The following is a 53,722-nucleotide window of genomic DNA, read 5'->3' as shown; positions in this document are numbered from 1 at the left end:
TCTAGCGAATCGCCCGGGATTGTCAATCGATGATTTGGAAGCGGACTTCAAAAACATCAAACAAAACAATCACCTGCAAACCTCTTTCACCGCTGGTAACGCCATGCGTCCCCGGCAGCGGATGCGTACTTTACGCACGATCCGGGCTGAGCACAAGGGCTTTCTGGCCAGATACCGCAATTCATTCAAGCACGCTCATGCTGGTACGGCATGCTCCAGCATCAGCTGCAGCGATTCTCTCCCCCGCCAGCGATTGCGCGACAGCTTGTAAGCACACTTCAGAGCGGCCCCCGCGCCGAATGCCGGCGATTCCCCCGGCGACAGCGCCCGGAACCAGATCGCCTTGAGGCGTGTACGCCCAAGCGAGAGCTCAAGCGACAGATGTGTGCCATCGGCACCTACCGGTCGCAGACTCTCGACCAGGAAACTGCCCTCGAAGAGAGGCGCCTCGAACTCACGCCCGAAAGGTGCCAGACGCTCGAGTTCATCCAGGGTCTCCAGGCTCAACTGCCTTTCTGCCAGTTCACCATCACTGAGAATCAAGGGGTTGAGCGCCCTTTCACCCAATTGCTCCGCGGCCGCCTGTTGCAGAGCACGAGTGAAGGTATCCTTCTCCGCCAGGGGCAAGCCCACCCCTGCCGCACCTCTGTGCCCACCGAAACGCGGCAGACACTGCGGTGCCAGGTCATGCGCTCGCTGCAACGCATCCCGCAGATGCAATCCTTCGATGGAGCGCCCGGACCCCGTCAACATGCCGGGCACCGCGGCTGGCGTCAGCACGACGGTCGGACGCCCGAACTGCTGCACGAGACGTGAAGCGACAATGCCCTGCACTCCCGGGTGACCATCGTCCAGATGCACCACGATCACCTGATGCCCTTCCCGCAACGAGGCGAGCGCCAAGGCGCGCGCCGACTCCACCATCTCGGCCTCGATCGCCTTGCGCGACTGATTGTCCTGATCGAGCACCTCCAGCGCGCGCTGAGCAGCCTCATCTTCACGCGCCAGCATGAAATGCAGCGCGGCGTAAGGATCATCCAGTCGTGAGCGGGCATTGATGCGCGGCCCCATCTGGAAGGCCAGCGTCTCGGCATCGAAGGGCACGCTATCGGCCCCGAGCCGCTCTGCCATGGCTCGCCAGCAGGGCTCCTGCATGCGATTGATCAACGTCAGACCCAGATTGACCACCGCACGATTGATCGCACTGCCCCCCAGTGACACACAGTCCGCCACCGTCCCCAGCGCCACATATGACAGCCATGGCGACAACTTGGGTGCATCCCCCGGCAATCTGCCTTGCTCGATCAGCACATTGCGCGTCAATGACATGGTCAACCAGGCCACCATGCAACCGGCGATGGTCGCATCCGGATAGGCACAATCGTCACGTGTCGGATTGACGGTCGCGTAGGCGGAAGCCGGCGGCCCTTCCTGAGGCAGCGCATGGTGATCCGTCACCACGACCTCTATCCCCGCTTCCTTGAGCAGCGCCAGGCGCGCCTCATCACTGGAACCACAATCCGCGGTGACGATCAGGCTCGGGCGCGGCGACAGTGTCATGATGCGCTCGACCAGCGGCAGACTGATGCCGTAACCATCGTGGATGCGATGACCGATCAGACTGTGCACCCGGTCGTAGGGCACATCGAACAACTCCGTCAGCGTGCGCAGCATCACCACATGCGAGGTGATGCCGTCCACGTCATAGTCCGTGAGGATGCCGATGTGCTCACCCTCGGCGACAGCACGCGCGATACGCTCTGCCGCCCGCCGGCCATCTGCCAGCCGCTCGGGATGCTCGATATGCCGGAGCGCCGGCGTGACCAGCGCCTCCAGCGGCGCCTTGCAGCTCTCCAGCGTCAACCGCCCTGCCAGCACACGTGCCTGCAGTTCGCTGAGCCCCGTCGCGATCCCCTGCTGGTAGAGGCGCTCATCTCTGACGCGAGGCTGGATGACCCGCGCGATGCTGGCCGCCAGCGTACGCTCATCAGGGCGCGATGCGGTGCCTTGTGCCAAGGAGGGTGACAAGGAGGGAGTGACAGACATGAAGAACTCCTGACAAACGACATGGCCGTCATTTCGACAGCGGACTGCGAAAATGACGGCCATGAAAGAAGGACGACGGCTCAGCCCCGGAGGCCTGAGCCGTCGTTGATGCGATCACCCGCGGCGATTCTCGCGCACGAAGTCCTGCACGGCAGCCAGCTCGGCCGGCAGCACGCTGTAGCGCTCTTCGCGCTCCAGCAGGTCATGCAGATGTGGCGGCAGATCGACACCCGCGAAACCAGCACGCGCCACCGCTTCGGCGAACTTGGCCGGATGCGCCGTCGCCAGCGTGATCATCGGCGTCGCGGTATCCGTCCGGCAGACTTCTGCCGCGCGATAGCCTGTCGCCGTATGCGGATCGAGGATCTCGCCGGTGCGCTGATGCGCTTCACGGATGACCTCGAGAATCGTCTCGTCGTCGACGCTGTGGCTGGAGAACAACTCACGCAGCTTAGCCAGCGGGGCATCCGCCAGCGCCGCCGGTTCGCGCGAGAAGTGCTCGAGCAGTTCACGGATCGCCTGACCATCACGGCCATAGGCTTCGAACAGCAGACGCTCGAAGTTGGAGGACACCACGATATCCATTGACGGTGCCAGCGTCGCCTTCAGCTCCTGACGCGAGAAGTCGTTGGAGGAGATGGTGCGGTGCAGGATGTCGTTGGCGTTGGTGGCGATCACCAGCTGACGGACCGGCAGACCCATGCGCGAGGCCAGATAGCCGGCAAAGATGTTGCCGAAGTTGGCCGACGGCACCGTGAAGCTGACCTGACGCGCCGGAGCGCCCAGCGCCACACCGGCGGCCACGTAGTAGACGGTCTGGGCCATGATGCGCGCCCAGTTGATCGAGTTGACCGCGACCAGACGCGTGCCATCCAGGAAATTCTGGTCGGCGAAGCTGGCCTTCACCATCGCCTGGGCATCGTCGAAGTTGCCTTCGATGGCGACATTGAAGACGTTGGGCGCCAGCACGGAGGTCATCTGGCGGCGCTGTACTTCGGAGACGCGGTTGTGCGGATGCAGGATGAAGATATCCACATGATCGCAGGCACGGCAGCCCTCGATGGCGGCAGAACCGGTATCACCGGAGGTCGCGCCCATGATCACCGCACGCTCGCCACGCTTGGCGAGGAAGTGATCGAGCAGGCGACCCAGCAGCTGCAGCGCGACATCCTTGAAGGCCAGCGTCGGGCCGTGGAACAGCTCCAGCAGGTAATGGTTGCTGTCGAGCTGATTGAGCGGCACGACCGCATCGTGACTGAAGGTCGCGTAGGTCTCGCGCACGAGTTCACGGAAGGTCTCGTCATCGATGGCACCATCGACGAAGGGCTTCATGACACGGAAGGCGATTTCCGCATAGGACTCACCAGCCATCGCCGTCAGTTCTTCGGCACTGAACTGCGGCAGGGTTTCCGGCACATACAGGCCACCATCGCTGGCAAGCCCCGTGAGGACCACATCTTCAAAACCGAGCGCCGGCGCCTGGCCGCGCGTGGAAATATAACGCATGTCGTGTCTTCCCGTGGCGTTCGCCACCGTTATGATTCTTGCTCTTCCGGCCTGCGCCGGCTGCCCAGCAGTACCGAGCCATCAACCTCGATGACCCGGTACCGTTTGCCCGCGATCAGGCGTTGTCGTCGAGATCCTCGACGCGAATGCGCACCACGGAACCGGCGACATCCACCAGCGCTTCCAGCTGGCGAATCGCTTCGTTCATGTGCAATTCGCGCGCGCGGTGCGTGAGCAGAATGATCGGCACCAGCTCGCCTTCGGTGGCCTCCTTCTGGATGATCGCCTCGATGGAGATACCCTGTTCGGAGAGAATCGACGCGACACGCGCCAGGACCCCCGGACGATCCACCGCATGCAGACGCAGGTAGCAGGCCGTCTCGATCTCTTCCATCGGCAGGATCGGCAGGGTGTCACCGTGCTGATTGATTTCGGCGAAGGCCAGATACGGCACGCGGTAGCGGTGGTCGGTGGCGATATCGCGCGCCACGTCGAGCAGATCCGCCACGACGGCAGAGGCCGTCGGCTCGGCACCGGCGCCGGCACCATAGTAGAGGGTGGGACCGACTGCATCGCCCATCACCTCGATGGCATTCTTGACGCCATGCACGTTGGCCAGCAGGCGCTCCTTGGGAATCAGCGTCGGATGCACGCGCAGCTCAAGGCCCTTGGCCGTGGCGCGGGTGATCCCCAGGTGCTTGATGATATAGCCCAGGTTGTCGGCCTGCTCGATGTCATCAGCCGTGATGCGCGAGATGCCTTCGGTGTAGGCCTTGTCGAACTGCAGCGGCACGCCGAAGGCAATGGAGGCCAGGATGGTCAGCTTGTGGGCAGCATCGATGCCTTCAACGTCGAAGGTCGGGTCCGCTTCGGCATAGCCCAGCGCCTGCGCCTCGGCCAGCACGTCATCGAAACTGCGGCCTTCATCGCGCATCGCGCTGAGAATGAAGTTGCCGGTGCCGTTGATGATGCCGGCCAGCCACTGGATACGGTTGGCGCCCAGGCCTTCCCGCAGGGACTTGATGACCGGGATGCCACCGGCGACCGCTGCCTCGAAGGCCACCATCACCCCTTTCTCGGCCGCGGCGCGGAAGATCTCGTTGCCGTGCACGGCGATCAGCGCCTTGTTGGCGGTCACGACATGCTTGCCGTTGGCGATCGCTTCCATCACCAACTCATAGGCAACGTCATAGCCACCGATCAGTTCGACCAGCACATCGATCTCGGGGTTGCGCGCGACCTCGAAGATGTCATGCGTGCGGCTGACGCCGGTGATATCGCAGTCAGGGTTGTCACGACGAGCGCCAACCTGTTCGACGATAATCGGGCGTCCAGCACGACGCGCAATCTCATCGGCATTGCGTACCAGCACGTTGAACGTGCCGCCGCCTACGGTACCCAGACCACAGATTCCTACTTTCACCGGTTTCAACGTCGCTTTCCTCTCTTGTTACGGTATCCAGCCTTGGAGGCCGCGCCGGAGCGCCAGGGCCTTGCCGACCTGTCGTCGGTCTATTATCCAGACGGCTCGCGTCTGTGTCTTTCGTGACCACGGTAGCAAGGCAGGACGCCCTGTCAACGCGCAGCCACTCTGAGGCGTCACGCCATCAGCCATCCAGTCCCAACATGGTGGTCAGGCGATCCACCGGCAGATAGCCCGGCACCATCTTGCCATCCGGCATCACGATGGCCGGTGTGCCCTGCACGCCCATGCGCGTACCGAGCTGATACTGGCTTTCCACCGGGGCATCACAGCTGGCTTCCTGCTTGGGTGCCTGCCTCTGATTCTTGATCTGGTTCATCGCCTCGGTGCGATTCTCGGCACACCATACCTGAGCCAGCTCGCGTGCGCCCTGCGAGCGCAGACCGCCACGCGGGAAGGCCAGATAACGCACTTCGACACCACGCGCATTGAGCTCCGGCACTTCCTCATGCAGCTTGCGGCAATAGGGGCAGGTGGTGTCAGTGAAGACGCTGATCACCGCCTTGACCTCACCCGCCGGGCGGAAGATGACCATGTCGTCCTCACTGACCTCGGCCAGCAGCTTCTGGCGCTCGCCATTGGCCTTCTGCTCGCTGAGATTCACCAGCCCCTTGTCACCGTCGTTGCGGTACATTTCCCCCACGATCAGGTGCTTGCCCGTCGCATCGGTGAAGAAGGTCTCGCCGCTGGTGAGCTTCACCTCGAAGAGACCCTCGATCGGACTGGAAGCCAGCGACTCCACCGGCAACGGCTGGCCATTGACTACCAGCTTGTCACGCAGATCATCCAGCGCGTCAGCCCGGGCGAGCGGTGCCATCACGCTCAGCAGGGTAGCAGCGCTCAACAGACGCAACGCCTGTGGCAGGCGCTGCGGGCGGCGGGTGAACTTGCTCATCAGACTCTCCTTGGCGTCCGCGGGGCGAAGTGCCTGGTATCAACCACGCGGATGATGTTCGGCGTGCAGGCGTTCCAGACGCGCCTGAGCCACATGGGTATAGATCTGGGTCGTGGATAGATCACGATGACCCAGCAACAGCTGCACGACACGCAGGTTGGCACCATGATTGAGCAGGTGCGTCGCAAAGGCGTGGCGCAGGGTATGCGGTGACAGGGGCTTGTCGATACCGGCCGTGACGGCGTGGCGCCGGATGCGGTGCCAGAAGGTCTGCCGCGTCATGGCCTTGTCATGCCGACCGGGAAACAGCGCCGGGCGCGTCTGGTCGGCCATCATCGCAGGTCGGCCAGCCGACAGCCAGCGTGACAGCCAGTCACAGGCCTCCTCGCCCAACGGCACCAGCCGCTCGCGATCGCCCTTGCCGATCACTCTGACCACGCCCTGGCGCAGATTGAGCGCATCGACCCGCAGACCGACCAGTTCACTGATGCGCAATCCCGCGCCATAGAGCACCTCCAGCATGGTACGGTCGCGCAGGCCGATGGCCGTCTCGAGATCCGGCGCCTCCAGCAGGCGCTCGACTTCCTCCTCGTCGAGCGTGCCAGGCAGGCTGGGGATCACGCGGGGAAGGCGCACCTCATGCACGGGATCCGCCTCGATCATGCCCTCGGCCAGTGCCCAGCGATAGAACCGCCGCAACGCAGACAACAGTCGCGCGGTGGAGCGCAGCGCATGCGATTCACGTCGTGAGTCACAGAATGCCTGCACCTGCACAGGGGGCGCCTCCAGCAATGGCGTGGCTTCGCCTCCGGACTCCTGCTGCTCCAGCAACCACCGCTGCCAGCTCTCGAGGTCACTTCGATAGGCACCAAGCGTGTTGTCACTGACACCGCGCTCCAGCCACAACGTATCGAGAAATGCCGCGACCAGCGTCTCGTCATCCTTCATGCCTGCTTCCTCCTTCCCGATGCGCGCAACCGACACCTTCCGGCGCGACGACTGCCGAATTCTACCGTGACGCCCTGACGTTGAAATGAATCCGACGGTCACTGCGGCAACTTTCCCTCATCCACAGACACAAAGACCCCGCCATGCGAGGCATGGCGGGGTCTTTGTGTGGCGGAGGAGCAAGTGGCAATTCGCTCCTCCGCCGTACTGCCGAGTTCTGCAGTCAGGGAATGCGGAGCGCTTAGCCCAGCTTTTCCTTGATGCGTGCAGACTTGCCGCTACGCTCACGGAGGTAGTACAGCTTGGCCTGACGGACGTCACCACGACGCTTGACGTCGATGGCAGCAACCTGCGGGCTGTAAGTCTGGAAAGTACGCTCGACGCCCACACCGTGGGAGATCTTGCGGACGGTGAAGGCGGAGTTCAGACCGCGGTTACGCTTGCCGATCACCACGCCTTCGAAGGCCTGCAGACGCTCGCGGGTACCTTCGACGACCTTGACCTGGACGACGATGGTGTCGCCCGGTGCAAAGGCCGGGATTTCCTTGGCCATCTGCTCGTTTTCGATCGCCTGGATCAGTTTGTTCTTGCTGCTCATCGCTAGCTCCAAATTCGTTAGCATCAACCCTGAGGCTGATGTTCGTCATGACCCCGGCACCGCAAACGGCCTTGAACACGGGGATCGACCTTGTGTGTGACGCGCCACGGGGCTCCCGCAAGATGACTCCGGGCCGTGCCGCACCTCCGCCACGGTGGCGGCCTTCTCCTGACAGCGAACGCGAGGTCCGCGAAGGTCAGGCCTTGCCTTTCCGGGCGTGCTGCGCGATGAACTCGTCGAGCAGCTTGCGCTCCTCACGAGTCAACGTGCGGCTCTCCAGCAGATCCGGACGCCTGAGCCAGGTACGTCCCAGAGACTGTTGCAACCGCCAGCGCTTGATCAGGGCATGATTGCCACTGAGCAGCACTTCCGGCACTCGCTTGCCGTCGATGACTTCGGGGCGAGTGTAGTGCGGACAATCGAGCAGGCCGTCGGTGAAGGAATCCTCCTCCGCACTGGCTTCATGCCCGAGTACGCCCGGCACCAGGCGCGCTACCGTATCGATCAGGACCATGGCTGGCAGCTCACCGCCAGACAGGACGTAATCGCCGATCGACCATTCCTCGTCGATCTCCTCTTCCACCACGCGTTCGTCAATGCCTTCATAGCGTCCGGCCACCACGATCAGGCGCTCATTCGTCGCCAGTTCGCGGGCACCGGCCTGATCCAGCTTGCGGCCTTGCGGGGAGAGATAGATCACGCGGGCGTCGTCACCGCCAGCGGCACGGGCGTCACGAATGGCGCCTCGCAGGGTCTCGACCTTCATCAACATGCCGGGACCACCGCCGTAGGGACGATCATCGACCGTACGGTGCCTGTCGGTGGCGTAGTCACGCGGGTTCCAGAAATCGACCTCGAGCAGGCCCTTGTCGACCGCTCGGCCGGTCACGCCACTGGCGGTGATCGCCGTGAACATTTCCGGAAACAGACTTACTACACCAATCCACACAGGCGTCAGCTCTCTGTGCTTTTCATCAGAATTCGGGATCCCAATCGACGCTCATGCGTCCATTGACGAGATCCACATCGCGAACCACCTGATCGGGCAGGTACGGCACGAGCCGTTCCTTCTCATCGATGCTGTCGTCGTTCGGCTTGATCACCAGAACGTCGTTGGCACCGGTTTCCATCAGGGTGTTCACTTGTCCGAGGCGCTGGCCATCCAGCGTCACCACCTCGAGACCTTCCAGTTGATGCCAGTAGTACTCACCCACCTCGAGCTGCGGCAGTTGCTGCTTGGGCAGGAGAATCTCCGCCCCGGCCAGCGCCTGCGCCGCTTCGCGATCGTCGACACCTTCCAGCTGCGCCACCAGACCCTTGCCATGACGACGTGCCTGGGCAAGTCGCGCGGGAATCTGCTTCCCGTCAAGCTTCAGGATCCAGCCGGCGTAGTCGAAGATGCCATCGATCGGGCTGGTGTAGGAGTACACCTTGAGCCAGCCTTTCACGCCATAGGGGCTGGTAAGCTTCCCCATGACCACCACATCATCGCCATGCGAGGTGTGTGCGGTCGGCTGCGGGTTGTTCGAGTGAGTAGGCATCCTGGAAATCAAGCCTGCTGCTTGCCAGCTTCCTTGATCAGCTGAGCGACACGGTCAGAGACCTGTGCGCCCTGCTGCTGCCAGTGAGCGATGCGCTCGAGATCGATGCGCAGACGCTCTTCCTGGCCGCGAGCGACCGGGTTGAAGAAGCCGACGCGCTCGATGAAGCGGCCATCACGGGCTGTGCGGGAATCAGCTACAGCCAGGTGGTAGAAGGGACGCTTCTTGGCGCCACCACGTGCCAGACGAATGGTAACCATTGCGTAATCTGTCCTTCGTGTTGAAGTGAAAATCGTGCCACAGAACTCGGCTTCGCATGGAGGGTCCACACGAAGAGGCGACATTCTACGGAAAATGCCAAGCCTTGGAAACCTTTTTCCATGGCCATACGCGCGCCCCGCGACACGAGCCGTGTCACGGGGCGCGATTCGTGACTCTGACGCCACGAAATCCTGTCGGCGAGAACCTCAGTGCCTTGCCGGAGACTCAGCGACGCGGGAAGCGTCCGCCGCCCGGGCCACCCATGCCTCCCATCCCGCCGGGACCGCCCATGCCGCCGGGGCCACCCATGCCACCGGGGCCGCCGCCGCCCATCATGCCGGACATGCCACGCATCATCTTCTGCATGCCACCTTTCTTGCCGGCCTTCTTCATCATCTTGGCCATCTGCTTGTGCTGCTTGAGCAGACGATTGAGGTCCGGCACCTGGGTACCGGAGCCCATGCAGATGCGACGCTTGCGCGAGCCATTGATGAGATCCGGGTTGCGACGCTCCTTGGGTGTCATGGAGTTGATCATCGCCTCGAGCTTGCCCAGCTCCTTCTCGCTGGCCTGGCTCTGAGCGACTTCCGCCAGCTGCCCCATGCCCGGCAGCTTGGACATCAGGCTGCCCATGCCACCCATGTTCTTGAGCTGCTGAAGCTGATCGCGGAAGTCCTCGAGATCGAAGCCCGAGCCTTTCTGGACCTTCTTGGCCAGCTGCTCGGCCTTGGTCTTGTCGACGCTGCGCTCGGCTTCCTCGATCAGCGACAGCATGTCGCCCATGCCGAGGATGCGCGAGGCGATGCGGTCCGGGTGGAAGGGCTCGAGGGCATCGACCTTCTCCCCCATCCCCATGAACTTGATCGGCTTGCCGGTGATGTGGCGAACGGACAGCGCCGCACCACCACGCGCATCACCATCGGCCTTGGTCAGCACGACACCGGTCAGCGGCAGGGCTTCATGGAAGGCCTTGGCGGTATTGGCGGCATCCTGACCGGTCATCGCATCGACGACGAACAGCGTCTCATCAGGATTGACGCTGCGATGCAGCGCCGCGATCTCGTCCATCATGTCGGCATCGACATGCAGACGGCCGGCGGTATCCACCAGCACCACGTCGTGGAACTGGATACGCGCGTGCTTCATCGCCGCTTCAGCGATGGCGACAGGCTGCTGAGAGGAGTCGGAGGGGAAGAAATCCACCTCGACTTCCCTGGCCAGCGTTTCCAGCTGGTCGATGGCGGCCGGACGATAGACGTCCGCCGAGACCACCAGCACCTTCTTCTTCTCGCGCTCACGCAGATAACGCGCCAGCTTGGCGACGGTGGTCGTCTTGCCCGCACCCTGCAGACCCGCCATCAGAATGACGGCCGGGCTGCCCTTGAGCACCAGACCTTCATTGGCTTCGCCCATGATCGCTTCCAGCTCCTGCTGGACGATCTTGACGAACTGCTGACCCGGCGACAGGCTCTTGGACACTTCCTGACCGACGGCACGCTCGCGCACGCGGTCGATGAAGGCCTTGACCACCGGCAGTGCGACATCCGCCTCAAGCAACGCACGGCGCACTTCACGCAGCGTGTCCTTGATGTTGTCTTCCGTCAGCTTGGCCTGGCCGGTAATCGACTTCAGCGTCTGCGACAGGCGATCACTCAAACTTTGAAACATGGGCCTCTCCGGCTAGGGACGTCTGGGGGCCGCTCGCAGCGGCTCGAGGACAGTGCTGTCCTCGATTCCGGGGGTCACGGCATGACGCCCCAGCGCGTGAATGGTTCATCCTGTGGCGCATTATACGCACAGGGCGGGTCTGTCTCCATGATGGGGACACTCAAGCGCCGACCAAATCCTCTCTCGCCGGGAATTCTCTCCCCGACACGGCTCCGCCAGCCTCCTCAAAGCGCGTGGCGTGGATGCAATCACATGAGTGCATTCGGTATAGTCACATCATATAGGCAGCGTCTCGTACAGGACCTGCCTCCTCGTACATCCTCGGCACCTGGACAACAGCACATGCAGGCTCTGCCCTTTGCCTTTCTGGCCATCATCTTCTATCTCGGCGCCGGCCTGTGGCAGGGCCTGACGCTCATCCGCCGGGTACCGTCCAGACCACGTCTGGTACGCGGCCTGGCACTGGTAGCCGTCGCCTGCCATGCCGTGATCGTCTGGCTCACCATCAGCCATGGCGGCGAGCTGCACCTCGGACTGTTCGAGAGCGCCTCGCTGGTCAGCTGGGCCATCAGCCTGCTGCTGATCCTGGCCAGCATGTTCAAGCCGGTGATTGCCGGCGGTGCCGCCCTCTTCCCCGTGGCGGCCATCTGCGTCCTTGGCGTGATGAATCTTCCCAGCGCCAATACCGAGAATCCACTTTCCGCGGGGCTCATCGCCCACATCCTCACCTCGGTGGCGGCACTGGCCTTCTTCAGCATCTCGGCCATGCAGGCCGGTCTGCTGTCATTGCAGCAACATGCGCTGAAGAAGCGTCACACCCGCGGCATCGTCCAGGTACTGCCCGCACTGACCAGCATGGAGCGCGCACTGTTCGAGCTGATCTGGGCCGGAATGATCCTGCTCAGCGTGTCGATTCTCAGCGGCATGATCTACCTCGACAACCTGTTCGCCCAGCACCTCGCGCACAAGACGGTCCTGAGCTTCGGCGCCTGGGTGATCTTCGCCGTGCTGCTGTTCGGCCATCATGTCCTGGGCTGGCGCGGACAGCGCGCGGCGCGCTGGACGCTGGGCGGCTGCCTGGTGCTGGCGCTGGCCTTCTTCGGCACCAAGTTCGCCCTGCAGGTCGTGTTTTCCCACTGAGCGTCGCTGTCGTGACGGGCAGCACCCGCAGCAGCTGGTGCATTGCCGTCACGGCAGCAGTATCATGCGCGTAAATCCGCCACCGAGGACCCTTCACTCTTGAGCGACGACACCCCGCTGGGGCTGCTGTTCGGCCTGCTGGTCATCCTGATCTTCCTGTCTGCCTTCTTCTCGAGCTCCGAGACCGGCATGATGTCGATCAACCGCTATCGCCTGAGCCACCGCGAGAAGAGCGGTGAGCGCGGCGCCAAGCGCGTCACCCGCCTGCTATCTCGCCCGGACCGTCTGATCGGCGTCATCCTGATCGGCAACAACTTCGTCAACAATCTGGCAGCGTCTCTGGCCACCATCATTGCCATCCATTACTTCGGTGATGTCTCCGGCCCTGCCATCTCCACTGCCGTCCTCACCATCGTGGTGCTGATCTTCGCCGAAGTGACGCCCAAGACCATGGCCGCCGTGAATCCCGAGCGTATCGCCTATCCGGCGTCGGTGATTCTCGAACCCATGCTCAAGCTGCTCTATCCGCTGGTCTGGCTGGTCAATGGCATTTCCAATGGCCTGCTGCGCCTGTTCGGCGTTCGCGATGTCAGCGGCGGGGCCGACAGCCTGACCCGTGACGAGCTGCGCACCGTGGTCCACGAGGCTGGCAGCATGATCCCGCGCCGTCACCAGGGCATGCTGCTGTCGATCCTCGACCTCGAGAACGTCACCGTCGATGACATCATGGTGCCGCGTCAGGAAATCTTCGGTATCGACCTCGATGATGATCTCGACATCATTCTCAGTCATATCCGCGCCAGTCAGCACACACGAGTGCCGATCTACAAGGGTGACATCAACAACATCATCGGCATCCTGCACCTGCGCAATGCGGCCCGTTTCCTGTCACTGGACGAGGTCACCAAGGCCTCCATCATCCAGGAGGCCCGCGAGCCCTACTTCATCCCGGAATCCACCCCGCTGCATACCCAGCTGCTCAATTTCCAGAAGCAGAAGCGCCGCATCGGCATCGTGGTCGACGAGTATGGCGATGTGCAGGGGCTGGCGACACTGGAGGATATCCTTGAGGAGATCGTCGGCGAGTTCACCACCGACGTGGCCGGCACCCATCAGGAAATCCATCCTCAGGACAACGGCAGCTACGTGATCGAGGGTACCGCCAACATCCGCGAGATCAACAAGGCCATCGGCTGGCAGCTGCCGACCGATGGCCCCAAGACGCTCAATGGCCTGATCCTCGAGCACCTGGAATCCTTCCCGGATGCGCCAGCCAGTCTGGCCATCGGCACGACCCGCATCGAGATCCAGCAGGTCAAGGACAACCAGATCACCTCGGCACGCTGCTGGCAGGCCTCGCGCACCACGCGTACCTGATCCAGCGCCTGCTGGGTAACGTTGCAGCGTCATGCGCGAAGGGCCCGCCATCTGGCGGGCCCTTCGCGTTCACGTCCATTGCAATGCGGTGTTGCACGCCACGGGGCGGCCAATGCCGGAGACACACGCTATCCTGTGCCTGCCCGGAACGCCGGGCCGCCGGATCGCCGGGCCGCCGGATCGCCGGATCGCCGGATCGCCGGACCACCTTTTCCTGCACTGCCCACTACCCGCAAATGGCCCTCATGACCCAAGCCTCTTCCCCGACGACTGTCCTGCACCACCACCCCGCACGCTTCACGCTGATGCTGGCACTGATGGTGGCGCTCGCGCCTCTGGCGACCGACGCCTATCTACCCGCCATGCCTTCCATGGCAGGCGACTTCGGTGTGGACGAGCATCGCATCGGCCTGACCATCACCATGTTCTTCTTCGGCTACGCGATGGGTCAGCTGGGCGGTGGCCCGCTGTCCGACAGTCTCGGACGCCGCCCCGTCGCCCTGACTGGTTTCGTGCTGTTTCTCGTCGCCGGACTCGGTTGCGCACTGACACGAGACTTCCACTGGCTGCTGGTCTGGCGAGTGCTTCAGGGCATCGCCACCGGCATGACCGGCGGTGTCTCGCGCACCGTGGTGAGAGACGTCGCGACCGGCAAGGACGCCGCGCGCCTGATGACCAACGTGACCATGGTACTGATGACGGCGCCACTGATAGCGCCATCCCTGGGCGCCCTGGTGATCTCGCTGAGCCACTGGACGACGATCTTTTTCACGCTGGGAGTCTACGGGCTGATAGTCGGTCTGATCATCCATCGCTGGCTGCCGGAGACCCACCCCGCCAGCGAGCGCACGCCCTTCAGACCACGCAACGTGCTGCGCAGCTATGGCGACGTCCTCACCACCCGGGGAGTCCCGGGGCACCTGATGCTGATCCTGTGCGGGCCCGGCATCATGTTCACCTTCATCACCAATGCCAGCTACCTGTATCAAGGGCTACTCGGGATGACACCGCCGCAGTTCGCGCTGGCCTTCGGCGCCAATGTGGTCGCGATGTTCGTCGGCAACCGTCTCAATCACCTCGGCCTCAAGCACCTGCGCACGCGCACGCTGGTCAAGCTGGCATTGAGCGTCCAGCTGACCGGCATCACCTGGCTGCTGGGACTGGGCCTCACTGGCACGATCAGCGCCGCCACCCTGATTCCCGGCATGCTGGTGGTACTTGGCGCAGGCGCCATGATCACCCCCAACGTGATGGCGGACTACCAGTCGCTGTTCACCCGCGGCCACGGGGTCGCCAACGCCATCTCGGGCACCGCGCTCTTCCTAGGCGGCGGACTCTACGGTGCGATTGCCAGCCTGTGGCTGAACGGCTCCAACATGCTGCCGGTACCGCTGGTCATGCTTGCCGCATGCCTGGTGGGCGGCATCGGCTTCTGGGTCACCCGCCACACCGCGCCATCCAATCAGCCTGCCGCCCACGGCAGCAGCTCCAGCGCCCCCGCGTAAGCGCCATCACTGTCCGCAGAACGTGAACCGCATACGCAAAGACGCCGCCCGTGAAGCCACGGACGGCGTCTTTTTTTCAGGGAACGCTCTCGCGCTCACCACGTGAGGGGGCAGTCACCCTCGACCAGAGCAGCTTCACCCCGTCATTGGCAGTCCGCCAAGCGTGTCGCCTTGCGATGCAGATCGCGCACGGCCTCTTCCAGCTCCGCAGCCTTGACGTTCTCCGGCGCGAAGGTGCGACCGACGCACAACTCCACCCGACCACGCAGACGACGCGGCCACTTGGCAAAGGCCGGCCCGCCGCCGTGGGAGAACCACGACCCCCACAAGCCCCCCAGAGCCATCGGGATCACCGGCGCCGGATCACGCGCGAGGATCAGCTCCAGCCCACGCCGGAAGCGTCCCACTTCCCCATCTCGCGTCAGCTTGCCTTCCGGGAAGATCATGACCACCTCGCCATCGCGCAGCGCCTTGCCGACCTCTTCCAGTGAACGACGCACACCGGCGGGGTCCTTGCGCGAGGAATCCACCGGAATGGCCCCCGCAATGCGGAAGAACCACTTGAGCCAGGGAGAGTGATAGATCTCGGCATCCATCAGAAACCGCAATGGGCGCGGGCTGGCGCCGCCGAGTATCAGCGCATCCATGAAGCTGACGTGGTTGCACACCACCAGTGCCGCGCCTTCCGCCGGTATCCGCCAGCGCCCCTTGAGGTGCAGCCGATACATCAGGTGAATGAGGATGAAGATGATCAGCCGCAGGAAGGGCCGCGGGTCACGCAGCATGCAGATCACCGCGATCAATCCACTGATCAAGGACAGCAGCAGCAGGAAGTCCGGAATATCACGCCCCATCACGCCCAGCACCAGAATGCCGGCACCGGCCGAGAGCACCATCAGCAAGGCATTGAGCACATTGTTGGCCGCGATCATGCGCGCGCGATGGTCCTCGGGGCTGCGCAGCTGCAACAGCGTGTAGAGCGGCACGATATACAGGCCGCCCCCGAAGCCGATGACGCCGAGATCCAGCCACATGCGCCAGAATCCGGCGATGCCCAGCAGCTCGATCAGCGGCGTGGCCATCTGGGCCTCAGCCAGCGCCGGGCGCAAGGCAAGGTCCAGCCCGCCGGCAAAGATGATCAGCGCCCCGAAGGGCACAAGCCCTGTCTCGAGTCGTCCACGCGAGACACGCTCACAGGCCAGCGACCCCAGACCAATGCCGATGGCAAAGGCCGCCAGCAGGGCCGATGTCGCCCCTTCGGCCCCATGGACGATATCCCGCGCATACGCCGGCAATTGCGTCAGATAGCTCGCACCGAGGAACCAGAACGCACTGATGCCGAGCAGCGCCCAGCGTAGCCGACGATTGCTCAGCCCCTCGCGCATCACCGCCACGCTGCCGGACAGCGGCCGCCAGGGCACCGGCCCCGGAGAAGCGGAAGGCGCCGGCGGAATGCGCATGGCAGCCAGTACGCCCAGCACCGCCAGCGACACCAGCGATGCCGACAGCGCCCAGCGCGCCAACTCACCGCCCAGCGCCATCAAGGCCGCAGCCGCCAAGGTACCGACCAGAATGGCGAGGAAGGTACCCAGTTCAACCCAGGCGTTGCCACTGACCAGCTCATCGGCCTTGAGATGCTGAGGCAGGATGGCGTACTTGACCGGGCCGAACAGCGCGGACTGGGTGCCCATCATGAACAGCAGCGCCAGCAAGAGCTCCCAGGCCTCGAAGATCAAGGCACCCGCCGCCACGCTCATGGTGGCAAGCTCCAGCCACTTGAGCCTGACGATCAGCCGCTGCTTGTCGAGGCGGTCCGCCAGCAGGCCGCCCCAGGCGGAAAACAGCAGAAAAGGCAGGATGAACAACCCGGCGGCCAGATTGTTGACGACGCCGGTGTCCCAACCGCGCTGCTCGATGACCACGAAGGTCAGCAGCAGCAGCAGCGCGTTCTTGAAGAGATTGTCATTGAAGGCCCCGAGGGCCTGGGTCCAGAAGAAGGGGGCAAAGCGTGGCCGCCGCAGAAGGTCTCGACTCATCGCCCTGCTTCCGTGGCATCCCCCGAGCCTGCAGCCTCGCTGCGCACCTTGAGCCCCGCCAGCATGGTATCCAGCAGCTGGTCGAGCAGTTCCGTGACTTCCAGCGGCTGTCCTTGCCACAGACCCAGGCGTTCATTCATGCCCAGCTGGACCAGGCCATGCACGCTGCCCCACAGGGTTCGCGCCATGCGCTTGGCTTCCACTGACTCCACCTTGGGAGCGTACTCGACCAGAGCCAGCTCCACTCGCTCGAACAAGCCTTCGATCATGGCGTTCTGACGCTGATCGAGCTCCCCTTCCTGAGCCAGCGGGAAATCGAACAGCAGCTGCCAACGATAGGGGTCGCGCTGGGCAAAGCCCCAATAGGCTCGCGCCAATGCCTTGAGACGCTGGGAGGGGCTCGGGGTCTCCTGCCCGGCAATCGCATCGCGCAGACGGTCCAGGGTCGTCAGATTGACGTGCTGGAGCAGGTTGCCAAAACTGCCGTAGAGCTTGAGCAGGGTACTGGGGGCGCAACCGACTTCGCGAGCCAGGTTGCGCAAGGACAAGGCGTGAACGGGCTGCTGCTTGAGCCATTCATCGCATGTCTCCATTACCCGCGCATGCAGCGCTTCCGGTGCATGCTGACGTGGACGGGCCATCGAATTCCTCTGGTGCTGAGATGCGTTACCGCGCAGCGAATCTGGCGCGGTGTGTGTCCGGACTGCGCGGGTTGGCAGAGAGAGTCACGATACCTGAGCATCCTGCTCTTGAAGCGCCCCGTGTCAGCCATTGAATCGAACAGTGTTTCCGTCCAGCATATCGAGACTGAGCACAAACGCAAGCGCCACCAAGGTGTGGCATGCTGGCGACTGCCGCGTGCAGCGGGGCTCTCGCGCTCATGATTGGGCAATGCGTCGCCCTGCATGTTCCCCCCCTGCCCTTCATCTCAAAGGATTTCCGTGGCCGGACGCCTGTACCTTCCCCCGTTTCCCGAAGACCTGCCGCCCAGTGAACTGTTCGGATCACTCGCGACGCCTGCCCTCACGCGTCAGCTGCGGGAGGAGCGCCTGGTGAGCGCCAATCGCGCTCCGCGCCTGCCGGTCTCGATGCTGCGCCTGGAAGGCCCGAGGCTTCGCCAGGTGCCAGCGCTCTGGGGGCTGACGCCCAGCTGGCTGGAGGTCATGGACCACGCGCCCCACGTGGCGCGCGCCGAGTCGCTGGAAACGCGACGCATGTTCCGCGAATCCTTTACCAGTCAACGGGCACTGATTCCCGTCGGTGGGGTCTATGTCTGGAAGGAACAGCCGCGCATGAAGCAGCCCTTTCTGGTCACGCACGCCACCCGCGCTCCGCTGTTGCTCGCCGCGCTGTGGACCCGCCACTTCAGCCCCCCGCTGATGGAGGGACTGCCCCCCGAGGGGCGCGACAGCTTCGCCTTGATCAGCGTGGCGTGCGCGGGTGTCACCGCACGTCTGACCGACCGCATGCCGGCGGTGATCGCACCGCATCAGGTGCGGGAATGGCTGAGCGCCGATACCCCGCTGGACAGGGTACGTGCCATGCTGACACCGGACGCCAGCCTCGCGGCCTTCCCCGTCGCTCGCCGGGTCAATGATCCCGCACACCAGGAATGGAGCGTCGCGCACCCCACCGGCCCGATGCTGAGCTGAGAGACGCCACTCGGCGCCCGGACAGCATGCTCAGATCGGGAACGCTGAATCCAGGCCGGTCAGACACGCGTATCGCCAGGAGGGGAGCACATCCTCGGACCTGCGCTGCTCGTGAGGCGTTGCTGATCTACCTACGCGCTTGCGACGCATGAATCGCCCTTATCGAACCACCATGCCAGTGTCATCGGTGCCGTGAACCAGGAGAGAAGATGTCCTTGCCATCAGGATTCCGTCCGCTCGCATTGAGCGCTGCCATTGCCGCCATCGTCATCACCGGCCTGTCGCCCGGCGTCAGCCTGGCCGATTCCTCCACGCCCCCCGCACCGTCCTCCATGACGACAGCCACCGCGGCCTCTGCCATCACCCAGGCAGGCCCGGTGATCAAGAGCGCCAATGACCAGCGCGACTATCGCAGCCTGACGCTCGACAATGGCCTCAAGGTGCTGCTGGTGAGCGACCCGGCGGCTGACAAGGCTGCCGCTGCCATGGACGTGGAGGTGGGCAGCGCCCAGGACCCCGATGACGTTCCCGGACTTGCTCACTTCCTCGAGCATATGCTGTTCCTCGGCACCGATCGTTATCCAGAGCCTGATGCCTATCAGGAATTCATCACCCGTCACGGCGGACAGCACAACGCCTTCACCGCCAGCCAGGACACCAACTACTTCTTCGATATCGCACCGGATGCCTTCGCCGAGGCCCTGCCGCGCTTTGCCCGCTTCTTCGTCGCACCACAGTTCAATGCCGACTACGTCGACCGCGAGCGTCATGCCGTGCATTCCGAATATCAGGCACGCCTGCAGGATGACGGGCGGCGCGTGAATGAGGCTGTCGAGCAGGCGCTCAATCCAGAACACCCCTTCAACCGCTTCAGCGTCGGCAGCCTCGAGACACTCAAGGACAGCGAGGCCGGCAGCCTGCGCCAACGCCTGGTGGACTTCTATCAGGCGCATTACGGCGCCGGCGTGATGCGCCTCACCCTGGTCGGCCCCCAAACGCTGGACACGCTGGAGTCACTGACGCGCCACAACTTCTCCGATGTCCCGAATCGCGAGCTCTCACGGCCACAGATCGACGCGCCGCTGGTCACTGCCGATGAGCTGCCCGCACGCGTGGAGGTCAAGGCACTCAAGCAGGAGCGCGAGCTCGACTTCATGTTCCCCATCGAGGACCCCGTCGCACAGTATCGCGTCAAACCGGTCAGCTACCTTGCCAATCTCATCGGACATGAAGGGGAAGGCAGCCTGCTGGCGGTGCTCAAGGACAAGGGCTGGGCGGATGGGCTCTCGGCCGGCGGCGGCCCGAGCGATGGCGAGAATGCCCTGCTCAGCATCAATGTCACCCTGACGCCCGAGGGCGCCCGGCACCAGCCGGAAATCCGCGCCGCGCTGTTCGACTATCTGGCATTGATTCGCCAGCAGGGCCTGGAGGAGTGGCGCTACAAGGAGCAGGCGGCGCTGGGCGAGCAGGAATTCCGCTTCCAGCAGCGCAGCTCTCCCGTGGACCTGGCCAGCAGCCTGGCCATGATGATGACGCGCTATCCGGTCAAGGATGTGCTGGCCGCGCCCTACCTGATGCAGGACTATGACGCCGAGCTGATCGAGTCGACCCTTGATCGCCTGACGCCAGAGAATCTGCTGGAGGTCTACTCCGGCCCTGATGTCACGGGAGAGCAACAGAGCAAATGGTTCAAGGCGCCCTATACCCTGACGCGCCTCACGGACGATGCCGTCGCCCGTGCCGGTGACGATCCCTCGCTGGCCGCCCGGCTTGCCCTTCCGGCCCCCAATCCTTATCTGGCCAGCGACTTCCAGGTCCTGAATCTGCCCGATGCGCCGCCACGTCAGCTGATCGACGAGCCCGGCGCCGAACTCTGGTATCAGGGTGATGACAGTTTCGGGGTCCCGAAGGCCGAGTGGCGCTTCGGGCTGCTCAACCCCGCCGTGAGTGCCTCGGTCGAGGATGAAGTCATGAGTCGCGTATTGGCGGCATGGCTGAACGACAGCCTGAATGCCCGCCTGTACCCGGCACGTCTGGCCGGACAGGATGCTCTGGCCTATGCCCATGGCCGCGGCATCACGCTGCAGTTCAGTGGCTGGCGCGACGGCCAGCAGCCGGAAATGCGCGAGGTGCTGGATCAACTGGTCAATGGTGACATCGACTCTCAACGACTGGCACGCATCACGCAGCGCATGACACGCAGCCTGAGCAATCGCGCCCAGGCGCCCCTGTATACGCAGCTGGGCCGCAGTCTCAGTGAAGCGCTGGTCGGCCAGCCCACCACCGTCTCGCAGCAGCAGGACGTGCTGGAGCAGGTCACCAGCGAACGTCTGGACGCCTTCCGCAAGCGCTTCCTGGCACGCCTGCATGTCCAGGCCATGGTGACAGGCAACCTGAGCGACACTCAGGCACGCGAGACCGGTCAGCTGGTGATCAATGGCCTGGCCCCCCGCGTCACGCGCGACGGCATCCCGGAGCTTGCCATCCACCGGGTGGACCAGCCCCTCGCGTTGCGACCGGAGAGCTCACGCGGCGATGCCGGCGCACTGCGCTACCTGCAGGGCAAGGATCGCACGCTCGAGAGTCAGGCCAGTCTGGCCGTGCTGGGCCAGCTGATCGAAGCCCCGTTCTACAGCCGGCTGCGCACCGATGAGCAACTGGGCTACATCGTCTCGGCCAGCTACTCCCCCATGCTGGATGCCCCGGGCCTGAGCCTGCTGGTCCAGTCGCCTTCCAAGGACAGCAAGACCCTGTTCTCGCGCATGGATGCCTTCTTCACGACCTTCGATGAGCGCATCACGGCGCTGGATGAGGCCACGCTCGCCAGCTATCGCAGCGCAGTGATCGATGGTCTCGAGCAGAAGCCGCGCCGCCTCTCCGAGCTTGCATCACGCAACTGGAGCGAACTGAGCTTCGGCTGGACCGACTTTGATCGCCGCCAGCAGCTGATCCACGCCGTGGAGCAGGTCAGCGTCCAGGATATCCGTGACGCCTGGCAGCAGGTGACTCAGGCGGCGCCACTGGAACTGGCCTTTGATCCCGAGATCCCCAGCGACTTCGATCAGCGCCTGCCGACGCTCGCGCTTCCCCTGCTGCCGGAGGCGCCACGTGCCGAGCACGGTGCCACCACCGCCGCTCCCTCGGCGCAACCTGCGGGCAATGCCCAGCATTGATCGCGCCACGCGTGCATGCCCGACGGCCAGGCGGGTCAGTCAGAACGCTTCCGTGAAGGACGGAGCCGTGAAGTGAAGAGCAGATCAGAGACGAGTGGAGCGTCAGTTTTTCCGAGAGATGAACGACACGACCCCGGCGAATTCGCCGGGGTCGTGTCGTTGTGGCTGCGAGAATTTCGAGAATCAGCCAAAGGCCTGTGGCGGCATGATACCTTCCACATACATCGCCAGTTCTTCCAGAATCTGCACGCGCGCCGGATCCTGCTCGTTCTGGGCCAGACGCTGGATCTCGCTGACGAAGCCCTTCACGGTCAGGCTGGCGACCTGCTCGTCATTCATGCGCTCCCAGCGCCACTGCTCCCAGCGCTCCCGCTCGGCTGAATCAAGCGTGTAGCCGTAGCTGCGTGCGCGGTAGCGGAACAGCATCTCCTCGAGTCGCCCATCCTGGAAGGCGAAGGGCGTGTCATCCAGTGCCTCGGGGTGAGAAGCCCGCACGCGCTCCATCTCCTTGCGGTCCGCGGGCGAGAAGAAGCCTCCCGAATAGAGCATCAGGTCCGGGTCAGCCGGGCCGGCCGGCGGCGTCTCGGCAAACACCTGGGCGACCTTCACGCCGACCCCCGCATTGTCCTTGAGCCACTTCCAGTGCTCACGACATCGTGCAGGGTCGAGCTTGAGGCGCGCGACGATCTCGCCGTATTCCCCCTGGTGAGGGCCGGAGACATCCTTGAGCGCCGTCGCCGGCATCAGCACCGGGCTCTTGTTGAGATGAATGACCTTGAGGGGGATGCGCTCCTCACCTTCCGCCAGGTCATCCGCACTGGCGAACACCCGCGCCCGAATCTCCTCGGGAGTGAGATCCATCAGCGGTGCCGGGTCCACCGACAGGTCATAGACGATGACGCCATTGGCATTGGAGGGGTGCTCCGCCAGCGGCACCACCAGCGCACCGCATGCTCGCGAGGCCGGATAGCGACGTGAGATGTGCAGCATCGGCTTGCGCGCACCGATGTCCAGCAGGCTGGCGACATGACGCTTGTTGCGCAGCTTGAGCAGATACTCGAACAGCCGGGCATTGCGTGACTTGAGCAGACGCGCCAGGGCGATGGTGGCCCGCACATCGACCAGGGCATCGTGCGCGCCGGCATGCTCGATGCCATTGGCGGCCGTCAAATCTTCCAGACGGAAGCTGGGGGCTCCGTCCTCGCGTCGCGGCCACTCGATCCCCTCGGGGCGCAGCGCATGGAAGGCGCGCACCACATCGATCAGGTCCCAGCGCGAATTGCCGTTCTGCCACTCACGCCCGTAGGGGTCGAGGAAGTTGCGATAGAACAGGTGACGGCTGACTTCATCATCGAAACGCAGGCTGTTGTAGCCCACCGAGCAGGTGCCCGGCACGCTCATCTCGTCGTTGATGCGCCCGGCGAACTCGGCCTCCGGCAGGCCGCGACGCTCGGCCTGCTGCGGCGTGATCCCCGTGATCAGGCACGCCATCGGATGAGGCAGGAAGTCGTCAGCGGGCTTGCAGAAGAGCGTCAGCGGCTCACCGATCTCGTTGAGCTCCGCATCAGTACGAATGGCGGCAAACTGCGATGGACGGTCGCGGCGCGGGTCAGCACCGAAGGTCTCGTAGTCGTGCCACAGGAAGGTGGGCTCTGCCACAGGAAATCTCCACGCGGACGGTCAGAAAATGCACATGCCAGAACACCGCGCCCGAGGGGGGCGATGTTCTGGCAGGAAAGTCGTACGAATCAGCGGTTATCGAGTCTGCTCATGCCTCGCCGGGGCGCGGCAGAGTGACGTTCAGCTCGAGCACCGAACAATCATCCTCGCGGTCCAGCGAGATGTTGATGGCATCCTGATCGACCTGAACGTACTTGCGAATCACCTCCAGCAGCTCACGCTCCAGCATCGGCATGTAATCCGGCTGGTCACGCTGACTGCGCTGGTGAGCCACGATGATCTGCAGCCGCTCCTTGGCGACATTGGCCGTCTTCTTGCGCTCTCGCTTCAGAAAATCCAGTAATTTCACTTGCGCCCCCCTCCAAACATTCTGGCCAGCAGACCGCGCTTCTCGACTTCATGGAAGCGCAGCTGGACTTCCTCGCCCAACAGGCGGGAAACGCAGTCCACATAGGCCTGACCAGCATCGCTCTTCTGGTCGTGGGTCACCGGCACCCCCTGGTTGGAGGCGCGCAGCACGGCCTCCGACTCGGGAATCAGGCCGATCAGCGGGATCGACAGGATTTCCTGGATGTCCGTCAGATTCAGCATGTCACCCCCGGTCACGCGCGCCGGATGGTAGCGGGTGATCAACAGGTGTTCGCGCACCGGAGAATCGCCGTTCTCGGCACGGCGTGTCTTGGAAGACAGCAGACCGATGATGCGATCGGAATCGCGCACCGAGCTGACTTCCGGGTTGGTGACCACCACCGCTTCATCCGCGAAGTACATCGCCAGCTGGGCACCGCGCTCGATACCGGCCGGGGAGTCACAGATGACGTAGTCGAATTCTTCCCGCAGGCTTTCGAGCACCTTCTCGACGCCTTCCAGCGTCAGCGCATCCTTGTCACGGGTCTGGGAGGCCGGAAGGATATGCAGGTTGTCGATGCGCTTGTCGCGGATCAGCGCCTGCTTGAGATTGGCCTCGCCCTGGATGACGTTGACGAGGTCGTAGACCACGCGCCGCTCGCAACCCATGATCAGATCCAGGTTGCGCAGACCCACATCGAAATCGATCACGACGGTCTTGTTGCCGCGCAGAGCCAGTCCGGTGGCAATGGCGGCGGCGCTGGTCGTCTTGCCGACTCCGCCCTTGCCTGACGTCACTACGATAATCTTGGCCAAAGGTATCTTCCTTGCTGAGAGTCCCCCGTGAAACGGGGATCACCGGTAAATATTGGATATCGTTCGAGGCACGCCGGCATCACTCAACCGAGGCGTGCGATACAAAGCTGGTCGTGTTCGAGCACGACTTCGACACTGGCACCCAGCAGACGATTGTCGATGTCGTCCAGGCGCTTGTAGGTTCCCGCTACCGAAAGCAGCTCGGCATGCAGTTCCTTGCAGTAGATGCTGGCGTTGCGATCGCCATGGATGCCGGCCAGCGCCCGGCCGCGAAGGGCGCCATAGATGTGCACGCTGCCGGCGGCCAGAATCTCGGCACCGGCATTCACGGCACCGATGATCACCAGATCACCCTCTGGCGCGCTGACCTGCTGCCCTGAGCGCACGGTACCACGGTAAACCTTGCTGGCATGGGCCGGCACCTCAACGACCGCGGCTTTTTCGTCCGCGACAGTCGCCTCTGGCTCGTCGGCGGGAGTCGCTTTCGCCTCAGGCTCGACAGTCGTGACCGGCGGCACGGACTCCAGCGTCCGGCCGCGATTTTCCTGGGGCGGGAACCACCCGAGACCCAATGCCCAGGCAGACTGGCGCACCGGGTCGCCACCACCGCGCACCGCCACCGGCAACAGCTTGTGGCCGCGACACACGGCGCAGATACGCTCCAGCGCCAGGTGCGGCTCGTCGAGCTTCTCGACGCTCAACACCACCGGCGTGTGCTGAAAGAAGGCGGGGGACTGGCTGAGTTTGCTGACCAGTTGGGCACGGATCTGCTCCGGGTCTCCACTGACCAGTTCCATGACCGTCATCGGCAGCATGCCGCCTTTGAAGGTGAAGGCCTGGGAGGCCCTGTCCGTACTGAGACTCATGACCTGACTCCGGGTTGCGTGAGGGAAGTGACACCCTCCGACACTCGTGAAAGAAGCTCGTGACGCTCGAGACATCCCTGGGATGGCATCCCGAAGCAGAAGGCCATCTGCCCGGCAGGCAGGTACCTGCCCGACGACTCATGCGGTGAAACGCCGAGGCCGGACGCCCCATCTCCCCGCGACGCAGTGCGACTTCTGCAGGAAGCGAGCTTCGTGATGACGTATCACCCGAGCGAGGAATGGCCTTTCATGAACCATCGCTCTGCTGAACAAAGCTATGTGAGCTGACACGGCGCTGCAACTGATGATACGGCCAGCAGTCCACACTGTCAGGTGTCGCGAGGCCACGACGCACGAAAGAGTCATCTCGTGATGACCTGACTCATCCCGCGCGAAGGCGCTCGGCAGACACTCTCCCCCGGTTTCCCTGCACCGATGGGCGCGTGAGACCACACAACATGGCCTCGTGACTGATAAGATAGCGGGGTGACGAAATTCATGCGCCGTCACCCCGGTTCACCGACAGACCCGAGTGTCCTGGTCCTGTCCGAGTGACTGGCCGCTGTTGCGCCCCTCTATTTTTTTGCCTGGATAACCGCTCTCTCATGACCGGACTGCTTTCCCGCCTCACTGGCCGCCTGTTCGCCCCTCGCTGGCAGCATGCCAACCCGACCATTCGCTCCGCTGCCGCGGCCCAGCTGGACCCTGAAACGCCGGATCAGCGCCAGATACTCGAGTCTCTGATTCTCGAGGACCCTGCGCTTGAGGTGCGTCATGCCGCTCTGGCACGCATGGCGACACCGGAGCGACTGCTGCCGCTGCTGGACCGGGCCGACGGGCTGGTACGCGAGCGACTCGTCGAGCTGCTGAGCGGTGGTCAGGATGCCCCCTCCCTGCTGGATCGCGAACAGCTGGTCGCACGCCTCGATGACAATGAGCTGCTGGCCGCCATCGCGGCGCGCGGGGACAATCAACAGTTGCGTCTGGTCGCGCTGGAACGTCTCACCGATGAAGCCGCCCTGATCCATCAGGCCTGCCACAACAGCATCGCGGCGGTGCGCCATGCCGCCGCCGCTCGCATCACCAGTCAGGACGGGCTGGAGCAGCTGGTGCGCGGCGCCAGACGCGATCGTCACGTCCAGCGTCAGGCCCGCGACACGCTCGCCCAGCGCCGCGCGGATGCCCAGCAGGCAGACGCTCTCAATGCCAGCCGTGACAACCTGCTGCGCCAGATGGAGAAGCTGCCGCGTCAGGCCTGGGAAGACAGCGTGCCATCACGCTATCGCTCACTGCTGCGCGAGTGGGAGCGACTGCCGGCCGCCGACCACGACGTCCAGCAGCGTTTCGAGGAAGCGCGTCTGCAGGCGTACAAGGTCATCAGCGATCACGAAGCCCGCGAACAGGCCATCCGTGAGCATGAACGCCTGAGTGCCAACCTGAGCACCCACCTGGAAGAGATCCTCACGGCCCTGCACCAGGCGCGCGCGGACCTCCTCAGTCGCGAGTGCGTCAATGATCATGACTTCGCCAGCCTTCAGGCTCAGCGTCGTCTGCAAGGCGAACGCTGGCGCGAGCTGACCGACCAGTTCTCGGCCCCTGCCGAGCTGCTCGAACGTCATCAGCGCCTGCAGCAACAGCTGCAGGACCCGCTCGATGCCTGGTACCGCCATCAGCTGTGTCAGGGCGAGATGGACGCGGCGCTGGTCGACAATGACCTGGAGCAGATGGCACGTCTCGAGCGTGAGATCGCCTGGCCGGCAGAGCTGCCGCTCACCAGAACGCTGCATGCCGTGCGCCAGGCGCTGGAGGCAGCTGCACCGCCGGCGACGACCGGTGAAGAGAGTGCCGACGAGGCCGCCGCGACCGATGAGCCTGCCACGGACAGCAGCGACAAGCCCCGAACGCTTGATCTGGAAGCCATCAGCGCCGAACTGGATCAGCTGGACACCTACCTGGAAGCCGGCAAGCTCAAGCCCGCCAGTCGCCTGCATCGTTCACTGCGCGACCGCACCGAAGGCCAGCTCGACAGCGAGCGTCAGACGCGCCTTCGTCAATTGGGCGCTCGCGTCGCGGAGCTGCGTGACTGGCAGAACTTCGTCGCCGCTCCCAAGCGTGAACAGCTGCTGGAAGCCATCACCACATTGGCCGAGCGCGAGGACCTCAGTGATGAGCAGCGCGACCGCCAGCATCAGCAACTGATTCAGCAGTGGCGCAGCCTGGGCGATGCCGCTGCCAGCCGTGAGTCCAGCCAGTCCTTCCGCAGCGCCTCGGACAGCATCAAGCAACAGCTGCAGGATTACCGCGAAGCGCGCAAGCAGGCACGCGAGCACAACCTTGCCATGCGTGAGGCGCTCTGTGAGCAGCTGGAATCGCTCAATGGGCACGCCATGGGCGATGCGGACCCGGACGCCCTGCGCCAGATCCGCGACCGCGCACGCGAAGAGTGGCGCCGTCACACTCCGGTACCGGCAGGCCCGGGCCGCCAGCTGTCGCATCGCTTCGGTGAAGCGCTGACCGCGCTGCAAGGCTTGATCGACCAGCGCGCCGGCGAGATCGCCGCGGCCAAGCAGGCATTGGTGGACGCCGCCGAAGCGCTGGCCGATGAAGACGCTCCGGCACGTGCGCGCGCCGAGCAGGCCAAGGCACTGCAGACTCGCTGGCGGGAACTGGGCCGTGCCCCCAAGGGCGAGGAGCAACGCCTGTGGTCTGCCTTCCGCGCCGCCTGCGACCGCATCTTCGCCGCACGTGATCAGGACCGTGAAGCGCGTGACACGCGCGAGCAGGTCCGCCTCGAACAATGGCAGGCCCTGATCGAGCGCCTCGATAGCTGGGAACCGACGACCCTGGAAGACGCCGCCCAGCTGGACGACGCCCTCAAGGAAGCCGACGCGCTGGGCGCCCTGCCGCGTGGCAAGCGCGGTGACGGCATGCGTCGACGCTGGAATGGCATTCTCAAGCGTCGCGAACAGCGCCTGGATGAACTCCATGCCCAGCAGCTGCGCCAGGAATGGCAGCAGTGGCGCGACCTGCTGGAGCAACATGCCGTCGCCGATGCCAGTGCACGCCAGGGCAATATCGAGGATGTCGAACTCCCCGACTCACCGGCGTTCGACGATGCCAGCCGCCAGGCCAATGCCGCGCGCAACCAGATGCGCCGTGCCGAGCCGGTCAGCGCCAACGCCGCCAATGAGCGCCTCGCGGAGCTGCGTGTCCATCTGGCGATCCTGTTCGAGGCGCCGCTGGGTGCGGAAGACGAATCACGGCGCCTGACCGTTCAGGTGGCCCGCATCAATCAGCAACTGGGCGAGCGCCTTGAGCGTGATGAGGAACTCGACGAGGTGCTGGATGCGCTGCTGGCCAATGGTCCGCTGGACTGGGAAGCCTGGCAGGCCGAGTTGCCGCGCTTCGATGCCCTGTTCAACCACTGACGGCGTCGGGTCGGCATAGACAGTCAGCTGACCGACACCCTACGACCACGAAGCCCCCGTCTCTCCTCGAGACGGGGGCTTCGTGGTGTTCACGACAGGAAAAGTGCGCTTGCCCCTCTCCTGTCAGATCCTGGTTCCTGTGAGTGCGCTCTGCGGCCTCTTGTACGCTTGATGGCCTCTTCCGCCCTGCCGGGTTCTGCCACCCTGCGGGTACGTCACGAGACGCCGGGGCGCATGAGCACGAACGGACATCAGCCCATGAACTGGCCACCATTGATGTCCAGATTGGCACCGGTGATGAAACCGGATTTCTCGTCCGCGAGGAACGCCACCGCGCGAGCGATCTCGTCCGGCTGACCATAACGCTTGACCGGAATCGTCTCGCGGATGGATTCACGAATCTCTTCCGGAATCTTCATGATCATGTCGGTGGCGATATAGCCCGGCGACAGAGTATTGACGGTGATGCCCTTGGTCGCGGTTTCCTGTGCCAGCGCCATGGTCAGACCATGCATGCCCGCCTTGGCCGCCGAGTAGTTCACCTGACCGAACTGGCCCTTGCGGCCGTTGATGGAGGAAATGTTCACGATGCGGCCGTACTTGTGCTCCAGCATGTCATTGATGACGGCACGGCAGGTATTGAAGACGCTATCGAGGTTGCAGTTGATGACTTCGCGCCACTGCTCGTAGCTCATCTTGCGCATGGAGGTATCACGCGTGATCCCTGCGCAGTTGACGAGCACGGCCACCGGCCCGAAGCGCTCGCGAATTTCATTGACGCCTGCCTGACAGGCTTCGAAGTTGTCCAGCTCGATACCGGAAAGCGCGATGTTCTCGAACCCGGCAGCACGCTGTTCCTGCAACCAGCCTTCTGCCTTTTCCTTGTTCCTGTAACCGGCAATCACCTGGTACCCCTGGCTCGCCAGCTCACGACAGATGGCGGAACCGATGCCACCGGTGCCACCGGTGACCCATGCAACGGGTGCTGTTTGCGTCATGTTATTGTCTCTCCCTGTTCCTGGAACGTCCTGTGCCCGCAAGGGAGCACAGCATGGCATTTCGCCGTTGATCGCTCATCGACTGGCTGGCGATCTTCCGGTAACGACAAACACTGACAGGCGTCTCTGACAGCATGGCGACAACCGTGCGCTCGGTGAAGACTGTCACCGCCCTGCGCGAGGCGTGTCACTCTCAGTATGGACAGGATTCCCACGGAAAGTATGTAGCAGATCTCTCACATTGATTGAGGTCAATTCCATCACCCTCGCTCCCCCCCATCGCCTGGCCGCCTCAGGAAAGTCTTCCGGCTGATTACGGGATAACGGTTGACTCAGCACTGTATATCCTTATACTACGCCCCACGTTGATGCGGGGTGGAGCAGTCTGGTAGCTCGTCGGGCTCATAACCCGAAGGTCATCGGTTCAAATCCGGTCCCCGCTACCAGCAAGCGCCAGCAGTTTCGGCACTTGGGAAACAACGTGATGTTGCGGGATGGAGCAGTCTGGTAGCTCGTCGGGCTCATAACCCGAAGGTCATCGGTTCAAATCCGGTTCCCGCTACCAACCTCTGATGCGTCAGAGTTGGAGCAAAGGCAGTACCCAGTGTTGCGGGGTGGAGCAGTCTGGTAGCTCGTCGGGCTCATAACCCGAAGGTCATCGGTTCAAATCCGGTCCCCGCTACCAAGAATTCGAAAGGCCTGATGCCCTGCATCAGGCCTTTTTCGTATGCGTGACATTCCTGTGCGAGGATATCGACGAGGCCAGCGCCCGGTCCTCATTCCTCCCATTCTCCACGCCCATCACCTTCACACTCATCACGTCAGTCTCGAAGGAGTGCCTGCATGCGCCACTGGCTGGTCAAGACCGAACCCGACGCCTTCTCGCTGGAAGACCTGCGCCGCGAGTCGCCGGCACTCTGGGATGGCGTGCGCAACTATCAGGCGCGCAACTTCCTGCGCGAGATGCAGCTCGGGGATGTCGTGCTCATCCAGCACTCCAGCTGCAAGGTACCTGCAGTGGTCGGGCTGGCCGTGGTCAGCGAGCTCGCCCTGCCGGACCCGACAGCCAGCGACCCCGAGCACAAGGGCTTCGACCCTCGCCAGATGGCGGACCTCGAGGCCGGCAAGACGCCGCGCTGGGTCGCTCCGCGCCTGCGCTATCTGCGTTCGCTGCGCAGTGCACTTCCCATCGCGCGCCTGAAGGAGAAGCCCGAGCTGGCCGACAGTCACCTGGTCCGCCGTGCCCGCCTTTCCGTCATGCCATTGAGCGAGGACGAGATCCAATGCATCGCCCGCCTGGCCGGGGACGACCTCAAGCCTTGAGCCCCCCGCCCGCGCCAGATGAACCCTGCACATCTTGAACTCGCCCGCCGCGGCCCGCATCATCAGGCCAGCCGGCTCGCGTGCGAGCCTTGAATCGCAGACACTTCCGGGGCATGCATCATGATCATCGATCCCAATACCGGCCAGCCACTGACCGGCAATGACACCACCGCCGCCCAACCACAGGGCGTGGTAGGCGGAGCTGCTGCCAGCGCCCCCCGCCAGGCAGAAGACGCCAACACCTACATCATCGATGTCGACATGAGCAATCTGCAGCAGGTCCTCGAGGCCTCGCAGCAGGTACCGGTGCTGCTGGACTGCTGGTCTCCCCAGAGCGAGCATTGTCGCGTCCTGACGCCGATTCTCGAGATGCTGGCCCGTGAGTATGCCGGTGGCTTCATCCTCGCCAAGCTGAACGCCGAGGAACAGCAGGACATCGCTGCCCAGCTGGGAGTGCGCTCGGTACCCGACGTCAAGCTGGTCATCCAGGGCGGTCTGGCAGGCAACTTCACCGGCGCCCGTCCGGAAGCCGAGATTCGCCAGTTCCTCGAGCAGCACAAGGTGATGCCTGCTGCCGGTGCCGGCCCCAGCCTCGTCGAGCAGGCCGCCAGCGCACTGGAAACCGGCGATCTGGCGACCGCCAAGGCGATTTACCAACAGCTGGCACAGGAATCCCCCGAGACACCGGACTACCGCATCCAGCTCGCCTCGGTCCTGGTCGCCGAAGGCAACGGCGAAGAGGCCCGCCAGCTGCTGGACTCTCTCAAGCCGGAAGACCGTGATGGCCCGAAGGCGCGTGGTGTGCGTGCACGCATCGATTTCATCGCCGAGGCGCCGAGCCCGGAAGAGGTCCAGGCCATGATCGAGCGGGATGACAGCGAGGCCCGCTACCAGCGCGCCATGCGTGATCTTGCCGATGGCCACTACGAGCTGGCGCTCGATGCCCTGATCGGCCTGGTGAAGACCGACCGCCAATACGGGGATGATCTGCCCCGCAAGACGCTGCTGCGCGTGTTCGATGCCCTCGGCGCGACCCATGAGCTGACCGTGCGCTTCCGCCGCCAGCTGTTCGCCCTGATGTACTGAGTCGCAGACGGCAACCACCTTCCCACGACAAGGGGCCCCGAGGACGTGAGTTGTCCTCGGGGCCCCTTGTCGCAGGTAGCGGATGAATGTCGTGAAGCGTGTGCGTGCAGCAGGGTGGAAAAGGATGCGGATGAGCCCTGGATTCAGCCGCCCCGACGCGTCCACCCTTTCAGCAGTGATGGCCTCGCACGCGCTTCGCGGGCGCTGAGCGGACAGCCAGGCGGGAGCTCTTCCAGCGCGGGCGTGATGGCCCCCGCCTCCTTCGCCCTGGCCAACCGGAGACTCCCGCCCCTGCAACACCATTCTCGACATGCCATCACGCCGGACGACTCAACATCGGCTCGCGCCCAACGAGATGTCTCTGCCAGCTCATGTCTCATCATCATCCCTCCTGAGGATGCCCGCTCACGATGAACGGCCTGCCCTCAGAGTTATCGATAATGATTCTCAATTCAAGGTTTCGCTCGCCACTTCCTGCCAGCATCTCATCGGCGCTTGATCCAGATCAGACATCTGACTACCCCTGCAGCGCACCTTTCAGGCGTTCATCGAGACGCTGCAATGCCTGCTCAAGCTGCTGACGTGTGGTGGCGTAGTTCAGGCGCACGAACCCCGGCCAGCCGAAGTCGGCCCCGTCGGAAAGCGCGACACCGCACTCCTCCAGCAATGTCTGCTGAGGCGAATCGCCCAGGCCGGCCTCACGCATGTCCAGCCAGGCCAGATAGGTCGCCTGGGGGCGCGTCATGCGAACGCGCTCCCAGCCGGCCACATGCGCTTCGAGCAGATCAAGATTGCCGCGCAGCACCTCCAGCAGCTCCTGACGCCACGGCTCTCCCTCACGCCACGCCGCTTCCGTCGCCACCATGCCCAATACATTGGTATCCGGCATCAGGCCACGGGTCGCGGCGACGAAGCGCTGACGCAGGTCCGGATCGGTGATCACCGCACAGGCAAAGGTCAGCCCCGCCGTGTTGAAGGTCTTGGAAGGCGCCCACAGTGTCACGCAGCGCGCCGCCAGGCGCGGATTGAGGCTGGCCAGCGGGATATGCCGCGATGCGGGGTCCACCACCAGGTCGGCATGCAGCTCGTCGGACACCACCAGCAGATCATGACGCTCCACCAGTGCTGCCAGCGCCTCGAGCTCTTCCTCGCGCCAGACACGGCCGGTAGGATTGTGTGGATGGCACCACAGCAGCAGTTCCGTCTCGGGAGTGATCGCGGCTTCCAGTGCCTCGAGGTCCAGCTGCCACAGGCCACCTGGCTCGGCAGGCTCCGCCAATGGCGCCATCTGCGCGATACGCCCCGTCTTCTGCGCAACCTGCAGGAAGGGCGGGTAAATCGGCGTGGTCGTCACGACCCCCGCCCCTTCTGACGTCAATGCCAGGCTGGCGAGATGCAGTGCCGGCACCACGCCGGGCAGCCAGACGATGGCCTCACGCGGTATCTCCCAGCCATAGTGCTCACGGCTCCAGTCGCGCAGACTGTCGTCGAGCCCCTGAGAGGGCTTGGCATAGCCGTAGATCGGGTGAGCAACCCGTTCCGCCAGTGCGCGCGTCACGGCCGGCGGCGCGCTGAAGTCCATGTCGGCGATCCACAGCGGCAGGACATCCGCGCCGTAGCGCTCCCACTTCTGGGAGGGATACTGACTGCGGTCAATGGGGGTGATGAAATCGTGCTCCATGTAGAATCTCTCCCGGTGCTGGCCCATGCGAGCCATGAAGACATGAGGCACCACCTGCCGCTCGAACCGCCGGCAACAGGCGGACAACCCCGTGGAATGACTACAGCATAAGGCTTTGTGCATGTCCGAAGACACCTTTTACCCGCAAGCACAACGCGGTCTCCCCGGCCTGTTGCGTGCCTGGCTGACCCATGGAAGAGGCGACAGCCAGCGCCTGGCGGTATTGCTGGCCGATACGGCCCGCGTGGCGAAGCTGGGGCAGCCTGAGAGCAATCCGGAAGGCGAGCAGCTGGAACGCTGGGCCCATGACGGCGGCGCCCCACTGTGGGCTCCCAAGGCCGCCCTGTTCCTGCTGATGCAGATGCCGGCGCGCCCGCTGCCGCAGGATGAGGACGAGGCCTGCGCCTGGGCGTACTGCTGGATACGCATGCGTGAGCACGAAAGTCCGGATGCCGCACTCATGGCACTGCCCGACCACCTCAGAAAGCCGCTGGCCTGGCCCATGGAAAGCGCCTGGAAGGATCTGACCCACCAGCGCCTGATCTAGCGCTTGTCCCGGTCGTCCCTTGACACATGGGCGCATGCCCTTCCCCGCTACGACAACGACACCTTCCCCCGCCCCACCTCTGGCGCCCACCACCCGTTCACAAGCGTGGTGGGGCACTCCAGGCGAACCTCGATGCCAGCCTGACTGGTACGGCTCGTCTCTGCGGGCACGACTCTCCTCCACATGCCTCCTCCTGCGTGTCTGCCTGACGCCTTCCCCAGGCGCCTCCTGCCGCCCTTTTACGTTTAATCACCGTTTCATGAAGCATGATAAACGCAGGGATTTCTGCACCTGCCGAGGAGTAAAGTGCTTTCAACCGTCCAAGAACGGTAATTCAACAAGAATCCGCTGGCCGAGTCGCCGAGACACAGTGACCGGCAAGCTTCTGGAGAGCTCTCAATGACCACCTCCCTGATTGTCGGACTGGATGGAACGCCGGGCGGCGACAGTGCCATCGCACACGCCAAGCGCGTCGCGACGCTGGTCGGCCCCGAAACCCGCATCATTCTCTGCTATGTCGTCGAATGGTCGCCCTACAGCTTCAACACGCCGGAAGAGAACGCCCAGCGTGCGAGTCGCCGTGAAAGCGAGATCAAGCTGGCACGCGAGCGCGTTCTCGCGCCTGCCATCACGGAGCTCGAGAAGGAGGGGTATCAGGTGGAAGGCCGCGTTCGTCACGGTGACGCCGCCGAGATCCTGAGCCTGCTGGCGCGGGAAGTGAATGCCGAGCAGATCATCGTCGGTCGCAAGGGGGAGAGCATGCGCTCTCGCATCTTCGGCAGCGTGACCGCGCATCTGATCCAGGAAGCCTCGGTCCCCGTCACCGTCGTGCCCTGATGGATGACGCCAGGCGTCCGCAGACTGATCCCACAACAATGACAACATGCTCCCGAGGTCCCTTCTCATGAGTCGATTCCGCTCCCTTGCCCCCTGGGCTGCTGCCATGGCAGCGCTCATGGCCGCAGGCTCTGCCCGTGCCGAAGGCATGGATCAGGCCATCAGTGACATCGTCGGGCCGATCGTCAATCCGATCGTCTCCACCATCTTCTATTCCGTGCCGGTGGCAGGCACCCAGTTCCCGCTGATCGTCGGCTGGCTGATCATCGCTGCCGTGGTCTTCACGTTCTATTTCGGCTTCGTGCAGTTCCGTCTGTTCGGGCATGCCGTGCGTCTGGTCAAGGGCGACTACACCGACCCGAAGGATGAAGGCGAGGTATCCCACTTCCAGGCACTGGCCACCGCGCTTTCCGGCACGGTCGGGCTGGGCAACATCGCCGGTGTCGCGGTCGCCGTCTCGCTGGGGGGGCCGGGCGCGACCTTCTGGATGATTCTGGCCGGCCTGCTCGGCATGGCCTCCAAGTTCTGCGAATGTACCCTTGGCGTGAAGTACCGCAACGTCAATGCCGACGGCTCCATCTCCGGCGGCCCGATGTACTACCTGTCCAAGGGCTTCGCGGAGAATGGCAAGGCCGGGCTTGGCAAGATCCTGGCGATCTTCTTCGCCATCTGCGCCATCGGCGGCTCCATCGGCGGCGGCAACATGTTCCAGGCCAACCAGTCCTATCAGCAGGCCGTCAACGTCACCGGCGGTGATGCCAGCTTCCTGATCGGCTACGGCTGGCTGTTCGGTCTCGTGATGGCCGCCATCGTCGGCATGGTCATCATCGGCGGCATCAAGTCCATCGCTCGCGTCACCGAGAAGCTGGTGCCGATGATGGCGGTCATCTACGTGATCGCGGCTCTCATCATCCTGGGCTTCAACTTCAGCGCGATTCCGGCGGCCTTCGGCGCCATCATCGAAGGTGCCTTCGCACCGGTCGCGGTCGGCGGCGGTATCGTCGGCGTACTGATCCAGGGCTTCAAGCGCGCCGCCTTCTCCAATGAAGCCGGTATCGGCTCCGCCGCCATCGCCCACTCTGCCGTGAAGACCTCCCAGCCGGCCACCGAAGGCATCGTCGCGCTGCTCGAACCGTTCATCGATACCGTCGTCATCTGCACCATGACCGCACTGGTCATCGTCATCACCGGCGCCTATCAGGTCGAAGGCCTCGGCGGCGTCCAGCTGACGTCCTACGCCTTCGAGACCGCCTTCCCGTGGTTCCCGTATGTGCTGGCGCTGGCGGTGCTGATGTTCGCCTTCTCCACCATGCTGTCCTGGTCCTACTACGGCCTGAAAGCCTGGACCTACCTGTTCGGTGAGAGCAAGGGTGCCGAGATCGTCTACAAGCTGATCTTCCTCGCCTTCGTGGTCATCGGCTCCTCCATGAGCCTCGGTCCGGTCATCGACTTCTCCGACGCCATGATCTTCGCCATGTCCATCGCCAACATCATCGGTCTCTACTACCTGATGCCGGTCGTGAAGCGCGAGCTGAGCCAGTACCTCGCCAAGCTGAAGTCCGGCGAGATCGCCCCGATCGACAAGGAGACCAAGCGCCAGAACGCGTGACACCTCTCCCTCTCAGGCGGGTCTGACGCAGTCGTCACCCGCCGCATGACCCAAAGCCTCTGCCCTTCGGCAGGGGCTTTTTCGTTGTCGATCATGCAATTCCGTCACCAGGACGGCGGAAACCACCCAAGTCGCATTGCCGCGGCGCAGCGCAATGGGTAGGGTGTGGCGCTCACTGGCCGAACTGGCCGGAATTCGTTTCAACGAGGACGTCTCATGCTCGCTTCCATGCACGCCATGGTGCTGCGCAACCCCGGCCCGGATGCCGACTTCGAATGCACGCAATGCCCACTGCCGGAACCCGGCCCCGGACAGGTGCGCATTCGCGTCGCCGCTTCCAGCGTCAACCCGCTCGATCTCAAGCTGGCCAGCGGGCAGGTCGCCCTTCTCCCCCCCGAACCCTGCATCCTGCATGGTGATGTCGCCGGCATCGTCGATGCCGTCGGAGACGATGTGCTGACCTTCTCACCGGGCGATGAAGTGCTCGGATTTGCCGGGGGTGTCGCGTCTCACCCCGGGGCGCTGGCGGATTACATGATCGCCGATGAGCGTCTGATCACCCGCAAGCCCCGCCGCCTGAGCTTCATGGAAGCCGCGGCATTGCCTGCAGTGTTCATCACCGCCTGGCAGGCGCTGGTGGAACGTGGCCAGCTGGAGGCGGGGCAACGCGTACTGATTCACGGCGGCGCCGGCGGTGTCGGTCATGTCGCACTGCAGATCGCCCGATGCATCGGTGCGGAAGTCGCCACGACCGTCTCCACGGATGACAAGGCGCAGCTGGCACGTGCCTGTGGCGCGGACCACGTCATTCGCTACCGCGAGGAAGCGGTGGCCGACTACGTGGAGCGCCTGACGGCTGGCCAGGGCTTTGATCTGGTCTTCGATTGCGTCGGGGGTGACAACCTGGCCGCCAGCTTCGCCGCCAGCAGGCTGGGCGGGCGCATCGTGACCATCAATGCGCGCACCACGGTAGATCTCTCGCCGCTGCATGCCGGTAGTCGCAGCCTGGAAGTGCTGTCGATCCTGCTGCCGCTCAGCGCCGGCATCGGTCACGAGCAGCAGCGTCAGGCACTGGGCAAGCTGGTGGAACTGGTCGAGGAAGGCGAGTTCAAGGTGCGCCTGGACGAGCGCCAGTTCGACTTCCGTGAAGTCGCCGAGGCACACCGACATCAGGCCTCCGGCAAGGCACTGGGCAAGATCTCCCTGCTGCGCCGCCAGTTCTGGGACGCCACTTGATGACAGCGGTACTGCATGGCGAGCTTGGCCTGCAGCTGCTCAAGCTGCTGATTTCGGTCGCGGTGGTGATCGGCCTGTCGTTGATCGCGGAGCGTCTCTCGACGCGCATGGCCGGGCTGCTGTCCGGCTATCCGCTCGGCACGGCCATCACGCTGGGCTTCATCGGGGTCGAGATTTCCCCCGAATTCGCCGGTGAGAGTGCCATCTACACGCTGGCCGGATTCTCCTCGACCCTCGCCCTGGGGGTCGGCTACTGGCTATGCGGGCGTGCAGAGGGGCTGCGCGGCGTCATCAACGGTACTCTGGGTGGCCTGCTGGGCTGGCTGGCGGCCAGCGTGATCCTGGCGCAGTTCGAGTTCACCCGCGTCAGCGGCGTGATCGTGACGCTGATCGCCATCATGCTGTGCATGCGCCTGTACCGCGACGTACCGGAAACCCGCAGTCGCAAGGCCCCGTTCTCGTGGCCTTCGCTGCTGGCGCGTGCGGGCCTCGCGGCCGGCATCGTGTTCGGCATCACCGCGCTGGCCCATCTGTTGCCACCGTCCTGGGCCGGGCTGGTGGCGGCCTTCCCTGTCACCATGTATCCGCTGTTGATCATTCTGCATCTGACTCAGGGGCCGGCCGCTGTCGCCACCGTGATCAAGCACTACCCGGCGGGCCTTGGCTCGCTGCTGTGCTATTCACTGGTAGTCTCGCTCAGCTACCCGAGCATGGGGGTCGCGGCGGGCACCCTGCTGGGGTTCGTGATCGCGACGGCATGGCTGGGCGTGTTCACGCCGCTGCAACGGCGACTAGCCGCACGGCGTACAGCCAGCGTCTGAGCTTCCTGATAGGCTGAAAAGCCCGCAAGGACGCACAGGAGCGATGACATGTACTTCAAGACGCTGGAGCCGGCCTTCTTCGATACCGATGCCCTCGGACATATCAACAACACGCGCCTGCCGGCCTGGTTCGAGTGGGCGCGCAATGACCTGTTCCGCGTCTTCGTGCCGGATCTCGACCCGCGCAAATGGCCGCTGATCATGGCGCGCATCGAGGTCGATTTTCTCGCCGAGCTGCAATACGGCCAGGATGTCGAGATTCGCACCTGGCTGTCGCGGCTTGGCGGCAGCTCCTTCACCGTGACCCAGGAAGCCTGGCAGCGCGGTATCTGCGGGGCGCGTGGCCACTGCGTGCTGGTGCAGTTCGATCATCACGCCAAGCAATCGCAGCGCATCGAAGGTGAGCTGCGCACGACCCTGCTCTCCCACCTGCACGAACACACTGACAGCGCCGAGCTGGATCTCCCTGCCCTGCGCGAGAAAGCCCGCGCGCTCGGCACGCACAACACGGCGCCCGCCGGGAGCGTACCGGCATGACACCCGCGCTCAAGCTGCTCAAGGGCAAGCCTCACCGTACCCTGGAATATGCCCATGACCCTCGGGCGCCTGCGTATGGCGAAGAGGCTGCCCAGGCGCTGGGGCTTGAGCCGGCACGGGTCTTCAAGACACTCGTCTGTCAGCTGGAAGGCAGCAGTGCCCGCCAGCCGCTGGTGGTCGCCGTGGTGCCCGTCACCGGCACGCTGAACCTCAAGGCACTGGCGCGTGCCTGCCATGCCCGCAAGGCAGCCCTGGCCCCCCACGAGGCCGCCGAGCGCGCCACCGGCTATGTGGTCGGCGGCATCAGTCCACTGGGCCAGAAGAAGCGGCTGCCGCTGTGGGTGGACGACAGCGCCGAGGGGGTGGAGGAGATGTTCATCAGCGGTGGACGCCGAGGACTGGAGATCGGTCTCGCTCCCGCGCTACTGTGTGAACTGGGCAATGGGCAGTTCGCGCCGCTGGCGCGTGAGGACTGAGGTTCTCGCCACCTGTCACCCTGACGCTCCCTGCCGCCACGCCAGCGAGGAGGCCCGATGGGCATTCGCTACAGCAAGTGGATCTATCCGGACATGACCGAGCTGCATGCGCAGGTCGAGGCCTCGCTGGAGCAGTGGTTCGGCGAGCGCTTCGCCGACTACCCGCACATCAGCTTGCCGGGCCTTGACCCCTACGATTATGATGGCTGGTTCAATCGTCTGGCCCCGGAGCTGATGGCGCGCGGCAGTGACTACTGCGAGCGCGAGTGGCATGGCTATGTGCCGAGCCCCCAGCAGCTCAACCAGGCGTTCTTCCGGGCCGTCTCCCGGTCCAACAAGTGTGTGCTGGAGCCTGACTGCAAGCATGGTGATCCTGACCAATCATAGTCCCGACGCGCGTGAGCTCGAGATCATCGAGCGCCAGCTCGGGCGCAAGCCGCGCGGCATCCAGGCCGTGGCCGCCACCGATGGCGAGGGCACCCCGCTGGTGCTGCGCATGCATTCGCTGGTGGATGGCAAGCCCTTCCCGACCCTCTACTGGCTGTGCGACGAACGCCTCAAGATCTCGCTGTCACGCATCGAGGCCGAAGGCGTGATCAAGGAGCTGGAAGAGAGCCTCAAGACCGACGAGGAACTGCTGGCGCGCTATCGTGCCAGTCATGAAGCCTATGTCGCCGAGCGCTGGAGCTTCATGAGCGAGGCCGAGCGCAGCGCCATCGAGTCCCAGGGCTTCGCTGAGCTGATGCGTGAGCGTGGCGTCGGCGGCATCCGCGACTGGAATCAGGTGCGCTGCCTGCACACCCAGTACGCCCAGCACCTCGCCTATGCCGAGGGCAATGCCATCGGGCACTGGGTCGATGCCAACTATGACGTGCTGTCCGAGCTGCCCTGAGCCCTGCCTGCGATCTAGCCGACACTCAGTCCCTCGAGCAGAGGCCGTCGGCCAGGAGGCACAAGACGAAGAAGCCCGCCAATTGGCGGGCTTCTTGCGTCGTGCAGGGGGCGTTTCGGCTTACAGCGAGTGCGCGAACACCAAGGCGATGCACAGCGGGCAGATCAGGCGCACGTACCACGGCCAGATCTTCCAGAACAGGCTGGACTCGATGTCCGGCGCCCCGCTCTGGATCTCCTTGAGCAGCGCATGGCGCGACATTGCCCAGCCGACCAGCAGACACATCACCAGCGCGACCAGTGGCTGGCTGTACTGGGTGGTCAACATGATCACCAGACCGAACAGCGCCCCGAAGTTGGCGGCGATGGTCAGACTGATGGCCATGATGGCGGCCCCGACGGCCAGGGTGGCGGCACGCCGTCCCAGCCAGCCACGCTCGACCACGAAGGATACCGGCACTTCCAGCATCGAGATGGAGGAGGTGATGCCCGCCACGCTCATCAGCGCGAAGAACGCCACCATCAAGACGTCTCCCGCGCCACCCATCTGACCGAACAGCGCCGGCAACGTATCGAACAGCAGCGTGTCGGAGCTCTTGAGCAGGCCGTCGGCATCGAAGATCTCGACGCCCAGATGACGCGCGGCATACATGGCCGGAATCACCAGCAGGCCGGCCAGGAAGGCGATGCCGACGTCGATCAGCGTCACCAGCACGCCGAGACGCGGCAGGTTCTGCTCCGGCCCCAGATAGGAGCCATAGATCAGCATTGCCCCCACGCCGAGCGACAGCGAGAAGAATGCCTGGCCCATCGCGCTCAGCATCAGGTCAGCATCGAAGATGCGATCCCACTGCGGGGTGAGATAGACACTCAGGCCTTCATCGGCGCCCGGCAGGGTCAGCACGTAGCCAATCAATCCCACCAGCAGGGCCAGCAGCAGCGGCATCAGACGTGTGGACCATTTCTCGATCCCGCCGCGCACGCCACCGACCACGATCGCCATGGTCAGGGCGAGGAAGACCGCCGTCAGCGAGACATTGCGCGTGAAGTCGAAGGTGGTCAGCCAGCTGGCGGCGGACGACATGCCCAGCGCCTCGCTGACCGGCGCGGCGGTATAGCCCAGCAACCAGCCCGCGACGATGGCGTAGAAGGCCAGGATCAGGCTGGCGGTCAGCATGCCCGCCCAGCCCGCCAGCGCGCCGAAGCGCTTGGTGATGCCGCGCCCCAGACTCATGCTGGTGACGATATTGGCCTGACCATGCCGCCCGATGACCAGCTCGGCCATCAACGCCGGCCACGCCAGCAGGAAGGCCAGCACCAGATACATCACCACGAAGGCCCCGCCTCCGTTGTTGGCGGTCTGGGACGGGAAGCCCCAGACGTTGCCAAGCCCTACTGCCGAACCAGCGGCGGCCATCAAGAAGCCCAGCCGACTGGCGAAGCGTCCGCGCACCTGCGCCATCTGTCTCTCCTGCCTTGTTGTCCCGCGCCCGCCGTCAGGACGTCGCGTCATGTTGGAGTGCACCCCGATGAAAAGGCTCATGGGCGTCAGCGCCCGCCAGCCGTCGCCTGCGGGGGCGGCAAGGGTAGCAGAGCAGGCCCGTGAATGCAGGTACCACGCCGAGCATGCTCTCTCACTCTGCAAGGCAAGGTTGCGCCAAGGCGTCATGGCCCCGCCGCACAACTCGGGTAGGATGGAGACCACGACATTCTGGCGTGGCACTCGACCTTGCGTGCCACAACACACCTTCAGGAGAGCAACATGCATCGCATCTGTGTCTATCTGGGTTCCCGCGAGGGGGCCTCCCCGCATCACCGCCAGCAGGCCGAGGCACTGGGGACCGCGATTGCCGAACGTGGCTGGGGACTGGTCTATGGAGGAGCACGTGCCGGACTGATGGGCGCTTTGGCAGATGCCGCGCTGGCCGCAGGCGGAGAGGTGGTCGGCGTGATCCCGCAGGCGCTGGTGCGCAACGAGAAGGCACACACCGGGCTGACTCGGCTGATCGAAGTGGCGGACATGCATGAGCGCAAGGCCCAGATGGCCGCGCTGGCGGATGGTTTCGTGACCCTGCCGGGCGGGATCGGCACTCTGGAGGAGCTGTTCGAGACCTGGACCTGGCAATACCTGCGCTTTCACGCCAAGCCGATCGCCGTCCTCGACAGTGACGGCTTCTACGCGCCGCTGCTGGAATTTCTGGATCGCACCGTCGAGGCGGGCTTCCTCGACGCGGATACCCGCGCCCGCCTGATCAGCGAACGCGAGATCACTCCCCTGCTGGACCGCCTGGCCCCCTCGTCAGGCGAGCAGGCCTGACGGCAAGCAGCATGGGTCAGGCCTCCGTGACGGGGTGTCGTGCACCGGCCTGATCGCGACAGGCCGGCTCCCCGAGATAGCGGCTGCGCTTGCTGGCGGTGATGCGTCGGATATCGACCATCACCAGCCCATCGATGCAGTAGCCGAAATCGGCATCGACACTGAAGTCGAGGAAGCGAGTGCCGCCGGGCTCGGTGACCTCGGCGTACTGCTTGTAGAGGGTCGGCACCGTCACGCCCATCGCGTCCAGCTGGGCGCGCAGGCGACGGAAATCGCCCTCGGCATCCTGACCATCGAACAGACGCTCCGCCTCATGGGCGGCACTGCCCGGTGCACTCTGCGCGACCGGTGCCCGTGCACGCGCCAGCCCCTCCTCATCCCCGTAGTAGTGGCGGTAATAGCTGACGATCAACGCCCGAGCAGCCTCCGGGTAGCTGTTGGAGAGCGTGACCGGGCCGAACAGCCAGCGGATCTCGGGGTGACGGCGCAGATAGGCACCCAGCCCCTGCCACAGGTAATCGAGACTGCGGCGCCCCCAATAGCGCGGCTGCACGAAACTGCGCCCCAGCTCCAGGCCCTCCTGCATATGCGCGAACATCTCCGGCGTGAAGCGGAACAGGGTCGGACTGTAGAGCCCCTTCTCGCCATGCGCCGCCATGATCTTGCCCACCTCACCGATGCGATAGGCCCCGGCGATCTCGAGATCGGCGTCATCCCACAGCACCAGATGACGGTAATGCGCGTCGTAACGGTCGATGTCACGACGCTCTCCCGTCCCTTCGCCGACGCGGCGGAAGCTCAACTCGCGCAGCCGACCGATCTCGCGCATCACGCTGGAACCGGGAAAGGCATCGAACAGGTAGATCTTCTTGCCGTCGCGGGTCTCACCCAGCAGCTCACACGGCGTCAGTTCCTCACGCAGCGCCTGGCGCTCCTCCGGATGACCGATGGCCTTCTCGGTCACGAACAGCCCGCGCTTGCCGCGTCCGATGCGATAGAGATGCTTGCGCAGCAGGCGTGTCTTGGCATTGGTGCTCAGGGCATCACTGTCGAGACGCGCCAGCGGAATCAGTTCCCCGATGCGCAGCTTGAGCTGACGTTCGCGCTGGCGAAACATCTCGTGGGCCAGCAGCGGCGTGCCGAGGCCACGGTTGATCGATGACAGGGTATAGAAGAGCGTCGAGTTGCGACCACTGACGTGAATCGGCAGTACCGGCGCGTTGGTCTTGCGCGCGAAATGCAGGAAACCCGACAGCCACTTGCCGTCACGCGGCCCGGTCGGTCCTGCACGCGAGACCTCTCCGGCCGGGAAGATGATCACGGCCTCTTCATTCATCAGTGCCTCGCAGATCTGGGTGCTGCTTCTGCGATACCCGCGGCGACTGAGGTTGTCCAGCGGCAGCAGCAAGGGCGCCAGCGGCTCGACCTTCATCAGGATGTCGTTGGCGACGATCTTCACGTCACGCCGCACCTCCCCGACCAGCTTGAGCAACGCGAGCCCATCCAGCGAGCCCAGCGGGTGGTTGGCGACGATCACCACTCGCCCGTAGGCAGGGATGTTCTCGCGCTCCCGCGAGGAGACGGAGTAGGCGAAGGAGAAGTGATCGAGCACACGGTCGATGAAGTCGAAACCGCGCAGACCGGCATGCTCGGCGAGGAAGGCATTGATCTCGCTCTCGTGAACCAGACGCCGCAGCAGCGCCAGCGCCGGGCGACGAATCAGAGGGTGGCGCCTGGCAAAGGCGGGATACTTGGCGGCGATGACACGGGCGGTATCGATCATGCTCACTCCTTTGCGCAACGCGGTGCGTCACTCGCAGTCTGAAACAGAGGCTTGATATCACGTCAGAATCGCGCCACTTCATGACAGGTGCGTCACAGTCCCCGTACAGTGAGATGACAGACATCCGTCTGAGGACGGAGCGATCACAGCAAGGCAGCCACGATTGCCAAGCCAAGGAGATAGCGAATGTATGCGATAGCCGTCGAGAACGAGGCGCTGGTCTGGCAGGAAACCGAGGCCCCTTCAGGTATCGCCTCGGACGAGGTGCGTATCCAGGTGGCCTGGGCCGGCGTCAACCGCGCGGATCTGATGCAGCGCGCCGGGCAGTATCCGCCCCCGGCCGGGGAAAGCGAGATTCTCGGTCTCGAGGTCAGCGGCACCATCCTCGAGGTGGGCAGACACGTGGAACGCTTCCAGGTGGGGGACCCGGTCTGCGCCCTGCTGGCAGGCGGAGGCTATGCCGAAGAGGTGGTGGTCAATGCCCTGCAGGTACTGCCGGTGCCGGAGGGCTACGGCCTGCGTGAGGCGGCCGCCCTGCCGGAGATGTTCGCCACCGCCTGGCTGAACCTGTTCATCGAGGGCAACCTCAAGCACAAGGAACGCGTCCTGCTGCACGCCGGGGCCAGCGGTATCGGCACCACTGCCATCCAGCTGTGCGGCCTGTTCGGCCACCCCTGCTTCGTGACCGTCGGCAGTCAGGATAAGCTGGACACCTGCCTGCGGCTGGGGGCCGATGCCGGCTGGAATCGCCACGATGGCAGTTTCGTCGATGCCGTGAACGAATGGGGCGGCGCCGACATGATTCTCGACCCGGTCGGCGGCGGCTACCTGTCAGGCAATCAGCAGGTCCTGAATCAGGATGGCCGCATGGTATTGATCGGCCTGATGGGCGGACGCATGGACGAGCTGGATCTGGGGCGCATGCTGATGAAGCGCCAGCGGTTGATCGGCTCGACCCTGCGTTCCCGTTCGCCCAAGGGCAAGGGCATGGTGCTGGATGCACTCTATGTCCACGTCTGGCCACGCCTGGCGCGAGGCGAGATACGTCCGCATATCGACAAGAGCTGGCCGATCCAGGACGCCGAGGCTGCGCATGCCTATGTGCAGGACAACGCCAGCACCGGCAAGGTGCTGCTGGCGGTAAGCGGGGCCTGAGTCCGTCGTCGACTGGCAGAACGCAAGAAGGCAGCCCGATGGGCTGCCTTCTGCAGGGGCTTTCACGCCGGTCATCTTTCGCCGGGCTGAACGCTCAGTCGTTGCGCTCGATGGCCTGGGCCTTCTGCCAGGTCAGTTGCAGCAGACGGGCATCATCTCCAGCGCGATGGCGCTGGATGCCGCCTTCGGCGATCACGGCTTCCTTGAGCTCGGCCCAGCGATTCAGCTGCTCCTCATCCAGCAGCCGGCGCAGCGCTTCCAGCCGGAAGTGCGGCAGCATGCCGGCATGATGGAACAGCAACGACAACCAGGTATTGTCGTAGCCCCAGCTGTCGCTGTACGCGATGCGTGTCTCGCTCAGCTCATCATTGATCCACTGCGCCACTTCCCGCACCGGGCGGCCTTCACGTGCCAATCGGGCGCGTGAAATGCCATGCAACAGCTCAGCCTTGGGGTCCCAGTGCACCCACTCTTCCAGCGGCTGGATGAGGAAGGCACAGCTGCTGCCATCGGTACGCGCCAGACCGATCTCGATCGGGTAGCTGCCGCGGCCAAAGCCGGAGGCTTCAATATCGAGCAGAATAGGCAGCGTCACACGCGTCTCCCACGGTATCTCAGGCAGCCAAGGACCAGGCAAGAAGGGGTTGAATGTCTTCAGGTTACGGGAATTGCCCCCCGTTTGGCGAGTCCTGCTCATCCGGTTGACATCAGAAGAGACGGAGACGACAGCGCCCTCACGAGGAGGGCGCTGTCAGAGGAGGCGATCGACGACGGCAGCAGCCGTCGGATTGACTCAGTGGAGGGCGGCGTCGTCACCGCTGCGTGCATGCGCTTCCCAGTGCTCCGCCTTGTGCGGGCAGACCGCCAGCCCCAGCGAGCCTTCACGATAGGCACGTGCCAGGCGCTGCGCGGCAAGCGCATGATGACGCTCTGCCGCACGTGCATACCAGGTCACGGCCTTGGCCGGGTCACTCTGGTATTGCGCGCAGCCATGCTCGTAGATGCACCCTGCCTGGTACTGGGCATGGATGTCACCCGCCTGTGCCGCCTTGACGACGAAACGGGCACCCTTGGCCTTTTCCTGCGCCGAACTGCCGCGCTGGAACAGCATGTGGCCGTACAATGACAGCGCACCGGTATGACCGGCCTTGGCGCAGTGATTGAACAGACGCATGGTCAGACGATGCTTCTGCTGAGAGCCGGAAAGCCAGGAGGCGTGGAACAGACGCTCCGCCAGGCGGTATTTCAGTCCGGTCATCAGGGTTGAGGCCTGCGGCATGACGAGTAACCTTGAAACAGATAAGAGGGATGACGCCGTATCTGGCCCTTTCCTGAGCCTGCGACGCTGTTCTCCTTGCCAACGCTGTCAGTTTGCCCATGCGGGCGGCCTCGCGAGGCTGCTCCCCTGACAACGGGGCGCCAAGCATACTCGCGCAATCAGGGGGACTCAAGCCCGCCTTGTGGGTTTTTGTTACGCTGCTAATATGTGCGCCGTCCCACGAGTGAAACCGCCGCCGTACCTGCCCTGACACACGCAGGCGACGCACGCTCGCCTTACCCGCTTTTGCCAACCACCCGACAGGGGAATCCTGCATGCAACGTAGAGCTCTAGGCCGCACCGGCATTGACGTGAGTCTGCTGTGCCTTGGCACCATGACCTTTGGTGAGCAGAACAGCGAAGCCGATGCCCACCAGCAGCTGGATCGTGCGCTCGATGCCGGCATCGACTTCATCGATACCGCCGAGATGTACCCTGTCCCGCCCAATGGCGAGACCCAGGGCCGCACCGAGCAGTACATCGGCAGCTGGCTGGCCGCACGCGGCAACCGTGACCAGGTCAAGATCGCCACCAAGGTCACCGGCCCGGGCATGGACTACCTCCGCGGTGGTTCACGCCTGACCCGCGAGCAGATCATCGCCGCCTGTGACGACAACCTGCGCCGTCTGGGCACCGATTACATCGACCTCTATCAGCTGCATTGGCCGGACCGCAAGACCAACTTCTTCGGCAAGCTGGGTTACCAGCCGGTGGAAGACGAGGACATGACGCCGCTGGAAGAAAGCCTCTCCGCCCTTGGCGAACTGGTCACCGCGGGCAAGATTCGCGCCGTGGGTCTGTCCAACGAGACGCCCTGGGGCGTGATGCAGTGCCTGAATCTGGCCGAGCGCCTGAATCTGCCGCGCGTCGCCAGCGTCCAGAATCCCTACAATCTGGTCAACCGCAGCTTTGAGGTCGGGCTGGCCGAGTTCGCGCACCGCGAAGATGTGGGCCTGCTCGCCTATTCGCCGCTGGCCTTCGGCACCCTGTCCGGCAAGTACCTGGATGGCGCCCGTCCGGAAGGCGCGCGTCTGACCCTGTTCGAGCGCTTCCAGCGCTACAACGCGGAGCCAGCCCAGCACGTCATCGCCTGCTACGTGGATATCGCACGCCGTCATGGCCTGAACCCGGCGCAGATGGCACTCGCCTTCGTCAACACGCGTCCGTTCCTGACCAGCAACATCATCGGTGCCACCACCATGCTGCAGCTGGAGAGCAACATCAAAAGCCTCGAGGTGGAACTGAGCGACGAGGTGCTGGCCGAGATCGAGATGATCCACAACACCGCGCCGAACCCCTGCCCCTGATCTGCCCCTGACGCGCAACCCGACAGGCCGGTCGTGATGACCGGCCTGTTCGTCTCCAAGGAAACCCCATGAATCCCGCTGAACTGAGCATGATTCTCATGGCCGTGGCCGCCGGTGCCATGATGCCGATCCAGGCCGGCGTCAATTCCACGCTGGCCCTGCAGACCCACAGTTCGCTCATGGCCGCCATGGTCAGCTTCGTGATCGGCTCGATCGCCCTGATCGGTATCGTGCTGGCCATGCGATTGCCCATGCCGGGTATTGGTGCCCTGAAAACGGCTCCCTGGTGGAGCTGGACCGGTGGTCTGCTGGGGGCCTTCTTCGTGGCAGCCAGCGTGATCCTGGTACCCAAGCTGGGCGCGGCCACCATGATGGCCACCTTCCTGGCGGGCCAGCTGACGGCTTCGGTCGTTCTGGATCACTTCGGTTGGGCAACCTTCCCGCAGCATGACCTCTCGCTGGGGCGCGTGGCGGGCGTGCTGTTGCTGTTCGCTGGCGTCTTCCTGATCCGACGCTATTGATGCCTTTGGCGTCACGCATCGCAATCTATGGCCCCGATAGTCCCGACGGACTCGGGGCCATGTTGTCTGCCTGATATACTGAGACCTTTCCCCTGTCAGGAGGTCTTCATGCTGAGTGTGATTTCGCCCGCCAAGTCGCTGGATTTCGACAGCGCCCCCGTGACCTCCCGTCATACCCAACCCGACTTTCTTGATCAGGCTCAACCACTGATCGATATCCTGCGCGAGCAATCACCGCAGGACATCGCAAGCCTCATGAAGCTTTCCGACAAGCTGGCCGGCCTCAATGCCGCTCGCTTTCAGGAATGGCAGCCCCCCTTCACGCCAGACAATGCCAAGCAGGCGGTACTGGCCTTTCAGGGAGATGTCTATCAGGGCATGGCGGCAGAAACGTTCAGCGAGGAAGAATTCGAGCGCGCGCAACACAGGCTGCGCATTCTCTCCGGCCTCTACGGGCTACTGCGCCCGCTGGATCTCATCCAGCCGTATCGCCTGGAGATGGGCACCCGCCTGAGCAACCCGGCCGGCAAGGACCTCTACGCCTACTGGCGCAAGACGCTGGCGCCGGCACTGGAGCAGGCCGTCGAAGACAGTGGCACGCCAATACTGGTCAATCTGGCCTCCAACGAGTACTTCAAGGCCATCGACGCCAAGGCATTCCGCCACCGTATCGTGACGCCGGTCTTCAAGGACGAGAAGAATGGTCAGTCCAAGATCATCAGCTTCTACGCCAAGCGTGCACGCGGCCTGATGAGCGCCTGGATGCTCAAGCACGATATCGAGACGGCCGAGGACCTCAAGGACTTCGATGTGGCCGGTTACCGCTTCTCCAATGCCGCCTCAGAGGGCGATACGCTGGTCTTCACGCGCAGTGAGGCCGACGCGGCACGCGCCTGACGCGCGCCCTGCAGGTCGCCCTTGCAGGTCGCCCTGCGACTCACCCACCCAACCCGGGGAACGCCAGGTGCTCTCCTGCCCGGGGTTTGAGATAACGGCGATGAATATCGCCGAAAAGGACGTGATCCGCGCTTCCAAGCCATTCGTAAGCCACCATCTCGGCGCTGACGATACTGGCCCCCGCCGCCTCGCAGCGGGTCACTCCCAATGCTGCCTCACGCGGGCGGCGACTGGCGACACCATCAGCTACCAGCGCCACTCGATACCCCGCACCGCATAGTGACAGCACGGTCTGCATCACGCAGACATGCGCCTCGGCACCACATACCACCAGTTGATCACATCCGCTCTGCTCCAGCGCCTTTCGAAAATCCTGCGCCTCCAGCGCGCTGAAGCTGCGCTTGGTGAAGCAGCGGGTTCGCTCGCTCAGCAAGTGTGTCATGGGAGCACTTTCGCCCAGCTTGTCCGGACAGTGCTCCGTCAGCCACACGGGAATTTCCAGCGCCTGGGCGATGCCGCCCAGCCAGATGGCACTGTTGATGGCTTCTGTTCCGCCACTCAGTACCGGCATCAGGCGGGCCTGAAAGTCGATCAGCAACAACAATGACCGCCTCGCCATCAGGTGTTGAGACTTTTCGTCGTCCATTGGTCCTCCCACGTCGATTCTGGGGCTAGAATGGGGCTTCCACTTACACGCTAGCGCATCCAAGGAGATCCCACATGCGCCATCTGTTCATCATGCTGATGGTCGGCTTGCTCGGCTTCGGTCTGAGCGTCGAACACGCGGAGGCCAAGCGCCTCGGCGGCGGCAAGAGTTTCGGTAGCTACTCACGATCCGCTGACAGCGGAAAATCCTCCAGCTCACTGTTTGGCAGCAACAAGGCCACCAACAGCAGCACTGCAGCGAAGTCCAAGCCCTCCAGCGGTCTGTCCAAGTTTGCCGGCCCGCTGGCAGGTCTGCTGGCAGGCGGACTGCTGGCATCGCTGTTCTTCGGCGGCGCCTTCGATGGTCTGCGCATGACAGACTTCCTGATCATCGCGGTGATCGCCTTCATCGCCTTCAAGTTCCTGAGCGCGCGCAAGAAGGCCGCCATGGCGAGCGGCGGGCCGGCAGGCAGCGGTAGCGCCTCCTCCCGTCACGATGATCAGCCACGTAACGTGCAGGCACGTGAAGCGCACCAGGAGCAGGGCGAGTCGCTGGCGCCTGCTGGCGGTATCGGTGCAGGGCTGGGCGGCGGAGCTCCCGTCAGTGAGCCTGCCTGGTTCGACAAGGAACAGTTCCTCGGTGGTGCCAAGGAGCACTTCATGACCCTGCAACGCGCCTGGGACAACAATGACCTGCCGCGCATCCAGGAATACGTGACGCCAGAGCTCTACAACATGCTGCGCGAAGAACGCGCTCAGCAGCCAGCCAACAACCGTACCGAAGTCGTGCGTCTGTTCGCTGAACTGGGCAGCGTGCAGGAAATCGGCAAGCAGGCGGAAGCGACAGTGCTGTTCCACGGCGTGCTCGACGAGAATGGCGAGCAGAACGAGTTCAACGAGACCTGGCACCTGGTCCGTGAGCTGCGCGATGGTGCAGACTGGTACATTCAGGGTATCGAGCAGAACAGCTAAACAGCTCCTCCCTCCCTGATGCGGTCTTCACACTGAGGACTCCATCAGATACCAGAGCGGCCGGATGATCACTCATCCGGCCGCTTTTTCTTGCCTGCAAGGCAAGGAGCCAGACGGCAGACATAAAAAAACCGGCCACTGGGGAAGTGGCCGGCGGACTGGCTGCTCGACTGCAAGGCAGGAGTGCCATATCTCAAAAAGTCTGCTGATGGGATAGCACAGACAAGTTTCTAAGCAAGGGAACGTCGAAACTCACCTACTCAGAGTCTGGCATGACGCTTTAGTTCACCCTGATGAAGAAAAAGTCGAGCAACTCCGAGGTGCGAAACCCGCGACGCTTGGCGCTCGATAAAGAGAAGCCGCCATGGCACTTCCTCCGCTCTCGGAAACAACGGACTCATGCGAGCCTCACGGCGCTCACGTGCATCACCCCGACAGTCGACACGATGTGAATACCCCAAGGAATCGTACAGCGAGGTTTCCACACCCTCTTGCCCCCTGCGACTCCCTGGAACTCTGCTCCCCGTCTACGGCTTCCCCGGGCAAGCACGACGCAGTCCTTCCTTTGTCTCTCTTCTCTTTCGTGCCACTTTTTTCACGCACAAAGAGAACCGCCCCTGCAGCTGGGCTGCAGGGGCGGTTCGGGATAAGTGCCTGACGATGACCTACTCTCACATGGAGAAACTCCACACTACCATCGGCGCTAAGCGGTTTCACTTCCGAGTTCGGCATGGGATCGGGTGGTTCACGCTCGCTATGGTCGTCAGGCGAAACGGTGGCATCTTGCGATGCCTGAGTCTCGAGGCTTGTGGCCTCGCGACTCGCAATATGAATCATGCTGACCGATATGTCGTCGATCCTGTCGCAATCCCGGCGTTTGCCGTAGCAAACCCCTTGGGTGTTATATGGTCAAGCCTCACGGGCAATTAGTACTGGTTAGCTCAACACATTGCTGTGCTTCCACACCCAGCCTATCAACCTTGTAGTCTTCAAGGGCCCTTCAGGAGGCGCAAGGCCTCAGGGAAGTCTCATCTTGAAGGGGGCTTCCCGCTTAGATGCTTTCAGCGGTTATCCCGTCCGAACGTAGCTACCGGGCAATGCCATTGGCATGACAACCCGAACACCAGAGGTTCGTCCACTCCGGTCCTCTCGTACTAGGAGCAGCTCTTCTCAAACTTCCGACGCCCACGGCAGATAGGGACCGAACTGTCTCACGACGTTCTAAACCCAGCTCGCGTACCACTTTAAATGGCGAACAGCCATACCCTTGGGACCGACTTCAGCCCCAGGATGTGATGAGCCGACATCGAGGTGCCAAACACCGCCGTCGATGTGAACTCTTGGGCGGTATCAGCCTGTTATCCCCGGAGTACCTTTTATCCGTTGAGCGATGGCCCTTCCATACAGAACCACCGGATCACTAGAACCTACTTTCGTACCTGCTCGACGTGTCTGTCTCGCAGTCAAGCACCCTTATGCTCTTGCACTCAATGCACGATTTCCAACCGTGCTGAGGGTACCTTCGTGCTCCTCCGTTACTCTTTAGGAGGAGACCGCCCCAGTCAAACTACCCACCATACACTGTCCTCGATCCGGATGACGGACCTGAGTTAGAACGCCAATGATGTCAGGCTGGTATTTCAAGGTTGGCTCCACCGCATCTGGCGACGTGGTTTCAAAGCCTCCCAGCTATCCTACACAGACAACATCAGCATCCAGTGTAAAGCTATAGTAAAGGTTCACGGGGTCTTTCCGTCTAGCCGCGGGTACACAGCATCTTCACTGCGATTTCAATTTC

Annotated in this window: 45 protein-coding genes, 3 tRNA genes, 2 rRNA genes and 1 pseudogene; 26 read left to right on the top strand and 25 right to left on the bottom strand. The window is 63.8% G+C overall.

Annotation, left to right across the window (positions count from 1 at the left end):
- Positions 1-195: 195 nt before the first annotated feature.
- From HXS66_RS16920 to ffh, 10 genes are all read right to left on the bottom strand, one after another.
- On the bottom strand, positions 196-2,046 hold the full coding sequence (locus HXS66_RS16920) for a DHH family phosphoesterase (protein ID WP_176504129.1): 1,851 nt from the start codon (positions 2,044-2,046) through the stop codon (positions 196-198).
- A gap of 114 nt (positions 2,047-2,160) precedes the next feature.
- Entirely contained in the window at positions 2,161-3,552 is a 1,392-nt protein-coding gene (gene thrC, locus HXS66_RS16915) for a threonine synthase (protein ID WP_136939730.1), read from the bottom strand.
- Positions 3,553-3,667: 115 nt separating this feature from the next.
- A complete protein-coding gene (locus tag HXS66_RS16910) occupies positions 3,668-4,984 on the bottom strand; it encodes a homoserine dehydrogenase (protein ID WP_077373629.1) in 1,317 nt (438 codons plus the stop codon).
- A 175-nt stretch (positions 4,985-5,159) separates the two neighbouring features.
- On the bottom strand, positions 5,160-5,930 hold the full coding sequence (locus HXS66_RS16905) for a DsbC family protein (RefSeq protein WP_176504128.1): 771 nt from the start codon (positions 5,928-5,930) through the stop codon (positions 5,160-5,162).
- A 39-nt stretch (positions 5,931-5,969) separates the two neighbouring features.
- Positions 5,970-6,878: a site-specific tyrosine recombinase XerD gene (gene xerD / locus HXS66_RS16900; RefSeq protein WP_176504127.1), complete on the bottom strand. Its 909-nt coding sequence runs from the start codon at positions 6,876-6,878 to the stop codon at positions 5,970-5,972.
- A 241-nt stretch (positions 6,879-7,119) separates the two neighbouring features.
- Positions 7,120-7,476 (bottom strand): 50S ribosomal protein L19, encoded by a 357-nt coding sequence (rplS, locus tag HXS66_RS16895; RefSeq protein ID WP_043336437.1) that lies wholly within the window; start codon positions 7,474-7,476, stop codon positions 7,120-7,122.
- Between the two features lie 196 nt (positions 7,477-7,672).
- Positions 7,673-8,425: a tRNA (guanosine(37)-N1)-methyltransferase TrmD gene (gene trmD, locus HXS66_RS16890; RefSeq protein WP_065392606.1), complete on the bottom strand. Its 753-nt coding sequence runs from the start codon at positions 8,423-8,425 to the stop codon at positions 7,673-7,675.
- A gap of 25 nt (positions 8,426-8,450) precedes the next feature.
- Positions 8,451-9,017, bottom strand: a complete 567-nt coding sequence (gene rimM, locus HXS66_RS16885) for a ribosome maturation factor RimM (RefSeq protein ID WP_065392605.1) — start codon at positions 9,015-9,017, stop codon at positions 8,451-8,453.
- 8 nt (positions 9,018-9,025) lie between these two features.
- Positions 9,026-9,277: a 30S ribosomal protein S16 gene (gene rpsP / locus HXS66_RS16880; RefSeq protein WP_065392604.1), complete on the bottom strand. Its 252-nt coding sequence runs from the start codon at positions 9,275-9,277 to the stop codon at positions 9,026-9,028.
- 226 nt (positions 9,278-9,503) lie between these two features.
- On the bottom strand, positions 9,504-10,946 hold the full coding sequence (ffh, locus tag HXS66_RS16875) for a signal recognition particle protein (protein ID WP_077373620.1): 1,443 nt from the start codon (positions 10,944-10,946) through the stop codon (positions 9,504-9,506).
- 342 nt (positions 10,947-11,288) lie between these two features.
- Here ffh and HXS66_RS16870 point away from each other — a divergent pair, with 342 nt between their 5' ends.
- The 3 genes from HXS66_RS16870 to HXS66_RS16860 all read left to right on the top strand — a co-directional run bounded on the left by HXS66_RS16870 (position 11,289) and on the right by HXS66_RS16860 (position 14,968).
- Positions 11,289-12,086 carry an inner membrane protein YpjD gene (locus tag HXS66_RS16870; RefSeq protein ID WP_077373617.1) on the top strand — a complete coding sequence of 266 codons (798 nt, stop codon included), beginning with the start codon at positions 11,289-11,291 and terminating at the stop codon, positions 12,084-12,086.
- A gap of 99 nt (positions 12,087-12,185) precedes the next feature.
- A complete protein-coding gene (locus HXS66_RS16865; RefSeq protein ID WP_077373614.1) occupies positions 12,186-13,463 on the top strand; it encodes an HlyC/CorC family transporter in 1,278 nt (425 codons plus the stop codon).
- Between the two features lie 245 nt (positions 13,464-13,708).
- The gene (locus HXS66_RS16860; RefSeq protein ID WP_176504126.1) at positions 13,709-14,968 is read left to right on the top strand and encodes a multidrug effflux MFS transporter; all 1,260 of its coding nucleotides are present in this window, start codon (positions 13,709-13,711) and stop codon (positions 14,966-14,968) included.
- A gap of 143 nt (positions 14,969-15,111) precedes the next feature.
- Here HXS66_RS16860 and HXS66_RS16855 read toward each other — a convergent pair whose 3' ends face one another.
- The gene (locus HXS66_RS16855; protein ID WP_136939732.1) at positions 15,112-17,004 is read right to left on the bottom strand and encodes an MFS transporter; all 1,893 of its coding nucleotides are present in this window, start codon (positions 17,002-17,004) and stop codon (positions 15,112-15,114) included.
- Positions 17,001-17,645, bottom strand: coding sequence for a TetR/AcrR family transcriptional regulator (locus HXS66_RS16850; protein WP_077373605.1), 645 nt, complete (start codon positions 17,643-17,645; stop codon positions 17,001-17,003). The genes HXS66_RS16855 and HXS66_RS16850 overlap by 4 nt, the downstream gene beginning before the upstream one ends.
- Positions 17,646-17,945: 300 nt before the next feature.
- On the opposite strand from HXS66_RS16850, the gene HXS66_RS16845 reads away from it, so the two are divergent.
- A complete protein-coding gene (locus tag HXS66_RS16845) occupies positions 17,946-18,656 on the top strand; it encodes an SOS response-associated peptidase (protein ID WP_077373602.1) in 711 nt (236 codons plus the stop codon).
- Between the two features lie 209 nt (positions 18,657-18,865).
- Positions 18,866-21,829, top strand: coding sequence for an insulinase family protein (locus HXS66_RS16840; protein ID WP_176504125.1), 2,964 nt, complete (start codon positions 18,866-18,868; stop codon positions 21,827-21,829).
- A gap of 183 nt (positions 21,830-22,012) precedes the next feature.
- Here the strand turns inward: HXS66_RS16840 and sbcB are convergent, their stop codons facing one another.
- The 4 genes from sbcB to minC all read right to left on the bottom strand — a co-directional run bounded on the left by sbcB (position 22,013) and on the right by minC (position 25,539).
- The gene (sbcB, locus tag HXS66_RS16835; RefSeq protein WP_077373596.1) at positions 22,013-23,488 is read right to left on the bottom strand and encodes an exodeoxyribonuclease I; all 1,476 of its coding nucleotides are present in this window, start codon (positions 23,486-23,488) and stop codon (positions 22,013-22,015) included.
- A gap of 109 nt (positions 23,489-23,597) precedes the next feature.
- Complete coding sequence (gene minE / locus HXS66_RS16830) at positions 23,598-23,858, bottom strand: cell division topological specificity factor MinE (protein ID WP_043336475.1); 261 nt, start codon at positions 23,856-23,858, stop codon at positions 23,598-23,600.
- Positions 23,855-24,673 carry a septum site-determining protein MinD gene (minD, locus tag HXS66_RS16825; RefSeq protein WP_077373593.1) on the bottom strand — a complete coding sequence of 273 codons (819 nt, stop codon included), beginning with the start codon at positions 24,671-24,673 and terminating at the stop codon, positions 23,855-23,857. The genes minE and minD overlap by 4 nt, the downstream gene beginning before the upstream one ends.
- Before the next feature lie 83 nt (positions 24,674-24,756).
- Positions 24,757-25,539 carry a septum site-determining protein MinC gene (minC, locus tag HXS66_RS16820; protein WP_077373590.1) on the bottom strand — a complete coding sequence of 261 codons (783 nt, stop codon included), beginning with the start codon at positions 25,537-25,539 and terminating at the stop codon, positions 24,757-24,759.
- Positions 25,540-26,144: 605 nt separating this feature from the next.
- Here minC and HXS66_RS16815 point away from each other — a divergent pair.
- Entirely contained in the window at positions 26,145-28,967 is a 2,823-nt protein-coding gene (locus HXS66_RS16815) for a DUF349 domain-containing protein (RefSeq protein ID WP_176504124.1), read from the top strand.
- A gap of 251 nt (positions 28,968-29,218) precedes the next feature.
- On the opposite strand, the gene phbB is transcribed toward HXS66_RS16815, so the two are convergent.
- The gene (gene phbB / locus HXS66_RS16810; RefSeq protein ID WP_077373584.1) at positions 29,219-29,965 is read right to left on the bottom strand and encodes an acetoacetyl-CoA reductase; all 747 of its coding nucleotides are present in this window, start codon (positions 29,963-29,965) and stop codon (positions 29,219-29,221) included.
- Positions 29,966-30,334: 369 nt separating this feature from the next.
- Between phbB and HXS66_RS16805 the strand changes: the two genes are divergently transcribed.
- The 5 genes from HXS66_RS16805 (at position 30,335) to HXS66_RS16785 (ending at position 32,374) form a co-directional block, all read left to right on the top strand.
- Positions 30,335-30,411 (top strand) — tRNA-Met (locus HXS66_RS16805).
- Positions 30,412-30,453: 42 nt separating this feature from the next.
- Positions 30,454-30,530, top strand: a tRNA-Met gene (locus HXS66_RS16800).
- A 43-nt stretch (positions 30,531-30,573) separates the two neighbouring features.
- A tRNA-Met gene (locus HXS66_RS16795) sits at positions 30,574-30,650 on the top strand.
- Between the two features lie 158 nt (positions 30,651-30,808).
- Positions 30,809-31,288, top strand: coding sequence for an EVE domain-containing protein (locus HXS66_RS16790; protein WP_176504123.1), 480 nt, complete (start codon positions 30,809-30,811; stop codon positions 31,286-31,288).
- Between the two features lie 120 nt (positions 31,289-31,408).
- Positions 31,409-32,374 (top strand): tetratricopeptide repeat protein, encoded by a 966-nt coding sequence (locus HXS66_RS16785; RefSeq protein ID WP_308478549.1) that lies wholly within the window; start codon positions 31,409-31,411, stop codon positions 32,372-32,374.
- A gap of 517 nt (positions 32,375-32,891) precedes the next feature.
- Here the strand turns inward: HXS66_RS16785 and HXS66_RS16780 are convergent.
- Positions 32,892-34,055 carry a MalY/PatB family protein gene (locus HXS66_RS16780; protein WP_176494517.1) on the bottom strand — a complete coding sequence of 388 codons (1,164 nt, stop codon included), beginning with the start codon at positions 34,053-34,055 and terminating at the stop codon, positions 32,892-32,894.
- A gap of 121 nt (positions 34,056-34,176) precedes the next feature.
- Here HXS66_RS16780 and HXS66_RS16775 point away from each other — a divergent pair, with 121 nt between their 5' ends.
- The 9 genes and pseudogenes from HXS66_RS16775 (at position 34,177) to HXS66_RS16735 (ending at position 41,010) form a co-directional block, all read left to right on the top strand.
- Positions 34,177-34,602, top strand: coding sequence for a hypothetical protein (locus HXS66_RS16775; protein WP_136939740.1), 426 nt, complete (start codon positions 34,177-34,179; stop codon positions 34,600-34,602).
- 399 nt (positions 34,603-35,001) lie between these two features.
- Entirely contained in the window at positions 35,002-35,439 is a 438-nt protein-coding gene (locus HXS66_RS16770; protein WP_077373569.1) for a universal stress protein, read from the top strand.
- Between the two features lie 67 nt (positions 35,440-35,506).
- On the top strand, positions 35,507-37,048 hold the full coding sequence (locus tag HXS66_RS16765) for a sodium:alanine symporter family protein (protein WP_176504122.1): 1,542 nt from the start codon (positions 35,507-35,509) through the stop codon (positions 37,046-37,048).
- A gap of 216 nt (positions 37,049-37,264) precedes the next feature.
- Positions 37,265-38,284, top strand: a complete 1,020-nt coding sequence (locus tag HXS66_RS16760) for a zinc-binding dehydrogenase (protein WP_205700551.1) — start codon at positions 37,265-37,267, stop codon at positions 38,282-38,284.
- Positions 38,284-39,105 carry a hypothetical protein gene (locus HXS66_RS16755; RefSeq protein WP_084207779.1) on the top strand — a complete coding sequence of 274 codons (822 nt, stop codon included), beginning with the start codon at positions 38,284-38,286 and terminating at the stop codon, positions 39,103-39,105. Before HXS66_RS16760 ends, HXS66_RS16755 begins: the two co-directional genes overlap by 1 nt.
- Positions 39,106-39,153: 48 nt before the next feature.
- A pseudogene (locus HXS66_RS16750) lies at positions 39,154-39,543 on the top strand (acyl-CoA thioesterase); the annotation flags it as partial.
- 95 nt (positions 39,544-39,638) lie between these two features.
- Positions 39,639-40,118 (top strand): aminoacyl-tRNA deacylase, encoded by a 480-nt coding sequence (locus tag HXS66_RS16745; RefSeq protein ID WP_077373557.1) that lies wholly within the window; start codon positions 39,639-39,641, stop codon positions 40,116-40,118.
- Positions 40,119-40,175: 57 nt separating this feature from the next.
- Positions 40,176-40,505, top strand: a complete 330-nt coding sequence (locus tag HXS66_RS16740) for a hypothetical protein (RefSeq protein ID WP_077373554.1) — start codon at positions 40,176-40,178, stop codon at positions 40,503-40,505.
- Positions 40,483-41,010 carry a DUF501 domain-containing protein gene (locus tag HXS66_RS16735; RefSeq protein WP_077373551.1) on the top strand — a complete coding sequence of 176 codons (528 nt, stop codon included), beginning with the start codon at positions 40,483-40,485 and terminating at the stop codon, positions 41,008-41,010. Before HXS66_RS16740 ends, HXS66_RS16735 begins: the two co-directional genes overlap by 23 nt.
- Before the next feature lie 120 nt (positions 41,011-41,130).
- On the opposite strand, the gene HXS66_RS16730 is transcribed toward HXS66_RS16735, so the two are convergent.
- Positions 41,131-42,471, bottom strand: coding sequence for a sodium-dependent transporter (locus HXS66_RS16730; RefSeq protein WP_176494520.1), 1,341 nt, complete (start codon positions 42,469-42,471; stop codon positions 41,131-41,133).
- 300 nt (positions 42,472-42,771) lie between these two features.
- Here HXS66_RS16730 and HXS66_RS16725 point away from each other — a divergent pair, with 300 nt between their 5' ends.
- Positions 42,772-43,326, top strand: coding sequence for a TIGR00730 family Rossman fold protein (locus HXS66_RS16725; RefSeq protein WP_077373546.1), 555 nt, complete (start codon positions 42,772-42,774; stop codon positions 43,324-43,326).
- Positions 43,327-43,342: 16 nt separating this feature from the next.
- On the opposite strand, the gene HXS66_RS16720 is transcribed toward HXS66_RS16725, so the two are convergent.
- On the bottom strand, positions 43,343-45,109 hold the full coding sequence (locus HXS66_RS16720; protein ID WP_176504120.1) for a lysophospholipid acyltransferase family protein: 1,767 nt from the start codon (positions 45,107-45,109) through the stop codon (positions 43,343-43,345).
- Between the two features lie 186 nt (positions 45,110-45,295).
- On the opposite strand from HXS66_RS16720, the gene HXS66_RS16715 reads away from it, so the two are divergent.
- The gene (locus HXS66_RS16715; RefSeq protein ID WP_176504119.1) at positions 45,296-46,264 is read left to right on the top strand and encodes an NAD(P)H-quinone oxidoreductase; all 969 of its coding nucleotides are present in this window, start codon (positions 45,296-45,298) and stop codon (positions 46,262-46,264) included.
- A 94-nt stretch (positions 46,265-46,358) separates the two neighbouring features.
- Here HXS66_RS16715 and HXS66_RS16710 read toward each other — a convergent pair whose 3' ends face one another.
- Together HXS66_RS16710 and HXS66_RS16705 are read right to left on the bottom strand one after the other, a co-directional pair.
- On the bottom strand, positions 46,359-46,859 hold the full coding sequence (locus tag HXS66_RS16710) for a hypothetical protein (protein WP_077373537.1): 501 nt from the start codon (positions 46,857-46,859) through the stop codon (positions 46,359-46,361).
- Positions 46,860-47,057: 198 nt separating this feature from the next.
- The gene (locus HXS66_RS16705; protein ID WP_176504118.1) at positions 47,058-47,543 is read right to left on the bottom strand and encodes a tetratricopeptide repeat protein; all 486 of its coding nucleotides are present in this window, start codon (positions 47,541-47,543) and stop codon (positions 47,058-47,060) included.
- 314 nt (positions 47,544-47,857) lie between these two features.
- On the opposite strand from HXS66_RS16705, the gene HXS66_RS16700 reads away from it, so the two are divergent.
- The 3 genes from HXS66_RS16700 (at position 47,858) to yaaA (ending at position 50,307) form a co-directional block, all read left to right on the top strand.
- Entirely contained in the window at positions 47,858-48,889 is a 1,032-nt protein-coding gene (locus tag HXS66_RS16700) for an NADP(H)-dependent aldo-keto reductase (protein ID WP_077373531.1), read from the top strand.
- 68 nt (positions 48,890-48,957) lie between these two features.
- Positions 48,958-49,410, top strand: a complete 453-nt coding sequence (locus tag HXS66_RS16695) for a DMT family transporter (RefSeq protein WP_176504117.1) — start codon at positions 48,958-48,960, stop codon at positions 49,408-49,410.
- Between the two features lie 108 nt (positions 49,411-49,518).
- A complete protein-coding gene (gene yaaA / locus HXS66_RS16690; RefSeq protein WP_176504116.1) occupies positions 49,519-50,307 on the top strand; it encodes a peroxide stress protein YaaA in 789 nt (262 codons plus the stop codon).
- A 40-nt stretch (positions 50,308-50,347) separates the two neighbouring features.
- Here yaaA and HXS66_RS16685 read toward each other — a convergent pair whose 3' ends face one another.
- Positions 50,348-50,953 carry an isochorismatase family protein gene (locus HXS66_RS16685; protein ID WP_240704374.1) on the bottom strand — a complete coding sequence of 202 codons (606 nt, stop codon included), beginning with the start codon at positions 50,951-50,953 and terminating at the stop codon, positions 50,348-50,350.
- 74 nt (positions 50,954-51,027) lie between these two features.
- Here HXS66_RS16685 and HXS66_RS16680 point away from each other — a divergent pair, with 74 nt between their 5' ends.
- Positions 51,028-51,924, top strand: a complete 897-nt coding sequence (locus tag HXS66_RS16680; RefSeq protein ID WP_176504115.1) for a Tim44 domain-containing protein — start codon at positions 51,028-51,030, stop codon at positions 51,922-51,924.
- Between the two features lie 652 nt (positions 51,925-52,576).
- Here the strand turns inward: HXS66_RS16680 and rrf are convergent.
- Together rrf and HXS66_RS16670 are read right to left on the bottom strand one after the other, a co-directional pair.
- Positions 52,577-52,692: ribosomal RNA gene (gene rrf, locus HXS66_RS16675) — 5S ribosomal RNA — on the bottom strand.
- 137 nt (positions 52,693-52,829) lie between these two features.
- Positions 52,830-53,722: ribosomal RNA gene (locus HXS66_RS16670) — 23S ribosomal RNA — on the bottom strand; the annotation flags it as partial.

Source organism: Cobetia sp. 5-11-6-3 (genome assembly GCF_013374055.1).
GTDB classification, from domain to species: Bacteria; Pseudomonadota; Gammaproteobacteria; order Pseudomonadales; family Halomonadaceae; genus Cobetia; species Cobetia marina.
This window is presented reverse-complemented; position numbering and strand designations above follow the sequence as displayed.

What these genes read in the sequence shown, in the direction of transcription:
- HXS66_RS16775 (WP_136939740.1), top strand. Translation starts at nt 34,177, where the DNA reads ATGTCCGAAGACACCTTTTACCCGCAAGCACAACGCGGTCTCCCCGGC.
- HXS66_RS16745 (WP_077373557.1), top strand. Translation starts at nt 39,639, where the DNA reads ATGACACCCGCGCTCAAGCTGCTCAAGGGCAAGCCTCACCGTACCCTG.
- phbB (WP_077373584.1), bottom strand. Translation starts at nt 29,965, where the DNA reads ATGACGCAAACAGCACCCGTTGCATGGGTCACCGGTGGCACCGGTGGC.
- HXS66_RS16770 (WP_077373569.1), top strand. Translation starts at nt 35,002, where the DNA reads ATGACCACCTCCCTGATTGTCGGACTGGATGGAACGCCGGGCGGCGAC.
- minC (WP_077373590.1), bottom strand. Translation starts at nt 25,539, where the DNA reads ATGAGTCTCAGTACGGACAGGGCCTCCCAGGCCTTCACCTTCAAAGGC.
- HXS66_RS16790 (WP_176504123.1), top strand. Translation starts at nt 30,809, where the DNA reads ATGCGCCACTGGCTGGTCAAGACCGAACCCGACGCCTTCTCGCTGGAA.
- HXS66_RS16855 (WP_136939732.1), bottom strand. Translation starts at nt 17,004, where the DNA reads ATGAGTCGAGACCTTCTGCGGCGGCCACGCTTTGCCCCCTTCTTCTGG.
- HXS66_RS16905 (WP_176504128.1), bottom strand. Translation starts at nt 5,930, where the DNA reads ATGAGCAAGTTCACCCGCCGCCCGCAGCGCCTGCCACAGGCGTTGCGT.
- HXS66_RS16755 (WP_084207779.1), top strand. Translation starts at nt 38,284, where the DNA reads ATGACAGCGGTACTGCATGGCGAGCTTGGCCTGCAGCTGCTCAAGCTG.
- HXS66_RS16740 (WP_077373554.1), top strand. Translation starts at nt 40,176, where the DNA reads ATGGGCATTCGCTACAGCAAGTGGATCTATCCGGACATGACCGAGCTG.
- thrC (WP_136939730.1), bottom strand. Translation starts at nt 3,552, where the DNA reads ATGCGTTATATTTCCACGCGCGGCCAGGCGCCGGCGCTCGGTTTTGAA.
- HXS66_RS16685 (WP_240704374.1), bottom strand. Translation starts at nt 50,953, where the DNA reads ATGGACGACGAAAAGTCTCAACACCTGATGGCGAGGCGGTCATTGTTG.
- HXS66_RS16715 (WP_176504119.1), top strand. Translation starts at nt 45,296, where the DNA reads ATGTATGCGATAGCCGTCGAGAACGAGGCGCTGGTCTGGCAGGAAACC.
- HXS66_RS16785 (WP_308478549.1), top strand. Translation starts at nt 31,409, where the DNA reads ATGATCATCGATCCCAATACCGGCCAGCCACTGACCGGCAATGACACC.
- HXS66_RS16870 (WP_077373617.1), top strand. Translation starts at nt 11,289, where the DNA reads ATGCAGGCTCTGCCCTTTGCCTTTCTGGCCATCATCTTCTATCTCGGC.
- HXS66_RS16720 (WP_176504120.1), bottom strand. Translation starts at nt 45,109, where the DNA reads ATGATCGATACCGCCCGTGTCATCGCCGCCAAGTATCCCGCCTTTGCC.
- HXS66_RS16735 (WP_077373551.1), top strand. Translation starts at nt 40,483, where the DNA reads ATGGTGATCCTGACCAATCATAGTCCCGACGCGCGTGAGCTCGAGATC.
- HXS66_RS16840 (WP_176504125.1), top strand. Translation starts at nt 18,866, where the DNA reads ATGTCCTTGCCATCAGGATTCCGTCCGCTCGCATTGAGCGCTGCCATT.
- HXS66_RS16860 (WP_176504126.1), top strand. Translation starts at nt 13,709, where the DNA reads ATGACCCAAGCCTCTTCCCCGACGACTGTCCTGCACCACCACCCCGCA.
- HXS66_RS16695 (WP_176504117.1), top strand. Translation starts at nt 48,958, where the DNA reads ATGAATCCCGCTGAACTGAGCATGATTCTCATGGCCGTGGCCGCCGGT.
- yaaA (WP_176504116.1), top strand. Translation starts at nt 49,519, where the DNA reads ATGCTGAGTGTGATTTCGCCCGCCAAGTCGCTGGATTTCGACAGCGCC.
- HXS66_RS16705 (WP_176504118.1), bottom strand. Translation starts at nt 47,543, where the DNA reads ATGCCGCAGGCCTCAACCCTGATGACCGGACTGAAATACCGCCTGGCG.
- rplS (WP_043336437.1), bottom strand. Translation starts at nt 7,476, where the DNA reads ATGAGCAGCAAGAACAAACTGATCCAGGCGATCGAAAACGAGCAGATG.
- HXS66_RS16680 (WP_176504115.1), top strand. Translation starts at nt 51,028, where the DNA reads ATGCGCCATCTGTTCATCATGCTGATGGTCGGCTTGCTCGGCTTCGGT.
- HXS66_RS16920 (WP_176504129.1), bottom strand. Translation starts at nt 2,046, where the DNA reads ATGTCTGTCACTCCCTCCTTGTCACCCTCCTTGGCACAAGGCACCGCA.
- HXS66_RS16850 (WP_077373605.1), bottom strand. Translation starts at nt 17,645, where the DNA reads ATGGCCCGTCCACGTCAGCATGCACCGGAAGCGCTGCATGCGCGGGTA.
- rimM (WP_065392605.1), bottom strand. Translation starts at nt 9,017, where the DNA reads ATGCCTACTCACTCGAACAACCCGCAGCCGACCGCACACACCTCGCAT.
- HXS66_RS16725 (WP_077373546.1), top strand. Translation starts at nt 42,772, where the DNA reads ATGCATCGCATCTGTGTCTATCTGGGTTCCCGCGAGGGGGCCTCCCCG.
- rpsP (WP_065392604.1), bottom strand. Translation starts at nt 9,277, where the DNA reads ATGGTTACCATTCGTCTGGCACGTGGTGGCGCCAAGAAGCGTCCCTTC.
- xerD (WP_176504127.1), bottom strand. Translation starts at nt 6,878, where the DNA reads ATGAAGGATGACGAGACGCTGGTCGCGGCATTTCTCGATACGTTGTGG.
- HXS66_RS16700 (WP_077373531.1), top strand. Translation starts at nt 47,858, where the DNA reads ATGCAACGTAGAGCTCTAGGCCGCACCGGCATTGACGTGAGTCTGCTG.
- ffh (WP_077373620.1), bottom strand. Translation starts at nt 10,946, where the DNA reads ATGTTTCAAAGTTTGAGTGATCGCCTGTCGCAGACGCTGAAGTCGATT.
- HXS66_RS16780 (WP_176494517.1), bottom strand. Translation starts at nt 34,055, where the DNA reads ATGGAGCACGATTTCATCACCCCCATTGACCGCAGTCAGTATCCCTCC.
- HXS66_RS16760 (WP_205700551.1), top strand. Translation starts at nt 37,265, where the DNA reads ATGCTCGCTTCCATGCACGCCATGGTGCTGCGCAACCCCGGCCCGGAT.
- HXS66_RS16765 (WP_176504122.1), top strand. Translation starts at nt 35,507, where the DNA reads ATGAGTCGATTCCGCTCCCTTGCCCCCTGGGCTGCTGCCATGGCAGCG.
- HXS66_RS16730 (WP_176494520.1), bottom strand. Translation starts at nt 42,471, where the DNA reads ATGGCGCAGGTGCGCGGACGCTTCGCCAGTCGGCTGGGCTTCTTGATG.
- HXS66_RS16815 (WP_176504124.1), top strand. Translation starts at nt 26,145, where the DNA reads ATGACCGGACTGCTTTCCCGCCTCACTGGCCGCCTGTTCGCCCCTCGC.